This window comes from Flavobacterium algoris, from assembly GCF_048158525.1.
GTDB classification, from domain to species: Bacteria; Bacteroidota; Bacteroidia; order Flavobacteriales; family Flavobacteriaceae; genus Flavobacterium; species Flavobacterium algoris.
Map to the genome: position 1 here is coordinate 1 of NZ_JBLNKT010000031.1, position 45,650 is coordinate 45,650.

At 33.7% G+C, this 45,650-nt stretch carries 33 protein-coding genes and 2 pseudogenes; 1 reads left to right on the forward strand and 34 read right to left on the reverse strand.

Annotated features, from left to right (window positions below):
* Positions 1–398 precede the first annotated feature (398 nt).
* From ACM55I_RS13710 to ACM55I_RS13770, 13 genes are all read right to left on the reverse strand, one after another.
* Positions 399–1,322 carry a carbohydrate kinase family protein gene (locus ACM55I_RS13710; protein WP_416847414.1) on the reverse strand — a complete coding sequence of 308 codons (924 nt, stop codon included), beginning with the start codon at positions 1,320–1,322 and terminating at the stop codon, positions 399–401.
* A 69-nt stretch (positions 1,323–1,391) separates the two neighbouring features.
* Positions 1,392–2,546 (reverse strand): DUF4960 domain-containing protein, encoded by a 1,155-nt coding sequence (locus ACM55I_RS13715; RefSeq protein ID WP_416847415.1) that lies wholly within the window; start codon positions 2,544–2,546, stop codon positions 1,392–1,394.
* 41 nt (positions 2,547–2,587) lie between these two features.
* Complete coding sequence (locus ACM55I_RS13720) at positions 2,588–4,426, reverse strand: hypothetical protein (protein ID WP_416847416.1); 1,839 nt, start codon at positions 4,424–4,426, stop codon at positions 2,588–2,590.
* A gap of 31 nt (positions 4,427–4,457) precedes the next feature.
* Entirely contained in the window at positions 4,458–6,164 is a 1,707-nt protein-coding gene (locus tag ACM55I_RS13725) for a RagB/SusD family nutrient uptake outer membrane protein (protein WP_416847417.1), read from the reverse strand.
* Positions 6,165–6,174: 10 nt separating this feature from the next.
* Positions 6,175–9,252, reverse strand: a complete 3,078-nt coding sequence (locus ACM55I_RS13730; RefSeq protein WP_416847418.1) for a SusC/RagA family TonB-linked outer membrane protein — start codon at positions 9,250–9,252, stop codon at positions 6,175–6,177.
* A 70-nt stretch (positions 9,253–9,322) separates the two neighbouring features.
* Positions 9,323–10,918, reverse strand: a complete 1,596-nt coding sequence (locus tag ACM55I_RS13735; protein WP_416847420.1) for a glycoside hydrolase family 32 protein — start codon at positions 10,916–10,918, stop codon at positions 9,323–9,325.
* Positions 10,919–10,927: 9 nt separating this feature from the next.
* A complete protein-coding gene (locus ACM55I_RS13740) occupies positions 10,928–12,244 on the reverse strand; it encodes a sugar porter family MFS transporter (RefSeq protein ID WP_416847422.1) in 1,317 nt (438 codons plus the stop codon).
* A 1,018-nt stretch (positions 12,245–13,262) separates the two neighbouring features.
* Positions 13,263–15,806, reverse strand: coding sequence for a GH32 C-terminal domain-containing protein (locus ACM55I_RS13745; RefSeq protein ID WP_416847423.1), 2,544 nt, complete (start codon positions 15,804–15,806; stop codon positions 13,263–13,265).
* Positions 15,807–16,001: 195 nt separating this feature from the next.
* Complete coding sequence (locus ACM55I_RS13750) at positions 16,002–18,725, reverse strand: substrate-binding domain-containing protein (protein WP_416847425.1); 2,724 nt, start codon at positions 18,723–18,725, stop codon at positions 16,002–16,004.
* Between the two features lie 428 nt (positions 18,726–19,153).
* Complete coding sequence (locus ACM55I_RS13755) at positions 19,154–19,372, reverse strand: carbohydrate kinase family protein (RefSeq protein WP_416847427.1); 219 nt, start codon at positions 19,370–19,372, stop codon at positions 19,154–19,156.
* A gap of 27 nt (positions 19,373–19,399) precedes the next feature.
* Positions 19,400–19,534: a hypothetical protein gene (locus tag ACM55I_RS13760; protein ID WP_416847429.1), complete on the reverse strand. Its 135-nt coding sequence runs from the start codon at positions 19,532–19,534 to the stop codon at positions 19,400–19,402.
* Between the two features lie 469 nt (positions 19,535–20,003).
* Positions 20,004–21,089: an ATP-binding response regulator gene (locus ACM55I_RS13765; protein ID WP_416847430.1), complete on the reverse strand. Its 1,086-nt coding sequence runs from the start codon at positions 21,087–21,089 to the stop codon at positions 20,004–20,006.
* The gene (locus ACM55I_RS13770) at positions 21,076–23,109 is read right to left on the reverse strand and encodes a sensor histidine kinase (RefSeq protein ID WP_416847431.1); all 2,034 of its coding nucleotides are present in this window, start codon (positions 23,107–23,109) and stop codon (positions 21,076–21,078) included. The genes ACM55I_RS13765 and ACM55I_RS13770 overlap by 14 nt, the downstream gene beginning before the upstream one ends.
* Before the next feature lie 117 nt (positions 23,110–23,226).
* Between ACM55I_RS13770 and ACM55I_RS13775 the strand changes: the two genes are divergently transcribed.
* Entirely contained in the window at positions 23,227–24,015 is a 789-nt protein-coding gene (locus ACM55I_RS13775; protein WP_416847433.1) for a response regulator, read from the forward strand.
* Between the two features lie 231 nt (positions 24,016–24,246).
* On the opposite strand, the gene ACM55I_RS13780 is transcribed toward ACM55I_RS13775, so the two are convergent.
* The 21 genes and pseudogenes from ACM55I_RS13780 to ACM55I_RS13880 form a co-directional block, all read right to left on the reverse strand.
* Positions 24,247–24,600 carry a DUF4406 domain-containing protein gene (locus ACM55I_RS13780; RefSeq protein WP_416847434.1) on the reverse strand — a complete coding sequence of 118 codons (354 nt, stop codon included), beginning with the start codon at positions 24,598–24,600 and terminating at the stop codon, positions 24,247–24,249.
* Positions 24,601–24,785: 185 nt separating this feature from the next.
* On the reverse strand, positions 24,786–25,724 hold the full coding sequence (locus ACM55I_RS13785) for a hypothetical protein (protein ID WP_416847436.1): 939 nt from the start codon (positions 25,722–25,724) through the stop codon (positions 24,786–24,788).
* A 771-nt stretch (positions 25,725–26,495) separates the two neighbouring features.
* Entirely contained in the window at positions 26,496–29,699 is a 3,204-nt protein-coding gene (locus tag ACM55I_RS13790) for an ice-binding family protein (RefSeq protein WP_416847437.1), read from the reverse strand.
* A gap of 27 nt (positions 29,700–29,726) precedes the next feature.
* Positions 29,727–32,150: a hypothetical protein gene (locus ACM55I_RS13795; RefSeq protein ID WP_416847438.1), complete on the reverse strand. Its 2,424-nt coding sequence runs from the start codon at positions 32,148–32,150 to the stop codon at positions 29,727–29,729.
* A 29-nt stretch (positions 32,151–32,179) separates the two neighbouring features.
* Positions 32,180–32,977 (reverse strand): hypothetical protein, encoded by a 798-nt coding sequence (locus ACM55I_RS13800; protein WP_416847439.1) that lies wholly within the window; start codon positions 32,975–32,977, stop codon positions 32,180–32,182.
* A gap of 75 nt (positions 32,978–33,052) precedes the next feature.
* Entirely contained in the window at positions 33,053–34,021 is a 969-nt protein-coding gene (locus ACM55I_RS13805; protein WP_416847441.1) for a hypothetical protein, read from the reverse strand.
* Between the two features lie 386 nt (positions 34,022–34,407).
* Positions 34,408–34,632, reverse strand: coding sequence for a hypothetical protein (locus ACM55I_RS13810; RefSeq protein ID WP_416847443.1), 225 nt, complete (start codon positions 34,630–34,632; stop codon positions 34,408–34,410).
* 579 nt (positions 34,633–35,211) lie between these two features.
* A complete protein-coding gene (locus tag ACM55I_RS13815; protein ID WP_416847444.1) occupies positions 35,212–35,430 on the reverse strand; it encodes a hypothetical protein in 219 nt (72 codons plus the stop codon).
* Positions 35,431–35,478: 48 nt separating this feature from the next.
* Positions 35,479–36,843 (reverse strand): peroxiredoxin family protein, encoded by a 1,365-nt coding sequence (locus ACM55I_RS13820; RefSeq protein WP_416847445.1) that lies wholly within the window; start codon positions 36,841–36,843, stop codon positions 35,479–35,481.
* 207 nt (positions 36,844–37,050) lie between these two features.
* Positions 37,051–37,503, reverse strand: coding sequence for a transposase (locus tag ACM55I_RS13825; protein ID WP_416847446.1), 453 nt, complete (start codon positions 37,501–37,503; stop codon positions 37,051–37,053).
* 231 nt (positions 37,504–37,734) lie between these two features.
* Positions 37,735–38,031: a hypothetical protein gene (locus tag ACM55I_RS13830; RefSeq protein ID WP_416847447.1), complete on the reverse strand. Its 297-nt coding sequence runs from the start codon at positions 38,029–38,031 to the stop codon at positions 37,735–37,737.
* A 486-nt stretch (positions 38,032–38,517) separates the two neighbouring features.
* Positions 38,518–38,664 carry a hypothetical protein gene (locus ACM55I_RS13835; protein ID WP_416847448.1) on the reverse strand — a complete coding sequence of 49 codons (147 nt, stop codon included), beginning with the start codon at positions 38,662–38,664 and terminating at the stop codon, positions 38,518–38,520.
* Positions 38,665–38,683: 19 nt separating this feature from the next.
* The gene (locus ACM55I_RS13840) at positions 38,684–40,039 is read right to left on the reverse strand and encodes a peroxiredoxin family protein (RefSeq protein WP_416847449.1); all 1,356 of its coding nucleotides are present in this window, start codon (positions 40,037–40,039) and stop codon (positions 38,684–38,686) included.
* A gap of 93 nt (positions 40,040–40,132) precedes the next feature.
* Positions 40,133–40,351, reverse strand: a pseudogene (locus ACM55I_RS13845) (transposase); the annotation flags it as partial.
* Positions 40,352–40,448: 97 nt separating this feature from the next.
* Complete coding sequence (locus ACM55I_RS13850; RefSeq protein ID WP_416847450.1) at positions 40,449–40,676, reverse strand: MutS N-terminal domain-containing protein; 228 nt, start codon at positions 40,674–40,676, stop codon at positions 40,449–40,451.
* A 102-nt stretch (positions 40,677–40,778) separates the two neighbouring features.
* Positions 40,779–42,236, reverse strand: coding sequence for a fibronectin type III domain-containing protein (locus ACM55I_RS13855; protein ID WP_416847452.1), 1,458 nt, complete (start codon positions 42,234–42,236; stop codon positions 40,779–40,781).
* A 197-nt stretch (positions 42,237–42,433) separates the two neighbouring features.
* On the reverse strand, positions 42,434–42,691 hold the full coding sequence (locus tag ACM55I_RS13860) for a hypothetical protein (protein WP_416847453.1): 258 nt from the start codon (positions 42,689–42,691) through the stop codon (positions 42,434–42,436).
* Between the two features lie 124 nt (positions 42,692–42,815).
* The gene (locus ACM55I_RS13865) at positions 42,816–43,307 is read right to left on the reverse strand and encodes a hypothetical protein (RefSeq protein ID WP_416847454.1); all 492 of its coding nucleotides are present in this window, start codon (positions 43,305–43,307) and stop codon (positions 42,816–42,818) included.
* A gap of 112 nt (positions 43,308–43,419) precedes the next feature.
* The gene (locus ACM55I_RS13870) at positions 43,420–44,301 is read right to left on the reverse strand and encodes a fibrobacter succinogenes major paralogous domain-containing protein (RefSeq protein ID WP_416847455.1); all 882 of its coding nucleotides are present in this window, start codon (positions 44,299–44,301) and stop codon (positions 43,420–43,422) included.
* A gap of 330 nt (positions 44,302–44,631) precedes the next feature.
* Positions 44,632–45,309 (reverse strand): FISUMP domain-containing protein, encoded by a 678-nt coding sequence (locus ACM55I_RS13875; RefSeq protein ID WP_416847456.1) that lies wholly within the window; start codon positions 45,307–45,309, stop codon positions 44,632–44,634.
* A 241-nt stretch (positions 45,310–45,550) separates the two neighbouring features.
* Positions 45,551–45,650: pseudogene (locus tag ACM55I_RS13880) on the reverse strand (IS982 family transposase); the annotation flags it as partial.

Genomic DNA, 45,650 nt, shown 5'->3' on the forward strand with positions numbered 1-45,650 from the left:
TTAAAATGAGAACCTATAAAACAAAAAACAGTAGTAAACCGGAGCTTACTACTGTTTAAAAATTGTACTTTTATTTTTTATTAATCCTGTATCGTTTTTTCAGGACTAGACAATATTGACTTTATTTTTTGAGAAGAAATAAAAGTTTTTTTTACATCTGTCGAAACTAATCTTCTTACCACTATATCTTTAATCTCAAAAGGGTATCCATCCTTGTAAAACATGCAACAATATTAAATAACACACTCAATACAAGCAACTTAAAAATACAACACTTTACTCTTATTTGATATCAAATGAAATATTTCTTAGGCTATATACTAAAGTTCTACATCTAGCAAAAAAAAGAACACGCTGGGTGTAATTCAAAAACAATTACACCCAACGCGTTAATAGAATCACAAACTATTTTTTTTACTTTTTTTCTCAATTTTCATATAATCACTAATTACCTTTTCAGAAATCTTTGGATTAGCTCCTTCTTGTCCAGCTACTAAAGCACCTATTGCGCAAGCATAATTCAATGATTTTTGAGGTGATTTTCCTCTTAATAATCGTACTATTAATGAAGCTAAGAAGGAATCCCCAGCACCAACGGTGTCTACTACTTTTATAAAATAACCACTATTATAATAAAATTTATCATTATAGTACAAAACAGCTCCAAATTCCCCCTTGGTAACGCAAACCTGTTTTGTATTTGTCTTTTCTGCAATAAATTTAATGTTTTGTTCAAATGAATTATATGGTGACCCTAATTCGCTGCTTATTTCACGTAACTCTTCATCATTCAACTTAATAAAATCAGCTTTTAACATAAGTTCATTTAAGACATCGGTAGTGTAATAAGGGGCTCTTAGATTTACATCGAAAATTCTATACTTTGCTTTCCCTAAAAGCTTGTTCAAAGTGGTCCGAGTAATCTCATCCCTACATGCTAAACTTCCAAATACAAAAACATCTGCTTCAGCAGTTACTTTTTCCATCATTTCTGTTTCTATGATCTTGTCCCAAGCTGACGGATATAAAATATCGTAGGAGGCATTTCCCTTTTCATTAATCATTACATGAACAGCTCCTGTTTTATATTCCTCCGTCATTTGAATTAAATCGGTGGTAACCTCTTGATCGTTTAAAAAAGATAGTATGTTTTTTCCATTTTCATCATCCCCAACACGACTTATCATAGTCGTTTCTACTCCCATAGAATTCATTCTTAAAGCTACATTCAATGGCGCTCCCCCAATTTTTTTATGCGTAGGGAAAATATCCCATAAAACCTCCCCAAAACAAACCGCACTTAAAGTATATTTTTTTTCCATTTTTTAATAAATTAAATAAATTAAAGGGCAGGAAAACCTGCCCAATAAAACCACAAGCTAAACAAATTATTATTTTGTACCTAAATAATCAATCGAATTTCTATAGATCCCTTGTATATTAGATGCATATACATTGGTTCTTCCGTCATTCATGGCCCATTCCATACCGCCTATGCCTATTGCTATAATAGTTCCTGCATAAACTGAATTCGACTTAAATTCAATAATACCCGGGCAACATTCATCACTAACACCGCTCCAAACAGCAAGAACTTTACCACCATAAAGGTTTTCAAATTCCGCAAACTGCCCTTTTTGATGACCTGGCCCTAACAATGGTCCTAAATCCCACAAATTATTATGATCTTCTTTATATCCACCATTAATTACTGGGAAATACCCATTAGAATCAGTAGAAATTACTTGAGTAAAGTTATAAATAGGACTATTTCTTTGATCATTTTGAAAATTAACACCTCCATCAATACTCCAAGTACCACTATCAACAAAGCCAATACCATTTCCTTTTATTGTTAAAAGACCACTTTTATCACGACCAATAACTTCAGCATAACTAGTTGCCATACCTCCTAAAAGCATTTTACCTCCTTCAACAAGATACTGAGTTAATACATTTTTTTTATCCAAACTTACTTGTGGCAAAGCTGATGTTCCTTCTGTATCATAAAAAAAGAAAACAACATTCACTGTTTTCAAAGAATTTATAGTTAAATCAGAGAAAGGAATAAAAACAAACCTACTACCATAAGTATCTTTAGCCCATTGAGCAGCAGCTTTTACGTCTTCGTCAACAATATTGTCTATCGACGTAGCATCACTCACAAAAGCAATTTGATTTGGGAGTACACGTGCATTTATAATATAATGTCTGGTTTTATCCCCTGATTTAGTAGTTACTTCAATAGGAGTTGTTAAATTAACAGTTGTTCCAGATGCTGGAGTAACAATTACACCTTCCGGGCTCTTTATATCTAATACAACTGCAGCTAAATTTGTTTCAGAAGGCAAAACAAAATTAACAACTCCAGACAAATTATCTATCGTAGCACTTGTTTGACCTATTTTAATTGATTCAATTATATTCAAAGTACTTGGCAATTGATCGTCATAATTCAGACGTTCCTCACATGAGTATGTGATTGTTGCTAGTAATAGCAACAATACATACTTAATGTAAAATCCATTTTTTATTTTATTTTTCATTTTTCATTTTTTTATAATTAAGAAATTCTATTTAAAAATTACTAATCATTATTTAGATTGTACAAGTGATCAAGAATATTCTTGGTGAAAACTTTTATATTGTTTTGATAATCATTTGTAGTTCCGTTCGAATTCCATTCATAACCTACAATTGTATTTGAAATTGTAAAAATATGTCCTTTGAAATCTGTTGGTATTTGAGAATCAAATGCTGCATTATTAGCCAAATCAGTTCTTTTAAATTCAACTGCACCATAACCAAAAGCATCTCCAATGTGTCTTAATGTTCCATATTTTACTGCCGTTAAAGTCTTTTCAAATTGGGAAGCAGCATCAGAACCACAACAGCTTGGATTAAGAATTCCATCAAAGTGTTGCCACCATATTAATCTAACCTCTCTATTTGCACTATTTTGTAATGGCAAATATTCGTTTCCAGCTCCTCCTTCAAAGGTTAAGCCATTAAAAATTTCATCATTGCGTCTATTCCCAGAATTGTTAGAGTCTCTCATTCCCAATCCCCATATATCATCTGCAGGTTTACCCGTGTCATAACATCCTGTTTCACTTGCACAACCAAATTCAGAGAATACATAATTTCCTGGTGCTCTTGCTGCTCCAAAATTTGCGGGAACTCTCCCTAAAGAAAAGATGAATGGACTAGGGTCTCCTGCAATAAGCATATCTCCGCCCCCTTTTACCCAAGATTTAAGTAACTGAGCTTGTGAACCACCTGGTCTTAAACCAGCAGGCAGCATATTAGAAACATCATTAGAAGTAGCAAAAAAACCTTGATTTTCTTTTGGAGTTAAATAATACAACATGGCAACTTTCACATCTCCAATATTTAATGCTGAAATATCTGCAATTTTAATGTATTTGAAATCCGCACCATAGGTACTTTGCATCCAAGTTGCAGCAGCTTTTGCATCATCATCAACTAATGAACTTATATCATCTTCTAACCCCAAAAAGGCATATTTTGTTGCTGCTATTGATTCAACTTTTACATTATAAACCTTTGTAAGGTTTTCTTTGTTCTTAACTGTGTAAGTAACTGAACCGTTACTAAAGTTTTGTGTAGCCCCAGAAGAAGGAGTTACTGTTTGTTCTGCAGGTAACGTAATAACAGGTGCTAAATTAGTTAGGTTAGCTCCCGGAGGTAAAATTACCACAATTGAATTTGCAGCATTATCAACAATACCAACTGCTCCATTTACCACAAACGATTCAATTTTAGGCGCTTGTATTTGTGTAACCGTCACCGTATATTGTTTAGCGGTGTATCCATTATTTGATAAAACAGTATATACTTTAGGGGAAGTAAAATTTCTGGCAACTCCAGAAGCAACATCTACAGTTGTTCCTTCAGCAATTACAAATGAAGGAGCTAAATTACTCAAGTCTCCTCCTTGACTACCAATCTCAACTTTAATTGTTTTATTTACTTCATCAATTATACCCAATTTATCACCAATCGAGAATGATAATATCTTAGGATCACCATAAGCTGCAATACTAGCAGTATAGGTTCTATGAGCTCCATTTGTTGAAACTACCTCAAAGGTTACTGGACCATTACTAAAATCTATTGTAGATCCTGAGGCTGGTGTTACTGAAGCAGTTTCTGGAAGTCTAATTTCAGGTTTAACATTTTTCAAATCAGTTCCAGATGGTAATGTCATTGTAATCGTACCAATGGTATGATTAATATCGGCATATTTAGATCCTACTTTAAAAGACTGAACGATAGATTCCGTATAATCAGGAACTTTATCAGAAAAGTTATCATCTTTAGAACATGATAAGAAAGTCAATGCAATTGTGATAAATGCAATCGCTATACTATAAATAGATTGTCGTTGTTTTATTGTTTTCATATTTTTATAAGTTTGGTTTGGTTTAGTCTAATTAGTATCCTGCTCTTTGTTTATATACACCTGCACTTGCATCAATTTCAATTTGTGGTATAGGCAAATATTGTTCGTGAGATTGTAATGAAGCACTTTGTAAATAGGTACGGCGTGTTTTTTCAACTTGAATGTAATTGTTGACATATTGTTCAGCAATACCCCACCTCACTAAATCATAAAAACCATGTCCTTCGTTAGCTAATTCTAATCTTCTTTCCATTCTAAGTGCTTTTCTAGCTGCATCCTGAGATAATGATAATGGATATAGATTTATCAAATAATTTGCTGCATTTTGAGATGGATTATTAAAATCTTTTACATACGGTGAGTTTTTAGCTCTATTTCTAATTTCATTAATTATGATAACTCCACCAGAAACATTTGAACCAGATTCAATTAAAGCTTCCGATTTCCATAACAATAAATCACTGTATTTAATAATAGGAAAGTCTAAATTACCTAATGCCCAAGGGAACCCTGTAGGATTTGAAGCCAAACCGTTTGAATTTGGAGAAATTACATTTTTCTTAACCAAGTAAGAACCATAAGTTGCTGGATCTCTATTCCAGTCCGGTTGTTGTGGTCTTGCTGCCCAATCTTTCCAAGTAATTCCAGTTCTTCCAATTTCGTGATCTAATCTTGGATCTACTAAGTCCGTTGGAGTTACATTCGCATTATTATAACTGTCAAATAGCGGAAGCCCATCTGCACCAACTTTAAAAGAATTTACAAGATTTTGAGAAGGTTTATCAAAATCATCACCATTTAAATATGGGTTTTTAATATCATCTCCAGGACTATCAGGTGCATTTAATAAATTTCCAAAATTGAGATTTCCAAATTGAGAACCATCATTTATAGAATACTGAACTGCAAATATGTTTTCACGATTTCCGTACCCTGGAATCGAATATAATTTTTCTATATCAGTTACTAATCCATAATTTCCAGAATTAATAACGTAGTTCGCACTTACAATTGCCTCAGTCCATTTTTTTTGAAAGACTTGCGCTTTACATAAGTAAGCATACGCTACTACTTTATTTACTCTCCCTAATTCTGTTTGTGTGTCAGGTAATTGAGCAATTGCATCTGTTAAATCACCTTCAACTTTAGACCACATAAAACTAAAGTCAAAAGTATTTGGTATTTTATTAATATCTGCAATTGGAGTATTTTCATCATACCAAACTATAGACCCAAAATTTTTAATTGCTTCAAAATAAAAATGAGCTCTCAAAACTTTTAGTTCTCCTATTCTTGCTTTCTTATTAGGAAATTTAGCTTCATCTATTGTATTAATAGCTCTCAAAGCAGTATCAACTCTTTTTATTCCAAAATAAATGGCTCTCCAAACATTGTAAGCATTTTCACTTGAAGGAAATAAATCATGCGTTTCTAACTGATGCATTCCACCACCTGGATTATCACCAGTACCTCCACCTCCTTTATAGGAATCTCCACAACGAATATCGCTTGTTGCCCAGTTAGATGGTGCATGGTCAAAAGGCCATAAGTCTCTAAATTCACCTGTATTATAACGATAATCAAGTGCGCTATATGCCGCTATTACTAATTGTTCAGGATCAATATTATCTGCTGATAAAACATAGTTCTCCTTTACATTTAAATCGCTGTCATTTACACAGGAAAGCAATTGCATGCTTATCATTAAAGTAAATACTATTTTAAATTTTGTTTTCATATTTAAGATTTTAAAAATTTGCATTTATACCAAAAGTCATCGATTTTGTGTGAGGAATTCCATAACCTGCTACACCAATTCCTCCAGCACTTAATCCAGAAACTTCATAGTCAAAGCCAGTAAAAGACGTTAGAGAAAACAAATTTTGACCCACTAGATAAAATCTCATTTTATTCATTCCTAACCTTTTTGATAAAGCTTTATCAAAATTATAACCTAATGTTATATTTTTTAATCTGATATAGGAACCATCTTCAACATAATAACTTGAAGGTTGCAACTCATTATTACTATTCAATGTTGACAATGCTGGTACATTTGAATTAGCCTTACTTGGTGTCCAAGCGTCTAGAGTATTTGTATTATGATTAAAACTAAAATAATCAAAATCACCTATTGCACGCTGTGCATTATATAAATCATTTCCTTGTTTCCCGTCAAAAAACAGTGTTATGTCAAATCCTTTATAAGAAGAATATAAGTTTATTCCATATATAAAATCGGGATGTGGGTTGCCTATGATTGTTCTGTCAAATTGGTCAATTTTACCATCAAAATTAATATCCCTATATCTAATTCTACCTACTGCTTTTCCAGGTTGATCAGCATGAACAGCAACTTCTTCAGGAGTTCTAAAAATACCATCAGCAATTAATCCGTAAAAAGAAGCTATTGGTGATCCTTTTTTTGTTATTGACACTCCGTTAAGTAAAAAATTTGACTCTGTATCTAAACTTTCTACGTTATTTTTATAGGTTGAGAAATTCAAATCAACCCCATATTTAAAATCATTTGCAGGATTGCTTTTGTAGCTCAGCACAGCTTCAAAGCCTTTATTACTAACCGAACCTGCATTAATTAATGGAGGCTGGCTTTCTCCATTAACAGATAAAGCTATAGGTCTTAGAATTAAATCATTGGTTGTTTTTATGTAAAAATCAGATTGTAGCGAGATTCTTTCATTAAAAAATCCTAAATCAAATCCTACATTGTATTGTTCTGTTGACTCCCATTTAAGATCGGGATTAGCTTGACGAGATTGCAATACACCTCCTGAAGTACCTATACCTGTTCCATCTATGTTGTAATCTGAAAACTCTACTACATTACCAACAGTATTATTTACATAACTAGAAAGATAGGAGTAATCTGCTATTTGGTCATTTCCATTTATACCCCAAGATGCTCTTAATTTAAAATTAGAAACGTACTTACTGTCCTTTAGAAATTTTTCGTTTTTTGCATTCCAAGCTAAAGAAGCTGAAGGGAAAATACCGTATTTATTGTTTTCTCCAAAACGTGATGATCCGTCCCTTCTCAAAGTACCTGACACAATATATCGATCATCAAAGACATATTTAAGAGATCCAAATTGTGAAATCTTAAATGTTTCTACCTTTCCTACTAATATTTTATATTGTGCATTATCATTAATCACATAGCCTGCAGGATCAGTAATATTTACCCCATTAATTTGGTTATTATGAAAGTTTTCTTCTCTTGCTGAATTTTCTACACCAGCCAATATTGACAATCGATGTCTTCCAAAACTTTTATCATATTTTAAAGTATTAGTAAAAATAGTAGCCAAATAATCATTATCCACATCATCAGTAGTAATTTTCTGAAATACGGAAGGGATTGTCCCATTTGTAGAAAAAGCTTCAGTTGCAGTGTTAAATTTATAAGTTCCTTTATCAAAATTTAAGGTCGTATTAAAAACCAAACCATCAATAATTTTAAAATCCAAATAGGCATTTCCTAAAAACCTTTGATTCTTTTGCTTATTATTTCTATTACTCCATAAATTTGCTACAGAGTTTGGTTTGTCTTGCATACCCCCAGTTATAATAGTGGCATAATCTCCCAGATTAGAATATACCGGGAGCATTGGATTTTGAAGAATGGCATTTTCAAACTCGTTTGCTTTTATCTCATTATATTTAGAGTACAAGAAATTTTCACCAATGGTCAATCTATCCTTAAATAATTTATACGAAGCATTTATTCTAGAATTAAATCGGTCATAACCGGTATATCTCTGTATACCTTTATCTTCCGAATAACTCAATTGGGTATATAAACTTAAGTTTTCAGTTCCTTTTCTGTAACCAAAATCGGTGTTGTTTGAAAATGTATCGTTTGTAATTTCCTTTACCCAATTAGTATTAGCTGCTGTTTGCAAGCCATTTGGATCTAAATATTGAGGGATGGTAAAGCCAGAACCATTATTAATTAAAACCGGATGTGTAGGAATTGCAATTCCAGCACCTTGTTGTGCTTGATATTCCACATCCGCCCATTGTTGCGAATTAAGTAAGCTAATTTTATCTCTTAACATATTCACTGTTGTTTCAGATTTAAAACTAAATTCAGAAACTCCTTTTTTGCCTTTCTTGGTAGTAACTACAATTACTCCATTTGCAGCAGAAGTTCCGTAGATCGCTGCTGAGGCTCCATCTTTTAATACCTGAATTGATTCAATTTCTTCAGGATTTAACGAGGATGAACTTGTGGTTTGAACTCCATCGATTACCCATAGCGGAGCTGACCCACTAGTCACTGTAGTTAATCCTCTAATAATAATTTGAGAATCATTCCCTCCTGGCGTACCCCCAGAATTGATTTGTAAACCAGCAACTCTACCTTGCAAAGCTGTTAAAATATTAGGGGAAGACTCTTGAGAAATATCCGCAACTTTAACAACCGAAATAGCACCTGCTATATCTGATTTTTTTTCTTTTGTATACCCAACAACAATAACTTCGCTAAGGCTATTAAGACTAGATTTTAATTTGATGCTGTATGTGTTTTTTGAAGTTATTTTTAATTTAGCATCTAAATAACCAATATAAGAAACCATCAAATTAGCTCCTTCATTAGCAGAAATTTTAAAATTACCATCAAAATCTGATGTGGTTCCATTTTTAGAGCCCTCTACAAGAATACTAGCCCCTGCTAAAGGCTGTCCGTCGTCTGATAAAACAGATCCATTAATTTGTCTTTCTTGCCCTGAAGCAATAAACACTAAGAAAAACAAACATATTGACAATATGTTTTTCTTATTTTTAAAATACTTAATTTTCATACATCTATAATTTTGGTTATTAGTTAATTTGTTTTTTTAATTATTATTCTTTTTTTGCATAATCTATTATCTAAAATTTCAGTTGGTTTATCAATACATTTTTAAGTTCAAAATCAGAATTTGCTTTAGCTATTGAAAAAGAATCCATTGGTTTATCTGAAAAATAAATTTCAGTCATCACCGTTTTTCCATTATCATAAAACACTTCAATTGAAGTCTTATCGATAAGCACTCTCACTTCGATTGAATTAAAGTCTGATGTAATTAGAGCCTTTGAAATTTTGTTTGCAAATTCATTTGAAAAAGAGGTTTGACTTACATTTTTTCTATCAATGTAAAAACACTTCTCTTTTTTATTAATTCCAAAATGAATGGCATTATTTTCTTTATTTGAAAGGATAAAATCATAGTTGTCATCCTTTAAACCATTCATAGTAAAATGAATGTCTAATTTTGACATATCTACAGCAGATTTATCTATAATCACAGTTGTTTTATCAATAGTAAGAAGATCCTTTTTAATAGTCTTTGAAATATATTTATCCAATTCCTTTACTGGCAGAGAAACTATTCGATAATGACCCTCAGTGTTTATAAGTTTCAATTCTCTTGGAATGGTCATAGCACTTCTCCAATTTCTTGTAGGTACTTTATTGGCATATTCCCAATTCGACATCCAACCTATAAACAATTTACGTCCATCAGAATCCGGAATATTAGACCAAGTGACTCCTGCATAATTATCCTTACCATAATCAACCCATAATGCTCCAAAATTGTTTAAGTCTTGAGTAAATGAATCGTCTGCTGTGAACGTTTTTCCATCAAAATTTCCAACAAAATATTGTGTTGCCGATCCTCCATTTGGTCCACCAGGATTAATACTTTGTAAAAGCACCCATTTCACTTCGGTTAAACCATCAACTTTAATAGGAAAAAAATCTGGACACTCCCAAGGAGCACCGTGCGCGCCAAGATTCTTGCCAAAGGCAGAAGCCAATTCCCAATCAATTAAATTTGAAGAACGATATATTTTAGTTTCCACATCGGCGGCCAGCACCATTATCCATTGATTATGAATCGCGTCCCAAGTCATTTTTGGGTCTCTAAAATCTTTAATATTAGGATTTTTAATTACTGGATTATTCTTGTATTTTGTCCAAGTCATTCCTTCATCTAAAGAATATGCTATAGCCTGTGATTGAAAATTTTTTGCTCCTGCTTTTGCTTTTACAGCATCATGATAAGTAAACATTGCTACAATTGGTGGATTTTTTAAACTCCCAAATCCAGACGTATTATTCACATCAACAACTGAGCTACCTGAAAATATATATCCCATCTCATCTGGATAAAGTGCAATTTTTTCTTCCTTCCAAGTTATCATGTCTTTACTTGTTGCATGTCCCCAATGCATTGGCCCCCAAACATTATCATTTGGATAATGCTGAAAACATAAATGATACAACCCTTTGTAAAAAAACATTCCGTTTGGATCATTCATCCATCCCGTTTTTGGTGTAAAATGAAAATTGGGTCTGTATAATTCTTCATTGGTTACTACTTTTTCATTACTTGTTTTAGTAGAACTACAACCATACATTGCAATCAGTATCAGGATAAAAAATAATCTTTTTAAAATTCCATTGTTTAATATATTCATCATAATTATTATTTAATCTATTAACCCTTTACTTACCTCTTCCAAAGAAATTCCCTTGGTTTCCGGCATCATAAAAAGGACAAATAGCAATTGAAAAACCATCATAAAAGCAAAAAAGGCAAATACATTCCCAACACCAAAACTTGTAAAAAAGATTGGAACCATAGAAGGGATAATAGCTGCTAAAACCCAATGGACAGAACTACCAAAAGACTGTCCGGAAGCTCTCAAATGATTGGGAAATATTTCAGAAATAAACACCCAAATAACAGCCCCTTGTCCAATTGCGTGAGATGCAATAAAAACAAATAGAAATGTAGGAACTGCCATTCCTGTCCAGTCTAAGTAAAAAGAAGTTGCAACCATTGAAAGTGAGAAAATATAACCAATAGATCCGAAAATCATTAATTTACGTCTTCCCAATCTATCTATAAGATAAACACCAATTAGTGTAAAAATCAAATTTATAAAACCAATACCTATGCTACTTAATAATGCAGTTTTTGCCCCTAATCCTGCTTCTTCAAATATTCTGGGAGCATAATATAAAAACGCATTAATTCCTGATAATTGATTAAAAGCTGCAATCAAGAAAACCAAGATTAATTGAAAGCGGTATTTTTTCATAAAAATATTTTCGTTCAAAGGAGTACTATTACTATTTTTACTTAAATCATCCAAAATACTTTGAACATCTTCTTTTGATCCAATTTTTTCGAAAATAAGTTTTGCCTCATCAATCCTAGTTTTTGAATACAACCATCTTGGACTTTCTGGTATACTAAATGCCATAAAAGAATAAATCAAAGATGGAAAAACCTGAACACCAAGCATCCATCGCCAAGCGTTTACACCAATATCACTTAATAGATAATTTGATAAAAAGGCACAAAGAATACCTAAGACAATATTAAATTGATACAATCCCACTAAACGCCCTCGATCCTTGGCTGGTGATATTTCAGATATATAAGCTGGTGCAGCAATTGTTGAAGCTCCAATACCTAACCCCCCAAGAAATCTAAAAAAGGCAAAAACAAACGGATCGTTTGAAAGCGCTGAACCAGCAGCAGAAATAGAAAACAAAATCCCTATAATCAATAACGTATTTTTTCTGCCTAGCTTATTTGTTGGAATTCCCCCAAAAATAGCACCTATAACTGTACCCCAAAGTGCCATTGCCATTACTACAGAACCGTGAAAAACATCACTTGAATTCCATAACAACTGTAACGTTTTGTCTGCACCTGAAATCACTACTGTATCAAAGCCAAATAGAAATCCTGCGAAAGACGCAATGATTGACCATCTCAAAATTTTATTATTCATAAACCATGTTTTTAATTATTATCAAACTTATTATTAAACAGTAAGATAACGTTTTCGTAATGTATCCATTTACTTCAAATTTGTTACACAAATCACAACCATTTTATTTTCAACATATTAGATTACACACAAGATATGATTGTATAATATTGTAACATGGAATTATGATTTCGAAACAAAAAATAAATTAAAAAAAAGTTTTAAATAATTTAAGTGGCTTCAAATTACATATAGTGTTTTTTTATTTTAAATTATTTACACTTATATCAATAACAACACGCTAAAAAAATAGTGATAGTTTAAATTTTGGGGATTACCACTCTAAAAAATTAATTTATCTATAGTACTAAAACAGCCTAATTTTAGAATTAACTAATACAAAACCTTTAGAATAACATGGTGTAACTTTATATTAGTAATGCGAATCAAGGGTTAGAATGTGCCGTTAGGCACTAAATCTTGGTAGAAAACATGAATTAGTACTAATTTAGTGTGCCGTAGGTACGCAACAAAACGATAAATGTTGCGTACCTACGGCACGCTAACGAATTTTAAACTTAATTGCTACCTATATATAGTGCCTAACGGCACAAAAAAAAATTTCAACCCTTGATTCGGATTAGTAGTTCAAAATAGGAAGAATGTAAATAATTTCACTTTATAAGATTTGCAATTTTCATAAGAGAATTTAATAATCTTTACTAATGCCTTAACTCAGAAATTCACCATAGCTATATAGTACTGAATGAAATGCAAGAAAAAAACAGATAGAATTAAAAAAAATAGATTATACAATAATATTTAAAATATCATTTTATAATCTATTCAATATGAGAGATGGTATTCACCACCATAGAAGAATATTTCAATTGGTCATTTATCCAATTTTTTCTAATGTAGAATGCAGTTTTAGTCTAAAAATTTTAGTTTCATTTAGTTAATAATTGCTGCGACGGTACTTAATTTATAAACGAAAAAAGACAAGCAATAATGAACTACTAATTTTAATTTCTCATCATTATTCTACGATTATTTTAGCATCAAATAATTCATTTTTCAATAGACCTTTAATTATATAAACACCTCTAATAGCTTTATTTCCATTATCCATAATACCATTCCAATGAATTATTTGATTATTGGCATCTAGAATTGCTTCAATTTTTTTAACTGGAAATCCTGTTATATCAAAAATATAAGCATAAACAGGAGTCGCCTCAGTTATAGCACTAAATTTAATGTTGAAATTTTCACTTGATGGATTCGGAAAAACAACTGGATGAATTATTTCATTTTTTTTTTCGATATACTTTGATGTAGATGCAGTTCCGCCTCCTTGAATATTGTATATTTTTAAATCAGTTGCTGTTGCTGAACCACCCTGTGCATATAAATCAATTAAATTATTCCCTGTGGAAGGAAAAGATCGTGTTGCAAAAGCTAATTCTTCATTAACAAAGACTTCAATTACAGATGCATCCACAAAAATGCGCCAATTTATATTTCCTGTCGGTAATACATAATTTGTAGATTGATTAGACAGCGGAACACTAGTTAAAATAGAAGATTTACTCCTATCTACAACAAAACTACTTGTTGCTAAATCATAGTAAATTAATGTTTGTTCTCCTGTTGCAGTATTTTTATTTAAAGAAAAACCAACTTTTGAAGCCGTTCCTGGATTAATAGTAGCAACGATTTCATATTGAGATCCAGTTGAATTATTTAATACATTTGAGCTATTTTGGTCAAAAACTACATTGGTAAAATTTTTAGAAGCTCCTCTAAGGCTCAATACATTTGGATGTGGAACTTGTTTTATTTTACCATTAACAAGTGTCCAAACTCTAGGTAAACTAAATACATGTGCCCAACCTTGCTCTTTTTGTTTTGCAGAAGTAACGCCATCCGGTATAATTCCTATTGCTGTTAAATTCCCATTTGCATCAGGATGAATAGAAGGCGATAATAATTGATTGATTACATCTAATCGTTCCGGAACGGGATTATCTCTAATGAATTGTGAACCATTAAAGTTTCCAGTCCAATATAATGCATTGGCATTAGGTAGCTTATTGATTAGTACAATTGATTTTGTTCCAAAATTATAATAAATAGGCATTTCCCAAAAATCCCCCGTTCCATCTACAGAAGGATTTCCCTCTAACATTGTCCCTTGAGGAGACCATTGTTTAAAATCTGAAGAAGTCGATTTATATAAATACAATGCTCCTCTTGGGGTTCCACTTCTTAAACCGGTACCAATCATCATATACCAATCTGAATTGTTTTGAAATACAAAAGGATCCCTAAAATCAGCATTGGCAGAAGAAGTTGGTGCGTTTGGTATTATAGCATTAGGATTTTTTGTCCAAGTATCATAAGGAGCGGTAGAAGTTGCAAGTCCAATTGCGGCTTTAGATTTATTTACACCGGTATAAAAAATAAAAGGCTGACCGTTACTTATTATTGCGTGTCCTGACCAAATACCCACTTCGTCAAATCCGGGTTGAGGCCACAAAATTTGCGTTTTCTCCTCCCAGCTTACTAAATCACTACTCACATAATGTCCCCAATTAATATGTTCTAAATAAGGCCCGTTCAAATTTCTTTGACTAAAAATATGGTATTTATTGTCAATGTATAGCAATCCGTGCGATTCGTTAGTCCAACCCGCAGATGGAAGTAAATGGTATTTTGGACGATGAATATCATTGGCAAACCGAACCACAGTCGGGATTTTAAGATCTGGATCTGATGGTGCAAATTTATTGTACTGAGTTAGTATTTCGGCTGCTGTTAAGTCTTTATTCCAAAGGGCTACTTGATCGATTGCTCCAGTTAAACCATTAGTGTCAAATCCAGCAAGTGTTTTAGATTTTGATTCTTTACCGATATAAATGGTGGCGCTATTATCCCATAAAAGTGTACCAACATCAAACGTAACACTTTTAATTTGAATACCATTCAAATACAACGAAGCCGTTCCGCTTGAAGCATTTATATTTAATGCAATATAACTCCACTTTTTTAGCGCTACTTCTTGATCAGATAAAATTTGAATCACATTTGTCCCAACTTTAAATTGTCCAATAACTCTTCCGTGCTGATTGATTCCTAAGGCAACGCCAGAACTGTTGGATGTGTTTACATTTGAAAAAATAGCAGCGTTTGTGTTTTCGGTAATTGGATCTAAATCTTTCCTTTGAACAGGAAAAGCGGATGGAGCAATCCAACCACACACACACACTTTTGCTGTAGGAAAAGTTACACTTGTATTTCCGGTAGCCCAACCATAAAACCCATTGACTCTTAATGAATTTCCTTCAACGCCTACAATTCGTTCAGATGAACCAGAAGGTCCATTTATATTAAAACTGGCATTCGTTTTAGTTTCTACTAGTGTTTGCCCAGAAGTTTCATTAAAATTAAATTTCAAAAGCTCGGCAGCCACATTAGGGTTTGGATTCGGATTTGGGTTCGGACTTGGACTTGGATCATTTTTGGATTTACATCCAATAAGTATAAGTCCTGACAGGATAATTGTTATGCACTTTTTCATTTTATACTATTTTTTTATAAAATTACAAGGATACTCTAATGAACTAATTAAGTATTGTTACACATGCCAAGTAATTTAAAAAAAAACTTAACTCCAATAAAACAAGGAGTTAAGAAAAAATAATACTGCAAAATCAATATAAAAAAGAGCTAAATATTGTAATATGTATAAAAATGTTACATTGTTTTAACACAATTAATTATTTCGAAAGTCTTTTGGAGGTATTCCGTACTTAGTTTTAAAAGTAGTTGAGAAATAATTAGGAGAAGCAAAACCGCAAGAATACGCAATCTCAGAGATGTTCATTGTTGTGGTCATTAATAGCTCTTTTGCTTTCTCTAATCTAAAATTATTAATATAATCTCCAACTCCTATTCCTAAAACTGCTTTTACTTTTCTATAGAGTTGCACTCGTGAAATATTTAATTTACTGGCAAGATTTTCAACAGAAAAAGAGGAGTCATCAATGTTTTTTTCTAAAATCAAATTAATCTTAATCAAAAACTCTCTTTCAATTAAGCTAAGTCCATCGTTTTCGATTTTATTTATATTTTTAGTATAGTAATAACGTAACTTTTCTCTGTTAAACAGTAATCCTTTTATAGATTGCTTTAAGACTTTTAGATTAAAAGGTTTAGTTAAAAATAAATCTGCTCCAACTTCTAATGACTTTATATAAGTATTATTATCATCCATTGCTGTTAAAATGATTACAGGAATATGGGAAGTAATCATATTCGTTTTTAAAGCTTCACAAATTTCAAAACCATTCTTCTCCGGTAAATTTAAATCACAAACGACAATATCTGGCATTAACTCCAAGACCATTTCTATTGCTTTGGTTCCGTTGCACCTGCTAACTATGTAATCTTCTTTTAATTTTGAAGCAATAAAATCCAGTAAATCAGCATTATCCTCAATAATTAAAAGAGAAGGTTTATTTTCTGTAATTAGGGATTCCGTACTAGGTGTTAATTCAGATTCCAAATACTCATATCCATTTTCACTATCTGAAAAATAAGTACTTTCATTTATAATTTTTGATTTATCGATATGGCTATCTCCTAATTTTAAATAAACAGAAAATTCGGCACCATTAATAGAACTTACTTCAATCGATCCTTCGTGCAAATCAACAAAGTTTTTAGATAAATTCAATCCAATACCTGAACCGTTTCTATAGTTATTAGAACCTTGAAAAAAGGGACTGAAAATTTGATTTATTTCCTTTTGAGGAATACCAATACCGGAATCTTTAAAATTAATTTTAACAAGCCCTTTGTCTTTTTCTTGGCTTATTTTAATTTCAATTTTACCTCCATCAGGAGTAAATTTAAAACAATTAGATAACAGATTATAGTAAACCTTATCCATTAAATTTGGATCAAAATAAACTTCTAAACCCTCATTATCCGTTTCAATTGTATAAATTATTTTTCTTTTTTTAGCCTCTCTTTTGAATTCCTTAAACATATTCACCGAAAATTTCCAAAGATTATTTTTGGATAGTTTTAGAGTGAATTTTTTATCTTCCACCATTCTAAAATCCAACAATTGATTAATCAATCGAAGTAATCTCAAAGAATTATTATACATTATGTCTAAATCTTTTTTAACAGAATTACTCTTATTTTGAAATTCATCGTGTAAAGATTCAACTGAACTTAATATTAGGGTTAAAGGGGTTTTAAATTCATGAGATATTCCGGTAAAAAAATTAATTTTAGATTCATTACTTTCTTTAAGTTTCTCTACAAATTTTTCAATTTCATTCCTTTGATGAATGATTTTTGTATTTGTTTCCTCTAATAACTTTTTTTTCTTTTTTATAGAAAATACTGAATAAATACTAAAAAGTCCTAAACAGAAAATTACTACTAGAAGAAAGCTTAGCAATTTAATTAAATTATATAATGTTAGGTATTTCTTTTCCTGTTCTTTAATTACATTCTGTTGTGTTTCAATATTAGATTGTTGTTGAGTCACTTTATCAAATTGATTGCTCATTATATCAGCATTTAAGGAGTCAATCAAAATAGTGTTAAGTATATTATTCTTAGAGACTATTTCTTTATTTACTAACTTAATTGCAAGCTTAATCGCTTCGCTACCACCTGTTGGATATAATATCGTTGCTGTTAACTTACCATCTTTAACAGCTTGTATTCCTCCGTTTGGATCATTCAATCCATCGATTCCTATAAATTTTATATTTTTTTCTCTACCTTTTCGTTTTGCTACTTCCCATGCTTGAAGTGCAATAATATCATTAAAAGCAAAGACATAATCTATTTTTGGCATACTGTCCAGGACCTTACTAAAATTATTATTTATGGATGCCAAATTTGGAGCAGTTATACTTATCTTTTTAATGTTTGGGTATTGGTCAATGATTTGTTTAAATCCTAAACTACGCTCTACGCCAGGTGAGATATCCGTCGTTGCCTTAATTTCCAGAATAGTTGCATGCGCTTTAGACATAGAAACAATATATTTTCCTGCAATATGACCTACTTCAACATTATCAGCTCCTAAAAATGAAGTATAATTTGATGTATTAACTTTTCTATCAACTATAATTACAGGTATTCCTTTTTTATTAGCTTTTTCTATTACCGGTACTATAGAATCTGATCCATAAGGTGCCACGATGATAACATCCAATTTGTTATCAATCATTTTTTCTATATCTTCAATCTGCTTTTTTGTACTGCTATTCGCATTGTAAATAGTTAGGTCAATTTCGGGATGAAGTGAAGCTTCAATCTTGATAGTATTATCCATTGATTTCCTCCAGCTATCATCCTCCGATATACTTTGTGAAAATCCAATTGAAATCCTTTTATTATTATTATTATTATTTGAATTACAGGAAAACAGTGTAATTAGTACCAATAATATATATATTCTTCTTGACATAAAATTTGAGGTATTCATAAAATTTATATTGAGTACTCTAAGAATTAAATTTCACTAAGTAAGACTTACTTTTCTTAAAAATTATTTAAAAATAATTCACGCTATAAAAGTGGTCAATAATATTGAGAAATTATTTTTAATTAGGTGATTTAATAAGCTAAATCAAAAGTTAAGCAAAAGTAATTATTTTTAGAATAAATTAAGAATATCATATTTATTTCTTTAAAATATAATTGCGAAAAACATTTATTTCTGAATTAACTAAATACTCTATTAAGAAAAAAACTCAAAAGTCAATAAATAATTATGATTAAATTTTGTATAAAAATTTCGTTTATTTAAGACATTTATCTGAAGAGGAAATTAAAAATATAATTGAGAATATTAAAAAACGGAAAAATTATCACTGCTGTGCGATATATTCCTTTTTAGCTGCTTTGTAGCCCCCAATAAGGGGCTCTTAGATTTACATCGAAAATTTTATACTTTGCCTCCCCTAAAAGTTTGTTCAAAGTGGTCCGAGTAACCTCATCCCTGCATGCTAAACTTCCAAATACAAAAACATCTGCTTCAGCAGTTACTTTTTCCATCATTTCTGTTGACGGATATAAAATATTGTAGGAAGCATTTCCCTTTTCATTAATCATTACATGAACCGCTCCCGTTTTATATTCTTATGTAATTTGAATTAAATCGGTGGTAAGCTCTTGATCGTTTAAAAAAGATAATATGTTTTTTCCATTTTCATCATCCCCAACACGACTTATCATAGTCGTTTCTACACCCATAGAATTCATTTGCATATCCATAGAAACAAATAGAACAATAGGTAAAGTTGTAATTACTGCATAAATTACTCTTTAAAAACAAATATCCAATAACCTAAAGCTGATAAGAAATAATGAATTATGACTAGGGTAAAGAAAAAACATTTTACTTTATAAATTGTTCATTGAAAACTACAAAAATTACATTCAAAACAAGGGGTTTGAATAATGAACATCTTGACAATAGAAAATTTATAATCTAATTTAATAATCTTCAAAAGTCACCACATTATGAAAAACAAAATTGCAATACTTTTTTATACAAAGCCTCTGTATACAACTAGCATACAATCAGATATTTGCTTTTATATTTTTCAAAAATTAAATATCATGAACCGATACTTTTGTGATATCCAAGATGAAAGATTCCTGCGATTGAACAAACTCAGTGAAGTATCGATCAATAAAACTACTTATTTAGTGAGGTATAAAATCCGATCGACTAGTAGTTTCAAATCTTAAAAGTTTCTAAAGGTAAAATTATTTTAATAGTTGTACCCTCATTTTCTCTTGAAACGATATTAAAATCTCCCTTTGTCCTTTTTATAATAATTTTACTTAAAAAAAGTCCTAATCCTAATCCTTGTTGTTCTCTTTCTTCCCGATTGAACTGTTGAGCGGCACCAATTTTCTTCAATTCCTCAGCACTAAAACCAATACCAAAATCTCTAATAACCAATTCATAACATTCAGTATTATACTGTTGACCCGAAATAATAATAATTTTTTTATCCGAGGAAAATTTCAATGCATTATCCATTAATTCAAAAAGTATGAATTGCAAATGCTTTTGACTTATTTTTAAATTCGCTTTGTCAATATCAAAAACGATTCTTTTTTCTTGACCTTCATAAATCTTAAAAAAAAATTCTTTTACAAGTAAAAAAACGTCTAGTACTTCAGAACTTGAATCATCACAAAATTCATTTGAATTACTTTTAAGATTTTGATACAATATTAAATTTTGCATGGTTCTGTTTAATCGTTCCCCCGATAGTTTAATCGAATTATAAAATGTCTCTATTTCATTTTTTGCTAAAAGATCTTTATATTCAATTAAAAGGTCAACAGAACCTAAAATGCCATTTAGAGGTGTATTGATTTCATGCAAAAAGTAATTTTTTTTACCGATATATAAATTAGCATAAGCATTTTTTATTTTTTCAAATCGATCTATTTTTGCTTCTATCACCCCTGTTAACTCACTTATTTTAAAAGGTTTGGATATAAAATAATCTGCACCATCCAACAGGCATTTTTTCATTAAATTATCTTCTTTCTTTGCTGTCAAGAAAACAAAAGGGATTGCAGTCAAAAATTGGTTTTCTTTAACTATTTCATGAAGCATTACACCATCCATCACTGGCATCATAATATCACATATAATTAAATCAGGACTCCAGTATTCTAAAATAGCTAATGCTTCTTGACCATTTGAAGCGGTCTTAACATCATATTCTTTATAGAGAAGAAGTTCTGTAATGGTTTCTCTTATATTTAGTTCATCATCAACTAGTAGAATTTTATTTTTGTTCATAAGGAAATTTTAATTTTATTGTTGTGCCAAAATTTTCTTTAGTTTCTAATTTTATTTTGCCATTTAACATTTTCGCAAATTGTTTTACGATAGCCAGGCCCAATCCGGAACCTATTATTGTATTCGTGTTTGAGGCTCTAAAAAAGGAAGTAAATAAATGTTGAATTTCTTTTTTAGGAATTCCAATACCATAATCAATTAGCTCTATTTCAATTTCTTTTGCTAAATAATTTATATTTAAAATAGGTTCTTTTCTATTCGTAGAATATTTAAAGGCATTATTAATAAGATTGGTCAATATATGAATCATTAAAGTCTCATCGGTAAAAAGAATTTGTCTTTTACCCTGAATTTTCAAATTGATTTTTCGACCATCATGGGTATTACTAAAATAGGTATCAATTAATATTTTTATAAATTTATTGAAGTCAATGGGCTTAATTTTTTTTTTAATTTTTTCAGATTCATATTGTCCAAAAATTAGAATATTGTCCATTAATTCGGTCATTCTATCCACTTCATTTTTTATTCTTGTAGTGATTGGTTCAATTTTAATAATTGATTTTTTTTCAAAATGACTGGTTTTAATATCGATAAGCTCCGCATTAGAGTAAATAACGGTTAGAGGCGTTCTGAGTTGATGAGAAGTCATCGATACAAATTTTGATTTCAATTCGTTAAATTTTCTTTCTTTCAAAAGAGCTGATTTTATCTCTTCATCTGCTTTTATCCTTTCACTAATATCCCTGTGCGATGTTTGGAATCCTATTATTCGGTTTTCTGCATCAATAATTACCTTAGCGGAAGTTTCTAACCATATGTAACCGCCCTCTTTTTTTAGAAATCGATACGTTATTCTTTCATTTTTTAAATTTTTTATAATCGCTAAATAGTTTTCAATCTTTTTTAAATCTTTTTTATGGATGAAATCCCAAGGGTGTTTATTAATGAGCTCTTCAGGAGTATATCCGGTAATTTCCTTACAAAAACTAGAAATATATTGAAATTTTCCGTCATCAAAATGCTGACAAATTAAATCTGTAGTGTTTTCAGTAATAAATCTAAATTTCGCCTCTGAATTTTCTATTTCTTTAATCTCATTAATATCAATATACCTTACAATAATCTTTACTAGGATTCCTTCTTTATTTTTTTGCAATAAACTGGAATATTTTACCCAAATTATGTGACCCTTTTTATGAATCAGGCTTACAGTTCCTTCATGGCTAACTGATTTTCCTTCGATAAAATTTTCTAAGTTAATTGTGAATGCTAACATATCCTCAGGAAGGATATATTTTTTCCAAAATTCTATCTCACTTGAGATTTCATCATTGGAGTAGCCTAGCATTTTTGCCCAATGATGGGAATAAATAGTTTTATTTGTTTCAAGATCATATTCACACATTGCTTGACTGGAACCAGACATATAAAAGTCCAGTTTTTCTAAAGTATTTTCTAATTTTGAAATAGTAGCCTCCTGATTAAGTCGAAATCCAATATTTTCAGCTATTGTCTGTAATGCATAAACTTCCTCATCAAGCCAGTTTCTTTCATTTTTGGAGTTATGATAACCAATAGATCCCCAAAATAAATCATTACAAAATATCGGGGTAAATAAAAATGATTTAACACCTTGTTTCTCCAAGGTATTTATTAACAATTCATTAGCATTTTCTTTAACATTCCCATACAAAGGCTCTTCTCTTAATAATGTGTGATAGAGTCCATCTAAAGCTTCATGTGCAACTCCGTTTAGATAAGGATTACCTAAATGAGATTCAATACCTTCATTACACCATTCATGGATATAGTATAGTTTTGGTATACCATTATTTGCTTTTTTTTTTAAAATATAGCACCTGTCAATATCTTGACCTTCACAAATACTGCTAATACAAAAACTTAATGCATCATCTATGTTTTGCTCTTTCAATAAATGAGTATTACCTTTCGAAATATTAAATAAAAGATTTTCCATTAATTGGCTAGTTCTTTTTAAGCTTATAATGAGTTTCATTTGAGCCAATATCATTTTAAATAAAGATATTTTATTTAAAATTTTAATGAAAATTAAGTACGTATAGTTTGAACAAAAAAAACTATAAATCAAAATAGGAATAGTTACTTTAGTCTGATGATATTTCAAAAAAAGAAAATAGTATTAATTGAAGATGATCTCGCACTCGGGAATTCAATTTTAGAATTGTTAAGATGGAGTGATTTTGATGTAAATTGGTTCGAAGATGGCCTCAAAGCACTAGTTTATCTAAATAAAAACATACCAGATATTATTATTAGTGATCTAAAGATGCCTAATATGAATGGTGAAGAATTATTCTTGAAAATTCGCAAGAATAGTAAATTCAACACCATTCCATTCATCATAATTACTGCTAATATGGATGATGATGTCAAGTTTAGACAGCTAGAAAATGGAGTTAATGATTTTATAATGAAACCTTTTAAGGTAAAAGAATTAGTTTATAAAATTAAAAACTTGATAGATCTCAAAAAAAATATTGAAAAAAAATTCATTCCTGATCCTTTTTCAAAAATCACGATACAATTATCTAGAAAAGACTTTATTTCTTCTTTAAATGAAATTCTAATAAAAAATATAAAATATAAAATGGATATGAGTCAGCTTTCGGCTGATCTTTTTATAAGTAAATCAACCTTAGATAAAAGAATTAGAAAACTTACCAATAAAAATATAACGCAATACACAAGAGAGTTTAAATTAGATTATGCAGTCAGGCTTATGCAGTTAGGAGAAAGAAATATTCAATATTTAGTGAATGAGACGGGATTTAGTTCCTTTTCCTATTTTTCAACTAGTTTTAAATCATATCTTAACATAACCCCAAGGGACTACATAAAATCCATTAATATTGAAAAAATAGATATACAAATCAAAATATAAAATTAGTGAATCAAAAAAATAAAATTATCGTACTGCGTCCTGAATTCATCATTCTTTTAAAGTCTAAAACAGAACACCTTATTTCATAATACAGAAGCATGACATACAAACTTATTTCAGTAAATCCAATACTTTTAATGCTTTATTGTTATTTGGATTTTATTAAAATATAAGTTTGATTATATTCAGAAACATAATCTGTACTAATTCCCAAATAGTACAGATTATCTTTCATACCAATTCTTCCAAACCAACATTAAGAATATCCCCATGAATGATTTTCATATCCAATTCTAAACTAATTCGCACTTCTGTATTGCTGCCTTTTTGAAGTGAAACATCAGGCATAATATAAACCCAATCACAATTGATTAATTTTTTTAATTTATTCCGAACATCATAAGTATAGGATATTTCTTTTTTCGTTATAAAAATTTCTATCGGATTTACAATCGTAAAGCCTACGTTTTCAAGTTGTTTTTGCAATTGAAAAAAATGCAATGCGCTCTTAAGACTCAATGCATAAGAAACACTACTGATAATATATATATTCTTGGGACAATCTAGATATTTATTATTTTCCATGCAATTTTACATTATAAATTTGTAATTAGTGTTCCTAAAAAACATTTCCAGTATCGCTATTATTCTGATCTCATTCCGTTTTCTAATAGAAAACCTGTTGGAATAATTTAACAAACTGATACTTTTTTTTAAAGTAAATACTGTAATTTTATTTTACAATACATTCTGTATATTGATTACTTTAATTACAACTTGGCACCACTTAATCCATACTTGTTCTCTATAAAAATTGCTATCGAATACTGCCCCATTGCTATAAATCCCTCTTTAAGATGTCTCAAAGCAAATGCTTTAGTTGTAGCGTTATCACCAAACTTTTGCATAATAACGGCAGATCTTTTCCTCAGATAATCTTCTAATTGAGATGCTGTATAATCTGTAGTACTCTGAAAATCTAGATAATTATCGATTAATGTTCGATAAAGCGGACTATTCATTAACTTAGGATCATTGGTATTGATATCATCCCAGTAGTAATCGCGCCGTATAAAATCGCGTCGTGTAGGAACATTTTTTGGATCCGAAAAATAATGCGGCTGGTTAGACACCATTTCCCCCGCCCAAGTCCCTTTATTCCTCTTTATAAAGTTTTCAAAACTGTCATAATATTTTCTCCTTTCTTGAGTAACTGCCTTGGTCACCTGCAATACGACTTTATCTTGAGTTGATGGATAAAAAGATAAGAAATTATATAAAATTCCGAGTTTAGAAACATGACACTTACTTTGTTTTTGATAATTGCTCCAGCGCCTATTTTCCTCTGATCTCATAAAACTTGGAAACTCGCTATTTAAATTCGTATCAAAGGAAATTTCTTTGTCAATGCCATTAACTATCACGTCTACAAATTGCTCCCCACAACCCTGATTGTATTGTACACGATAAACCCCTGGAGCGATAGTTCCAGGAAGCGATAAATAAAACGAGTTGTCCTTAATCGCAACCTCTGCTAAAGGTTTGAAACCTGCTGAAAAAGAGTTAAAAGTCAAACTGATTGAGCAAATATATTCTCTGAATACTCCCCGAATACGAATACTATCCTGAGCTTGAGCAAATGAAATAATAAAAGAGAAAACTAAAAGCAAAAGTATTTTTTGCTTTTTTTTTATTTTAGTTAAAAACATTATCTACATTTATTATTTAATCAATTAAGACGAGATACTATAACCATACTTTTAGTCGAACAAGCTTCAATTTTATTCGAGAAGAAAGCGTCAAACCAGACTGGCAAAAAACCAGTCTATAGTTTGCCTAACTATGGGCTTTTTTTAAATACCATATAACACCCCTATCAATTAGTATAAAGCCCATAGTTTTTTTGTGGTATTATTAATATTACATTAACTAACTAAATTGTTATGTACAGAACAAATTTACCTGAACAATTCCGTTACTGAATAGCGATAAACAACACAAAATATCGATTAGCTATGTTTTGTATTTAGTAGAATCAAAAAAAATCAAGAAAAGCAGTATTACAGTACTAATACTTAGATTTAAAAAACTTTTGAAGTTAATATTGTAGAATTTTTATGCAAAGGATTTTAATTTATAATAGAAAATTCAGCCCAACGAAAACTAATGTTAAATTAGAATAAAGACAGTACTATTTTTTATTGGTTCCTTTATTTCTTCTAAACTACTTTTCCATATTTTTTTTATATAATGGTCCAATTCGAATACCTCATCTTTCCAAATCAATACGCACTGAAGCGCAATTATACCGTAAAATAGTAAGAAGTAAATATTATCAGCTAAAAACTGATTATTAAGAGGTCCTTTAATAAAAAATAGTGGAATGATGTTCGGCGAAATCAAGAGAATATTTTTTTTGTACGTAATTAAACATAAAAAATAATTCCCTGTAAGTTCAGTTTAGTATGAAGGCTTATAATTTAACGCACTTTGATCAAAGTAAGAATTCTATTCTGCAATTTTAATTTACCTAAAGAAGTCTTCCATCTAATGTCAATGCTCTGACCTTCTAATACACTTGCTATGGCTAGCAGAGAAACATCTCCCGTATCACCTAATTTTTTTCTGGTAGAATTAACTATTAAGGCTCCATTTTGATAAATGCTGAAGCTCGTCAATGCTCCTCCTGCATCAGCTTGAGGTGTAAAAATAGAACCATTAACTACCGTTGGAGAAGCAAAACCAGTAACCGCTCCTGAATTTGTACCTATATTTCCTGTAATAGTTGAAGTTCCTCCATTATCAATTGCCCCGGATGAAGTAAATAAAGCATAGCCACTTAATTCCCCTAAATTGACTGGAGAACTGCCTAAAGGTATCTTTATTGTACTTGGACCAACTGTAATCGCTCCTGTATTACTGAATAATCTTCCCTCAAGCGTACTTCCTGAACCCACTGAAGCTGCAGCATCTTTGGCAAAAAGACTTCCTACCATTTTATTAGTGGCTGCAATTGTCATTGCTCCTGCTGATGTCGCTACCCAAAACACATTTGAAGCTTGTGCTCCACCCGTTAAAGTAACAGTTGTACCTGCCGCGGTAGTCAACGCTCCATTTATTTTAAAAATAAAGACATCACTGGCTGTTCCGTCCAAAGTAAGTGTTCCCGATATTGAACCAGCACCAGGAATAGCATAAACTCCAGCACTAATAGTTTCTCCACCTCCAAATGTAGGTGCGTGCGTAGAATTTGTTGTATGTATTGCAATGATTTCATCGTATGCCGCAGCTAAATCTGCAATCCCCCGAGCGGTAGTACCTGCAGATGAACTTATATATTGACCGTTAAACATAACCGAATAGGTTCCGGCTCCGGGATTTATACTCATCCCAGCTACCACTATGTCGGTAGTTGAAATTGTAGAAATTTCCTCACTCGCATTTAACGATCTATAACCATCAGTATTGGCTAATACAAAAGAGGTAGTCGCAATTTGATTCGTATTGGTTGCTAGAGTTGCTGTTGGTGCTTCAGGTACTCCTGATAATATTGGAGATTCTGACAAAACAACTTTAAGGCTACCTGTCGTTGCAATTTCCTCTACTGAACCTGACCCTGAAGTGGTTCTACCTAAAATAGTGTTGGGCGTTATATTCTGAATTTTGGAATAACTGACACTGCCATTTAGAATTTTATCATTATTGATTGCATTCGTACTTATCGATAAATTACCGGTATTGTCCAGGCTGGCATCTCCATGCATGGCTACTTCTTGCGCCAGATTGTTGCCATTTCCCACTAAAATCAATCCGTTTTCCAAGGTATTGATACTGTCAATATCAGATTGAAATTTTGAAGCGGCTGCACTATTGATCGCTTCGGCGGCTTTTGCTCTTGCAATTTCGGAGTCTAGATACAGTCCTAAAGTCTGATCTGCAACAATGCGATTGTTTGTCTCTGCTGTTATATTTGTTCCAATAGTCCCATCAATATAGGTTTTTACCGCCTTTACTGAGGGGTATTTCAAATCAGAATCGGGATCCATATTTAGATTCAAACTTTTATTGGACACTGCTTCTTTTAAATCTAATGCTTCAGAAGCAGCAATTGAAAGTTCCTTATTTGCATCGCTGGTATTGTCTACATCAGACAAGGAAATATCGGTCTTAGTCAACACAACAGTTCCCGTTTTTCCATTAATCGACTGAATACCTCCACCAGGAGTCAGTAATTCAACCCAATTACTCACAAGACTGGCATCTGCTTTTGATAAAATATAATTTTTATTGGCATCGGTTCGAATTGCTGTTGTTCCAATTGTACTGGGCAAAGCCAACATAGCCGCCTCTGAATTTACGACTTCAATAGCACTTACAGGCATAGCTGGAATTTGGGAAGATGGGATTTTTCCATTTGCATCTAAACTAGCTGCTCCAGAAGCTTGCCCAATTTTACTACTGTCCAACTTTAAATTCAGCGCATTTTTGGCCGCACTGGATAGCGGTTTATTGAGATCGCTGGTATTATCAACATTGGTCAAACCCACTTTAGACTTATCGATTCCGGATGCGACTTTACTATCCGTCACTGCAAAATCTGCTAACTTTGAACTCGTGATGGCATTTGCCGTTATCAGAGGTACCAAAGCCGTTCCTGACAAATCGCCCGCTAATTTTATTTTACCGGTTGCAGTAACTGTAGCGTCGGGAGTTGCGGCAAGAACCTGAGTATCAATATAATTCTTTGCAGGGGTAGAAACCGGTTTGTTTAAATCGGAAGTATTGTCTACATTATTTAAAATCAAATCTGCTTTAGTCAATAAAACGGTTCCCCTCTTTCCATTAACGGATCGCACAGGGGGAGCTGGCGTCAAGAGTTCTATCCAATTAGAAAGGACACTGGCATCCGATTGGGATAAAACATAATTCTTATTCAGATCCGTACGAATAGCCACACTGCCTACAACACTATTTAAGGCTCTCATTGCGGATTCAGAAGAAACGACACTCACCGAAGTAAAGGATATTTCGGGAATTTGATCTGATGGTATTTTACCTAATACTAGACTCGCTACACCATTTTCAGCCCCTCTGGTACTTGCATCTAATTTTAAATTTAATGCTGCTTGTGTGGCATCAGATACTGGTTTTTCGGCATCAGAACTATTATCAACATTCGACAAACCTACTTTTGATTTATTGATACCGGGAGCAATTTTTAGGTTGGTAACTGCTGCATCAAAAATCTTTTCGTTTGTAATTGCATTATTACCAATAGTGCTTATACCATTGCTATCTATTGATAGATCGCCGCTTATTGTCACAGGTACCGCCTTGGATAAAGCATTACCAATAAGCATTTTACTTTCGGCCAGTTGAGAATCAAATAAAGGCTTCCAAGAATCTTTAATCCAAACCACTATTTCTGAGCCGTTACCTACAGAACAATCCGTACACCAAAGCATTAAACCTTCAGGCGGATTGTCAATTTGATCTCTTTGGATTAGTGTCATCCGAGGAAGCAAAAAACCTTTGGTCGTACTCTCCAATTCTAAAACAGCCTTATCATTTATTGCACTTGAATTCTCACCAAATTTTTGCATTATTTGTGCAGAAACACTGTTGGCACAAAGCCATAGCAAAATAAGAAGGAGCTGTGTTTTAAAAAATGGATTAGTACGCATCTCTGTATAAATTTAGTTCTAAAAAAATTAATCTATAATATACCACGAAGTACCATTGGACTGAACCCGTATTGTTTTTGGATAATCCAAAGAGGAAATCGAGGTGCTTTCTGTAAGTTTTAATGCTGGGCTTATCGTTAATAAATTTGTAGTTTCATCTGTTTTACGAATCACATAAATTTTCCCACTAGTAGTTGAGGCTGTGGGTAATGTCAATTGAAAAGCTCCCGAATCGTTATTACATAAAATAGTATAATCGGAAATTTTAGCATTGTAGTTCGCCGTTATCGTGCTTATGGCGTTAAAAGTAGAATAGACATCAACATAGGTTTTTACCGCTTTCACAGATGGAAACATGACATCTGAAGCTTTATCTGTAAAGACATCTGTTGACTTATTAGCTGTATTTTCTTTATCAGCTGTTAGCTTAACTTCAGCAGCTGTTGCACGGTTTGTTTCTATTAAAACTTTGTCAGTTGCATCTGTTGAAGCTGCTGCTTGTGCTGCATTTGCTTTTGATGTTGCATCGGTAGCTGCTGCTGTTATTGCTGCTGCTTCTGCCGCATTTGCTTTGGATGTTGCATCAATTGCTGCTGCTGTTATTGCTGCATTTGCTTTTGTTGTTGCATCGGTTGCTGCTGCTGTTATTGCTGCATTTGCTTTTGTTGTTGCATCGGTTGAAGCTGCTACTTGCGCTGCTACTTGCGCTGCATCTGCTTTGGTTGTTGCATCAGTTGCTGCTGCTGTTATTGCTGCATTTGCTTTTGTTGTTGCATCGGTTGCTGCTGCTGTTATTGCTGCATTTGCTTTTGTTGTTGCATCGGTTGAAGCTGCTACTTGCGCTGCATCTGCTTTGATTGTTGCATCGGTTGCTGCTGCTGTTATTGCTGCATTTGCTTTTGTTGTTGCATCGGTAGCTGCTGCTGCTTGTGCCGCATTTGCTTTTGTTGTTGCATCGGTTGAAGCTGCTGTTATTGCTGCTACTTGCGCTGCATCTGCTTTGGTTGTTGCATCAGTTGCTGCTGCTGTTATTGCTGCATTTGCTTTTGTTGTTGCATCGGTAGCTGCTGCTGCTTGTGCCGCATTTGCTTTTGTTGTTGCATCGGTTGCTGCTGCTGTTATTGCTGCTACTTGCGCTGCATCTGCTTTGGTTGTTGCATCAGTTGCTGCTGCTGTTATTGCTGCATTTGCTTTTGTTGTTGCATCGGTAGCTGCTGCTGCTTGTGCCGCATTTGCTTTTGTTGTTGCATCGGTTGCTGCTGCTGTTATTGCTGCTACTTGCGCTGCATCTGCTTTGGTTGTTGCATCAGTTGCTGCTGCTGTTATTGCTGCATTTGCTTTTGTTGTTGCATCGGTTGCTGCTGCTGTTATTGCTGCATTTGCTTTTGTTGTTGCATCGGTAGCTGCTGCTGCTTGTGCCGCATTTGCTTTTGTTGTTGCATCGGTTGCTGCTGCTGCTATTGCTGCTACTTGCGCTGCATCTGCTTTAGTTGTTGCATCTGTTGAAGCTGCTGCTTGTGCTGCATTTGCTTTTGATGTTGCATCGGTAGCTGCTGCTGCTTCTGCCGCATTTGCTTTGGATGTTGCATCGGTTGCTGCTGCTACTTGTGCTGCATCTGCTTTGGTTGTTGCATCGGTTGCTGCTGCTGCTTGTGCTGCATTTGCTTTAGTTGTTGCATCGGTTGCTGCTGCTGTTATTGCTGCTGCCTGTGCTGCATTTGCTTTGGTTGTTGCATCGGTTGAAGCTGCTGTTTCAGCTGCTACTTGTGCTGCATCTGCTTTGGTTGTTGCATCGGTTGCTGCTGCTGCTTGTGCTGCATTTGCTTTAGTTGTTGCATCGGTTGCTGCTGCTGTTATTGCTGCTGCATTTGCTGCATTTGCTTTGGTTGTTGCATCGGTTGAAGCTGCTGTTATTGCTGCTACTTGTGCTGCATCTGCTTTGGTTGTTGCATCGGTTGCTGCTGCTGTTATTGCTGCTGCTTGTGCTGCATTTGCTTTAGTTGTTGCATCGGTTGCTGCTGCTGTTATTGCTGCTGCCTGTGCTGCATTTGCTTTGGTTGTTGCATCGGTTGAAGCTGCTGCTTCAGCTACTGTTGCTCTATTCACTTCGGCAACCAAAGCTGTTGTGTCTGCTTTTAAAGCCAAAGCTGCTGCATCAGCCAATGTAATCCATTTACTTCCTTTCCAAATTTGCAAACCAGCGAGAGAACCATCTGTTATAAAAATTACCAAACCTTCCGGGAGACTGGTACCCATAACTCTTTGTTGCTCACTAGTCATTCTGGGAGGCAAAAAACCTTTGGTAGTACTTTCTAATTCTAAAACTGCCTTTGGATTAATTGTAAAAGAATTAGATCCAATTTTTTGCACCACTTGCGCCGAAATATTGGGAATTGCAACTGTAAATAGTAAAAAGATTACTATAATTCTAAAAATAGTTTTATTACTCATTTGTTGTTTTTTAAATATTAAATTTTAGATTAGTTAATGATATACCAGGCTTTGCCGTCGGATTGTATCTTAAAAATCTTGGGATAATTGAGGTTAGAAACAGTTGATTTTTTTGATAATTTTATCGGTGGATTTATATATAGTTGGTTAGAAGTTTCATCTATTTTATTGATAACATATACTTTACCGGGACAGCTGCTGACCTCTGGCAAATAAATAGTAAATGATCCCATTTCCGTATCACATAAAATAGTATTGTCGCTAATGAGCAGCGTGTAATTATTTGATATGGACACTACTTCATTTGTGGATTGATTGCCGTCTAATTTTTGAATGGCTTGAATTACAGTATCCGCTGCACTTATTTTTCCCGCTCCTCTACTATATCCCGTTAGCTTTTTTGAAATAACGGCCGTGTTATCGATCCGCATCTCTCCTAAATTAGTGAGGGTAGCTTCTCCCGAAATTTGTACCTCCTTAGCAATATTACTGCTGTTTCCTACTAAAATAGATCCGGAAGTCAGGTTGTTCAATGTTGGAACACCATCTCCATTGCCACCTACTAAAACCCAATTGGGATTTAGTTTTGTTCCAATATTAACCTGAATTGCCATTACCGTACTATTAAATATAATCAAAGCATTGGCAGGGTTTTTAATTAAATCTCGTTCCTTAGAAGTCATTCTGGGGATTAATAAACCTTTCTCTGTCGAAGTAATATCCAGAACAGAAGATTCATCCGGATTTCTGGAACCAATACCCGTTTGAGCCACAACAAAACAAGATTGCAGCATAATAAACAGTACCAAATAATTATATATCTTCATGTATTTAAAAAGCATTTATACTAAATCCCTACGATTGTTCCGGACTAATACCCAATTAATTAATATTGTCAAAAATTAATTGGTATTGATTACTTTTTTTGTTAAAAAATAAGCCCCATTATCCAATTCAATTTTTGCTATGTACAGCGATTCCGGGTAATTGAAAGGTTGATCGTGTTTAAACTCTCCTTTCAGATCTTGTGCCGATATCTGTTTACCCATAAGATTATAAATAGTCAAACCCGTTATGGGCAAAGAGGACTCTAAAAATAATTGATTTGAATGGATATACGCCGTTAACTTTATATCCTCCAGCGCAGGAATCTTTGGTTTTTTTACTGTAGCACCTAATGAAAAAGCCGAATAAGCCGATAAATCAACTACTGTATTCGTACTAATAGACCCCGAAACTAAGGTGCTTGTTTCTCCCAAAATAGAGTTTTTATCTACTATTGAGGGTATTGCAACCCATGCTAAACCGTCCCAGCCTACAATAGTTAGAGCATCAAGTCTAGCGGACGTTAAATCAGAAACAGCACTAGAAGACCTCCAACTAAGGGAGATTGCTGCAGCCACTCCAACACTCTTTATATCCCAATATTCAACCGAAGACACAGAAGAAACCAAGGTGTCGAAAACGCTTCCAATTGAATTTGGCGATGTCCTGAAATAAGCAGCCTCCACTCCATTTGAAGACGAAGAAATCACTTGAATAGGCGCATAAATACCCGATTGTCCTATAGGCAAAATAAAAGCCGATTTGCTTAACGTTTGAGCATAACCATCTATAAAATGCCTTTCGTTGGCTCCCAGCCAAATTGTATCATCAGAAAAAGATAAAACACCAGACGACAATTTCGTTCTACTAGTGGCAATGGTACCTGTACCAAAATTAAAACTATTTGTACCAAAATACAATATACTATTATCACCCACAAAAATATCTTCATTATTATAAACTTGAGCCTCCAAAGTATTAAATTCACAACACATACTGAAGTACAAAAAGAGAAATAATAATTTAACTGCTCGCTTAAAGAACATAAAATGAGTATAAATAGCTAGTCATAATTTTTTTTGTATTTAATAAAAATATCTCTTGAAATATTTTGCAAAACTAGTTAAAGAATTTAACAAACAGTTACTTAATCATTTAACTACATAAAAACCGGATTAAAAAGACATTCCAGACATTTTATTCCTCTTTTTCCTATCTTAACCCAACTAATTATCGCATTAACGAACAAATAATTTGATACTATTATACCTGTAATCGCTACTTTTAAGTAAAAAAAATCATTGTTTTATGTCATTTAAAAAATAATTACAATCTTTAAAATTTTTCAAAATTATATACGTAGTAATTCATTGATTGGTTTTCAAAAAATGAAATTTTTAATTAATTTATATAAAGTGCTGATTATTAAATGTTAGACCCGCACTCCCATTTCTGATTTAATCATTACTTTTCCAACTTTTATTCTTTCTTTCTTAACATGTCCAGCCAGGCAGTAATTTGTCCCGGGCGAGATAGGTTTTACCCGTATTTTATTATCAACATTAAGTAAATACAAAGCGGGCGTAGCAAAAACATAATAATCCCGTGCGGTCTGTCCTTCCCAACCTTTCAAATTACAGCTCGTAATCCAAGTCATATCCCCTGCGGCACAACACCGGTAATCGTACAGGACGACTGTGCCATGGCACTGTTACAAAATAAAAAAATAGAAAAAACGGGATAGGATTCTCATTATTTAAAAAATATTAATAGTAAAAAGAATACATAAAAATCCGTAAGCTCCTTAAGAATCAAGGTGTTGTTTCCTATTTTATATTGGCTACTAATGAGTCAATATAAAATTATACGACTGTCCGTAGTTCATTATTTCAGCCACGAATTACACCAATTGCCACGAATTTTAATTTAAAGAAAAATGAATAAAACTGCATTTAAATGCTGTTTATTTACAGTAAATGAACACCTTAACCCAACAGTATTTAAACAATGCAAATTTACCGGAACAGGGGGCTAGACAACTACTGATTAACAACGTAATATATCGATTAGCTATATTTAATTCCATACTACATCGATGAACAGGCAAAAAACAGGTAATCCTTAATTTTTTTTACCCTTTTTTGCACTTTTTCGATTTTATTCTTAAACTTTCAAAATCTCGATTCTTGTCTCTCGATTCTTGTCTCTGGATTCTTATTACTTAATCCTTACTTTCTTAGCATATTAAGCCACGCAGTGATTTACTCCGGATAATAGGTTTTACTAATATTTTTTTATTTACATACAATAAATACAAAGTAGGTGTAGCAAAAACACAATAATACCGTGCCGCTTGCCCTTCCCTGCCTTTTAAATCACAACTCGTAATCCTAGACATATCCTTGGTAAAAGTCTCGTATTTCTCTTTTTCAGCATCCAATGAAACTAATATCACTTCGAGATCATCTTTAAACAAATTAACGATTTAACTTACTCAAATAAGCTACAACTTTTTTACAAAATCCAATACATTAGTAAGCGTAGCCATTTTTGAAACTATGATCCCTTTACTATCTAAAACGTACATTGTAGGTGTTCCAATGACGCCATAGTTTTTAAAATTAATACCCTCTGCACCTTTAAAATCACAATATTTATCAGCCCAGGGGTGTGGCATTGAGGTGTCTTTAAAAATTTTCTCGTCTGTATCAGATGCTATGGTTATAATTCTAAAACCTTTGGCTACCATTTCTTTATAATGCAGTACTAATCCCTCCATGGTTTCTTCACAAGGACCACAACCGGAACGATAGAAAACCAACAGTGTGAATTTTGAATGCAATTCAGTTGTTTTTAATACGGTTACTACGGGGTTAGTAGCTTCTTTTTTGCCACTATTGACTACAATACTCAAATCTGGGGCTTGCCCCGAAAGATCGAGTTGGTATATTTTTAAAACCCCATCATTATGCAGCAATCGTCTGGAGTTTTTAATGGTTGCTGTTAGGGCATCCAAGATATAATCTTTGCCTATTTTACTAATTTCTTTGGTTAAATTCACCACAAAATCAGTATAGATTTTATCGGATGGTAAACGGTGCAAGATGGTGGTAACATCCTGCAACAACTTAGTATCGTCTTTGAACACTGAGGTATGCAATTGTACCCAGTTATTGATTACGCCGCCCCAATGATTAGAGGTGTAAAGGGCCGCAAAATCCAGTTCGGTTACGATAAAATCATTTATATTGTGGGCTTTTGCTTTTTCATCTACGGTTATTAGGGTACCAATACCCATGGTGAGGTTTACAATTTGACGGAACTTAGCAGCGTATAATAAAGAAGTACTCAAAGCCTTTGAGTGCTCTTCATATTGTTTTAGCAGGCTACTATATTCTGTTGATGCCAGCTTGTAGAGCTCACTGTCTTTTTCATACGCTCGTTTGGTAGCCAACATGGCGTCGTGTTTTTCAAAAAACTGTTGCTGTTTTTTATAAGTGGCTTTGTCTATCAAATTCTCTGTGGTGTTTTTGTAAACAATACTTTCGGCTGTGGGAACGCTATCGAAACACGACACCGAAAAATCTTCGTTGTTAATGATTAAATCCAGCCCACCGCCCGTGGCGCTATTGGTCAAGTACCATTGCGCTATGCCTTTATAGCCCTTGTATTGCTCAGGAATTATGAGTTGTACTTTGCCTCCTTCAGGAACGGTATCCCTTTTTACAGTAATGCGTTTATCGCCTTGAAAAATAGTAAAATCATAGGTTTTCCCAGCGAAATAAGGAAACTCTAAGTTTATGGTTTGTGCGCTTACACTAAAGCTAGTACCTAAAAAAAGAATACAGTAAAATAAATAATGTTTCATTGTAAAAGGGTGTTTGAATTAAAAATGCGGTAAATCATGGTTTTGTTTTTTACAGCTTCTACATATCCATATTGAAAAAGTGTGTTATTTCTATCTTTTATCAATATAGTATAAACAATGAAATACGTTCTATACTGTTTCATTACACCAAGATAGCTGTTTATAGAAGCTCTGATTTGGATATGCAAACAAAAACTGCACATTAAGTTAAGCTACATTTTTGTAATTAATTTGATTGTTAAATTCTTCAATAGTTGCATAGTTCAAAGCAGAATGCCTACTTTTTCTGTTGTACCAAACTTCAATGTATTCAAAGATTTCCAGTTTCATTTGCTCTTTAGAAATCAGCTTGTTCCCATAAATTAATTCCGTTTTTAAGGATTTAAAGAAGCTTTCAGCTACAGCATTATCCCAGCAATTCCCTCTAGGGCTCATGCTACGTGTTATTTTTTTATAGGAATCAAGAACATTTACAAACTTTTTGCTCGCATATTGAACACCTCTGTCGGAATGGAAAATCAAACCTTCTTCAATATTTCGGTTTTTAACCGCCATATTCCAAGCCTTAAACGAGGTTTGCTTCGCCTGTTCGCTGTCGTTCGGGTCATGTGTGCTCATTCCATCGCTTAAACTCCAACCTATGATTTTTCTATCGTACAAATCCCTCTTTAGTTTGCATATAAGTAATATCTGAAACCCATACTTTTGAATGCATTTTTATAACAAACGCTCTATTTAATATATTTTCGACGACTAAATAATTATGATTCGAGTTGGTTGTTACTTTGAATTTCTTGCTTAATTTACTTCGTAAACCTAGCTATTTCATGTATTTTTGCAACTGTAATTCTACAAATTTCATAACCTAAACTCCGAAGTTCAAATGTTATTCTAGGACTCCCATTGCAACTGGAAATTCTCCTGATGCAACAGCACAATAACACTTTTTAAGTCTTTAATTTCCAGCAATGCCGCACCGGTATACGATGCCGGATACATAAGGACAAACCTTCCGGCAGCATCGGTCTTTACGGTAGCCAGCAGGGAATCTTTTTGGAATCCAAAAGCCTTTAACAGCACTTCTTTTTTAAGAGCCTGCGGAACAACACCGGTAATAGTGTAGGACGACTGCGCCATGGCACTGTTACAAAATAAAAAAAACAGAAAAAAACGGGATAGAATTCTCATTATTCAAAAAGTATTAATAGTAAAAAGAGTATACAATAATCGGTAAACTCGTTAAGAATCAGAATATGTTCCCTATTTAGAATTAACGACAAGGAAAGAATCGATTTAAAGTTTCAGGAATCTCTATAATTAATTATTTGACCCACGAATTACACCAATTCTTATTTTAATTTTCAAAAAATTAGTTACAACTGCATTTTAATGGTGTTTTTTTACACTAAAACGCAAGTCTTACATCCAATAACATTTAAACAATGCAAATTTACCTTAACAGCGGTTTCGCTAACTACTGATTAACAACATAATCTATCGATTAGCTATATTTAATTCCATACTCCATCGATGAACAGCCCAAAAATCAGGTAATTCCTCTTGAATTTGATGTAACGTAAAAAAGCGCACCGGTACTGATGCGCTTTTCTAACTAAAAAAATCATTTTATCGCTAGTGAGTAAAACGTCCTGCACTAAAAGGCATAAATAAAAATTAAAATCTATGCTCTCTCGCCGCCTGCCCTTCCCAGCCTTTCAAATCACAACTTGTAATCCAAGTCATATCCTGAGTAAAGGTTTCCTGTTTTTCTTTGTCAGCATCTAATGAAACTAATAGTACTTCCAGAGTATCTTTAAACAAATTAACTTCATCAAATAAGCTACACCTTTTTTACAAAAGCCAATACATCAGCAATCGTAGCCATTTTTGAAACTATCATCCCTTTGCTGTCTAACATGTACATCGTAGGTGTTCCTATCACGCCATAGTTTTTAAAATTAACGCCGTTCATGCCTTCTACGTCGCGGTATTTGGCTGCCCACGGAAACGACGCTGCGGTTTTTGTAAAAGCAGCTGGGTCTAAATCGCCGGCAATACTGATGATTTTGATTCCTTTGACTACTAAATCTTTATAATTGGTTTTTAAGGATGCTATGGCAGTTTCACAATGCCCACAGTCCGATTGGTAAAATAACAATAAGGTGTATTTTGAATTTAGGGCATTCGTTTTTAAAACGGTGGTGGTGGTATTATTTCCCACAGTGTTGGTTAGTGTTAAGTCGGGGGATTTTTTTCCGATTGCTAACTGATACGATTGAATTATTTTTTCTAGTTTACCTGTTGGGTTTTTTATTCGGTTGTCTTGGATGATAAAAGCTACTATTGCATCTTGGTCTTTAGCCCAAGAAAATTTTTCGGTTACAGAGATTGTAGCATCTATCAAATCTTCATACACTTGCTGGTTTTTGATGCGTTTTAAATTGCTAGCTACATCAGCACCAAAAGTTCCAAAATAAAGACTTTCTTTCGTATACACTTCCATACAAGAGTTAATGATGCCAAACCACATCGAGCTGCCGTACAAAGCATCAAAATCTATTTGTGTAAAGAAATTTTTGGCTATGGTTTTCGCCTCATTACTTTCCCATACTTTGGCTAGTTTTTCTTCTTGTGCCATTTTAAACTGCATATACTTTCCGGCAAACAAGGTTGACTGATTGATGGTATCGGCTAGCCTTTGGAGTAGTTTTTCAACACGCTGTTTTTCGGTTTCTAGTTTTTTTAAAAACGGTTCTTCTGTTTTATACAGTTTACTCAACTCTTGGTTTAATCCTATTTGCTGTTTGTATTGTGCTGCATTGTCAAACCAGCGGTTCAAGCAGTCGTTTTCGGGCGAATTAAGAATTTTAGTGTTTTGGGCATATACATATTCCATATCACAAATGAGTGTGGGGTTTTCAGTGGGGGATAGCACAAAATCATAACTCAAATAAGCCTTGCCTTTAATAGTAAGATTGACCAAGCCCGTTTGGGGGTGTTTGGTTTTAAAGGCTAGCGTGCCTATGCCGTTTTGGTCTAATGGCACAGTGCCAAGCGTGTCTTTTCTAAGCCCGTGTACCGCTACAATAACTGCTTCTTTATTGGGGTGTTGGGATAGTTTTAAAGTAAGTTCTTGTGCCGAAAGATCTACTGCTGTAAAGGCAATAAATGCAGCAAATACTAGTTTAAAGTTCATTATTTTTGATTTTATAAATGTTAAGATTTGATGTAAAATAGCCATAATTATAAATCAAATTAGGTTGTTTTTTTAAAAGAGTTTTGAGTTTCAAATTAAATGCAAATGACTGTGCATTATACAGTACCCATAAATTTCCATTCCTTTAGTTTTTCTGCAATGGTCTAATTATTCTATAAATATCGAAAAATAAACATCTCTTGTAAAAACATCAATCCAATTGACAGTTGCAAAACTAATAAAATAGGCTCCTGTTTTTTCATGACCCGAGCGATAGCGAACAGGCGAAGCAAATTTATATTTTCTACTCATTTTCCTTTTTTATTACAAATTTAACCAAAAAAATACAACCAAAAAAATTGTTGTTTTTTGGTTGCTTTTTATTGTTGGTACGAGCGGGACGCTCGCACTAACCTAGAAAATCTTTTTTTAATGCTTCAAAAACAGCTATTGGAAAACCAATAGTTAAAACATTGTTTTCAATGTTTTTAATTTTTTTTACATTTACCTTATAATTTTTGTGGCGCATTAAATAAGCCCCTTGGTTATAGGCCTTATAAAAAATTCCCTCTTTGAAAAGAAATACTTTAGAAGGATTTTGTACTTGCTGTGTTATTTTTTCTAGTATAGTAGCCATAAGAATGTAATAATAACTATTTTCTTAACTACGTTATCTTGTAAAAAGATAGCGTAGCTAAAAAAATTCGACCGCTGCGCGGAAATAATCAAATAAACCGAATTATTCTGAAATGCAACGCACAGAGAACCCGCTGCCGCGGTAGGCGCTGTAGCCTGGGAATACGTTACCGCTAGTGAAGTAGAGGTAGTATGCATTGGCGCCATTAACCGTACTACTCCAATAGAAGCCGTCTGAACCTACGTTGCCGAGTGCTGCAGAGAGAACGGTGCGGTAGCTAGCAGCAGGAAGATACAATTTAGAACCAACAGTAAAACCATTACCTGTCCAGGTCCATGTATTTCGAGTGGCAGTACCTGGTGCACCACTTGTTAGACCATCGCTAAATAAACCACCCCATTGCGCTTGGGTTGGCACTCTAAAACGTGGGGGGCACGGATCGTTAGCTGTTTTTGACGCGTCAAGCCAAAGGGTATTATCTTGCGGATTGCGCCAGTCATTCGGACTACTGCCATTGGTTATAAATTTTCCTGCCACAGGCGCACTTACTGGGCCAGCTTGGCTTGTACTTGTTCGTACTTCATGTCCGTCTGTTTGTCGACCCCATTGGTATAATGTACCATTGTTTGCACCACCTTGGTAAGAAAGTGGGTCTTGCGTACCGGTAACACCTAAGTTGTAACACAAAAATTCTTTTAAAGTACCGCCTACATTAGCACTACAAGTACTCACCAATACAGCAGCTGAAGCCCCTGAAGCAACAGAATTACCTACCGCATTAGTAGCAATAACACTAAAAGTATAGGAAGTTCCATTGGTTAAACCTGTAACGGTTAATGGGGAGCTTGCGCCTGTAGCAGTGAAACCACTAGGAGAAGACGTTACCGTATAACCCGTAATAGCACTACCACCGTTAGAGGCCGGAGCTGTAAAAGCAACACTAGCCTGAGTATTACTCGCAGTAGCAACAGCGCCTGTTGGAGCGTCAGGTACAGTGCGAGGCGTTACAGCAACTGAAGCCGCTGAAGCAACAGAATTACCTACCGCATTAGTAGCAACAACACTAAAAGTATAGGAAGTTCCATTGGTTAAACCTGTAACGGTTAATGGGGAGCTTGCGCCTGTAGCAGTGAAACCACTAGGAGAAGACGTTACCGTATAACCCGTAATAGCACTACCACCGTTAGAGGCCGGAGCTGTAAAAGCAACACTAGCCTGAGTATTACCCGCAGTAGCAACAGCGCCTGTTGGAGCGCCAGGTACAGTGCTAGAAAAGTTGATCCAACCAACACCATTATAAACCTGCATTTCTCCATTAGTGCCACAATTGGTGCACCAAACAATTAACCCAGCGGCGGGTGAACTGATGTCAGTTTTTTGTGAATGCGTCATCCGTGGGGGTAAAAAACCCCTAGTCTCGCTTTCCAGTTCCAGCACAGCGCTGCCGCTTATATTATTTGCGTTTGTACCTATTTTTAGTTGATTTTGTGCCAAAACACTGCAACCAACAAGTAGTAATACCAAAATAAATAAATCAGATAATCGTTTTCTTAAAATCATAAATCGTTTTTTTTAATCAATTTGTTACCAATTAGTTCCATTAGACTGGATACGAATTGTTTTATTATAGTTTAAGGTCGTAAAGCTTGTCGTTTCCGATGAGAAAATACTTTGAGAAAAAGTTAATAGGTTAGCGGTCTCATCTGTTTTTCTAATGATAAAAACCACACCAGTACTCGTTGCAACGGGAGGCAGCGTCAATAAAATCCACCTGCACCAGCGTTACATAAAATAGTATAATCAGCGGTTGTAGCTGTGTAAGCAGTCGTTATTGTAGTGATGCTACCTGCTCCAGTTGCCGTTAAAGCACCATTTGTACTCAAATTAAGTCCCGTACTCACCATTATTTCAGATGCCACTGCTAACGCTGCAGTTGCGTTACCTAATAAACGCGCTGCTGCAATATTCTGAATCTTGGCATACGTAACCCAACCAGCAATAATTTTTGTAGTCATAACTTCATCAGTATTAATTTTTGCAACCCAAAAAACACCCTCTTTGTATAATTTTTTCCAATTGAATGATTTTAAATTGTTATTTACTATTATGAGATATTTGACTTAAAAACTTTCGACTTGCTTAAACTGCTGTTTCTAAATTAATTATTTTACATTGCAAACTTGCCACCCATAAAAAAACCTCCATAGGGGTTTTGTTTGCTAAAGGATAATTAATAATTTGAGCTGTTAGTTCCGTAATAAAACTTGATTCCGTCTTAATTTCACGTTGAGTAATTAATTTCATATCCTCTCGGTTAGTGTTGATTTTGTCTGTATACCAATTTTGATATTCCGTTTCATTAAAAACCACTGGAGTATCAAAACAACTATAGAATTCAAAATCCTGGATAGCAAAATCTTTTTTTAATGCTTCAAAAACAGCTATTGGAAAACCAATAGTTAAAACATTGTTTTCAATATTTTTAATTTTTTTTACATGTACCTTATAATTTTTGTGGCGCATTAAATAAGCCCCTTGGTTATAGGCCTTATAAAAAATTCCCTCTTTGAAAAGAAATACTTTAGAAGGATTTTGTACTTGCTGTGTTATTTTTTCTAGTATAGTAGCCATAAGAATGTAATAATAACTATTTTTTTAACTACGTTATCTTTTAAAAAGATAGCGTAGCTAAAAAAAAAATTGACCGCTTCGCGGAAATAATCAAATAATCAAATAAATCGAATTATTCTGAGACACAACGCACAGACAACCCGTGGGTACGATTGGTGTTGGTGGTGCTGGCACTGCCGCCACCGAAGGCCAAGCTCCCCGCGTAAGTACTAGACTCAGTACTACTCCAGTAGAAGCCGCTGCCGCCACGGTTGAGCAACGTACCATCGGTGCCGATGCGATAGCCGGCAGCCGGGAGTGTTAAGGTTTTCGTACTGGCATTAGGACCCCAACTGATAGCAGTAGAAAAGTTTCCATCATTAGTCCATGAACCTGTTCTACTCACGGTGTTGTTTGCTAAAACTCCATCCCATTGTACTTTTGTAGGTACTCTAAATCCAACTGGACAAGGATCGTAGGCAGTCTTGCTCCCATCGGCCCACGAACCATTTGCAGCATTTACTGAATTCCACCCTGTAATTGCTGCGCTTGAAGTACTGGCATTCGCAACCGGTGCACTTCGGCCCCATTGGTAGTAATTACCGTGTATGGCCTGTACTGGAATGTTTGGATCTAAAAGAGTGTTTGTGGCGCCTAAGTTATAGCACATGAATTTTTTATACACTCCTGCAGTAACATAAGCACCACAAGGAACACTTGAAACATCAACAACAGAATTTATTCCTGACCAGGAATTTACATTAGTAAACACCTGAAATTGACCATCGCCACAATCAGTACAATAGATCATTAGTCCCGGTGAAGCAGAAACTGCATTGCGTTGCTCATGATTCATACGAGGCGGTAAAAAACCACTGGTGCTGCTCTCTAATTCCAGTACAGCGTTAGGCGCTATGTTGGTAGTATTGTCGCCTATTTTTTGTTGCTTTTGTGCAAAAACAAGAGCACCTAAAAGCAATAAACTTACAGTCAATAAACCGGATATTTTTTTCATAATAATAATAATAATAATATATCGCTTTTTAAATTCAAACTTTAATGATATCACTTTTCAAATATTCCATAAAAAGACAAATAACACTGTGTTAATTACACCATACGATCATTAAAAAACAAAAAGAAAGTGGATCGCATTGGCTTGTAATTTTATATTATTTTACAAATTTCATAATTAAAAATTAACCACTTCGCGGTTAACCATTACAATATCCCTTCTTTTAGAAAAATTACTTCCACTGATTCGTGCTTGGCGCAACACAACTCAAACAAATGGGACATGTACGCTGCTCTTTTCCCAAAAATATAAATAATCAAATAAATCGAATTATTCTGAGACACAACGCACAGAGAACCCGCACGGACGATTGAAGTTGCTGGTGTAGGGGCTGCCGCTAACGAAGCTCAATAACCACGCGCTAGCACTATCCTCAGTACTACTCCAGTAGTTACCGGAGTAGCCACGGTCGTGCAACGCACCATCAGTGTAGAGACGCCAGCCGGCCACCGGGAGTGTTAAGGTTTTGGTGTTGGCATTAGGACCCCAACTGACTGCAGAAGAAAAGTTTCCATCATTAGCCCATGAACCTGTTCTACTCACAGTGTTGTTTGCTAAAACTCCATCCCATTGTACTTTTGTAGGTACTCTAAACCCAGCTGGACAAGGATCGTTGGTCGTTTTGCTACCATCTACCCACGCACCATTATTAGCATCAGCAGTATTCCATCCTGTAATTGCCCCTGCCTGAGTACTGGCATCGGCAACCACAGTACTTCGGCCCCATTGGTAGTAATTACCGTGTATGGCCTGTACTGGAATGTGTGGATCTATAGATATGTCTGTGGCGCCTAAGTTATAGCACATGAATTTTTTAAACACTCCCACAGCAACATAAGCACCACAAGTAACACCTGAAACATCAACAACAGAAGTTATTCCTGACCAGGAATTTACATTAGTATACACCTGAAATTCACCATTGCCACAATCAGTACAGTAGATCATTAGTCCCGGTACAGCCGAAAATACATTGCGTTGCTCATGATTCATACGAGGCGGTAAAAAACCTCTGGTCGTGCTCTCAAGCTCCAGTACGGCGTTAGGCGATATATTGGTAGTATTGTTGCCTATTTTTTGTTGTTTTTGGGCAAAAACACTACATCCTAAAAGCAATACGCTTAAGGCAAATAAACGGGATGTTTTTTTCATAATAATAATAATAATAATAATAACCCGTTGGGTGTAATTAAATGATTTGATTTTTGATATTATTTATTGGTCTATCAAAGATAAATTTATTGATATATTGAACCAATGTTAATGCTGTTATTTTTGCTAAAATTCTT

Bases quoted from the DNA above. Each gene is read 5' to 3' on its own strand.
- ACM55I_RS13710 (WP_416847414.1), bottom strand. From the start codon at position 1,322: ATGGAAAAAAAATATACTTTAAGTGCGGTTTGTTTTGGGGAGGTTTTA.
- ACM55I_RS13715 (WP_416847415.1), bottom strand. From the start codon at position 2,546: ATGAAAAATAAAATAAAAAATGGATTTTACATTAAGTATGTATTGTTG.
- ACM55I_RS13720 (WP_416847416.1), bottom strand. From the start codon at position 4,426: ATGAAAACAATAAAACAACGACAATCTATTTATAGTATAGCGATTGCA.
- ACM55I_RS13725 (WP_416847417.1), bottom strand. From the start codon at position 6,164: ATGAAAACAAAATTTAAAATAGTATTTACTTTAATGATAAGCATGCAA.
- ACM55I_RS13730 (WP_416847418.1), bottom strand. From the start codon at position 9,252: ATGAAAATTAAGTATTTTAAAAATAAGAAAAACATATTGTCAATATGT.
- ACM55I_RS13735 (WP_416847420.1), bottom strand. From the start codon at position 10,918: ATGATGAATATATTAAACAATGGAATTTTAAAAAGATTATTTTTTATC.
- ACM55I_RS13740 (WP_416847422.1), bottom strand. From the start codon at position 12,244: ATGAATAATAAAATTTTGAGATGGTCAATCATTGCGTCTTTCGCAGGA.
- ACM55I_RS13745 (WP_416847423.1), bottom strand. From the start codon at position 15,806: ATGAAAAAGTGCATAACAATTATCCTGTCAGGACTTATACTTATTGGA.
- ACM55I_RS13750 (WP_416847425.1), bottom strand. From the start codon at position 18,725: ATGTCAAGAAGAATATATATATTATTGGTACTAATTACACTGTTTTCC.
- ACM55I_RS13755 (WP_416847427.1), bottom strand. From the start codon at position 19,372: ATGATTAATGAAAAGGGAAATGCTTCCTACAATATTTTATATCCGTCA.
- ACM55I_RS13760 (WP_416847429.1), bottom strand. From the start codon at position 19,534: ATGGATATGCAAATGAATTCTATGGGTGTAGAAACGACTATGATAAGT.
- ACM55I_RS13765 (WP_416847430.1), bottom strand. From the start codon at position 21,089: ATGAACAAAAATAAAATTCTACTAGTTGATGATGAACTAAATATAAGA.
- ACM55I_RS13770 (WP_416847431.1), bottom strand. From the start codon at position 23,109: ATGAAACTCATTATAAGCTTAAAAAGAACTAGCCAATTAATGGAAAAT.
- ACM55I_RS13775 (WP_416847433.1), top strand. From the start codon at position 23,227: ATGATATTTCAAAAAAAGAAAATAGTATTAATTGAAGATGATCTCGCA.
- ACM55I_RS13780 (WP_416847434.1), bottom strand. From the start codon at position 24,600: ATGGAAAATAATAAATATCTAGATTGTCCCAAGAATATATATATTATC.
- ACM55I_RS13785 (WP_416847436.1), bottom strand. From the start codon at position 25,724: ATGTTTTTAACTAAAATAAAAAAAAAGCAAAAAATACTTTTGCTTTTA.
- ACM55I_RS13790 (WP_416847437.1), bottom strand. From the start codon at position 29,699: ATGCGTACTAATCCATTTTTTAAAACACAGCTCCTTCTTATTTTGCTA.
- ACM55I_RS13795 (WP_416847438.1), bottom strand. From the start codon at position 32,150: ATGAGTAATAAAACTATTTTTAGAATTATAGTAATCTTTTTACTATTT.
- ACM55I_RS13800 (WP_416847439.1), bottom strand. From the start codon at position 32,977: ATGAAGATATATAATTATTTGGTACTGTTTATTATGCTGCAATCTTGT.
- ACM55I_RS13805 (WP_416847441.1), bottom strand. From the start codon at position 34,021: ATGTTCTTTAAGCGAGCAGTTAAATTATTATTTCTCTTTTTGTACTTC.
- ACM55I_RS13810 (WP_416847443.1), bottom strand. From the start codon at position 34,632: ATGACTTGGATTACGAGCTGTAATTTGAAAGGTTGGGAAGGACAGACC.
- ACM55I_RS13820 (WP_416847445.1), bottom strand. From the start codon at position 36,843: ATGAAACATTATTTATTTTACTGTATTCTTTTTTTAGGTACTAGCTTT.
- ACM55I_RS13830 (WP_416847447.1), bottom strand. From the start codon at position 38,031: ATGAGAATTCTATCCCGTTTTTTTCTGTTTTTTTTATTTTGTAACAGT.
- ACM55I_RS13840 (WP_416847449.1), bottom strand. From the start codon at position 40,039: ATGAACTTTAAACTAGTATTTGCTGCATTTATTGCCTTTACAGCAGTA.
- ACM55I_RS13850 (WP_416847450.1), bottom strand. From the start codon at position 40,676: ATGGCTACTATACTAGAAAAAATAACACAGCAAGTACAAAATCCTTCT.
- ACM55I_RS13855 (WP_416847452.1), bottom strand. From the start codon at position 42,236: ATGATTTTAAGAAAACGATTATCTGATTTATTTATTTTGGTATTACTA.
- ACM55I_RS13860 (WP_416847453.1), bottom strand. From the start codon at position 42,691: ATGACTACAAAAATTATTGCTGGTTGGGTTACGTATGCCAAGATTCAG.
- ACM55I_RS13865 (WP_416847454.1), bottom strand. From the start codon at position 43,307: ATGGCTACTATACTAGAAAAAATAACACAGCAAGTACAAAATCCTTCT.
- ACM55I_RS13870 (WP_416847455.1), bottom strand. From the start codon at position 44,301: ATGAAAAAAATATCCGGTTTATTGACTGTAAGTTTATTGCTTTTAGGT.
- ACM55I_RS13875 (WP_416847456.1), bottom strand. From the start codon at position 45,309: ATGATCTACTGTACTGATTGTGGCAATGGTGAATTTCAGGTGTATACT.